Source organism: Lysinibacillus sp. Y5S-8 (assembly GCF_036894365.1).
Classification (GTDB): domain Bacteria; phylum Bacillota; class Bacilli; order Bacillales_A; family Planococcaceae; genus Lysinibacillus; species Lysinibacillus fusiformis_D.
This window is the reverse complement of sequence record NZ_CP145889.1, coordinates 4,387,690-4,445,360: the sequence shown is the minus strand read 5'-3', so window position 1 is coordinate 4,445,360 and position 57,671 is coordinate 4,387,690. Positions and strand designations below refer to the sequence as shown.

The window sequence follows — 57,671 nt, the reverse complement described above, 5'->3', positions numbered from 1 at the left end:
TGTGTACAAAAGGCATCTGTAAGAAGCTATTGAAATGGAAGGTATTACTTTTAGTGAACAAAATGTACGAAATAGATATAAAGAAATTAATAAACATTAATTTGAAAACGATTACATTTGCTCAGTATTATTTTATTATAAGGTGAAATATTCGGAAAATTAGTTATTTATAGAATTAATAAATAACTTAGAGGAGCAATTGGGGGGAGTATTATGCTAGCAATTTTAGGTTTTTTAATGATAATAGTATTTATGATTTTGATTATGACTGGTCGTCTTACAGCAATGATTGCATTAATTGTAGTGCCCATTACGTTTGCAGTTATTGGTGGATTCGGAAGTGAAATGGGTCCTATGATGTTGGATGGGATTAAAAGTGTGGCTCCAACCGGGATTATGATTTTATTTGCCATTCTTTTCTTTGGTATTTTGATTGATGCTGGAGTATTTGATCCAATCATTCAAACAATACTTAGGTTAGTAAAAGGTGATCCTGTAAAAATTGCCATCGGAACAGCGGTATTAGCCCTTCTGATTTCTTTAGATGGTGATGGTACAACAACCTACATGATTACTATTTCAGCATTTTTACCGCTTTATAAAAGAATTGGCATGCGACCAATTGTATTAGCCGGTATTGCCGTTTCAGCCTCAGGTGTGATGAACCTTCTACCTTGGGGAGGGCCAACTGCAAGGGTTATGACAGCATTGAATCTTGAAATGTCTGAAGTTTTTACACCCGTGATTCCCGCGATGATTGGCGGCGCTATCTTTGTTCTGCTCATGGCATTTATGTTTGGAAGACAGGAGAGGAAGCGAATTGGTGTTATAGAATATGATTATGAAACTGCAGTTCAGCCTGCTGCTACAGTCGAGGATGACTCTTTGAAGCGTCCAAAACTAATTATCTTTAACTATGCACTAACAATCATTCTTTTAATAGCGTTAATTATGGAGCTATTACCACCTGTTACATTATTCATGCTTGGTTTTGCGATTGCGATTACTGTAAACTATCCAAAATTGAAAGACCAAAAGGAACGTGTTGCGAATTATGCTGACAACGCATTATCTGTTGTTTCTATGGTTTTTGCAGCTGGAATTTTTACAGGAATTCTTTCTGGTACAGCAATGGTAGATGCGATGGCAAACTCAGTAATTCATTATATTCCAGATGCAATGGGTTCTCATTTTGCAGTAGTTACAGCCATCCTTAGCGCACCATTTACATTTTTTATGTCCAACGATGCCTTTTACTATGGAGTGCTGCCATTACTTGCCAAGGCAGGAGCAGTATATGGCATCGACCCCGCCTTAATTGGTAGAGCTTCTCTTTTAGGGATGCCAGTCCATCTTCTAAGTCCGCTTGTTCCATCTACTTATTTATTAGTAGGTATGGTTGGAGAGGATTTCGGCACATTACAACGTATCTTCTTAAAGTGGGCTTTCGGTTCTACCATTGTCATGATGATCGTCTGTGTAGTATTAGGGATTTTCCCTCTTTAAATTAACATAATAAGTTTAAAATCTATTGTCCATGGGGTTAAAGAGATGATCAAGTGAAAAATTGTTTATCTGTATTAAATCTACAAAAGTAATGGGCTTCTTTTGTAGATTGTTATTGGAGGAAATGAAAAGATTCTAAAACCACCCTTAATCAAAAATTAGATGTTTAAGGTCTATGGAGTTGTTTCAGAAAAACGTTTTGTTCGTAAAAAGGACTATCATAAATATACGATGAAAAAGATTAAGACATAGGATTATTAGTTCATGTTAGTTATAGATATTTGCCTATGGTGGATAGTTTGTTTATAGGGAAAAAAGCTATTCAGCAATCAAAATGCAAATAAGGAGAAAGGTGGTATGAAATATGAAAATCCGTAAGATCGATCATGTGGGGATAATCGTCAATGATCTTCCAGCAGCAAAAGCATTTTTCCTTGAATTTGGCCTTGAGATGCTAGGGGAAGGAAAAGTGGAGGGTGAGTGGGTAAAGAGGATGGAGTGGATAATAGGGCTTCAAGACGTTAAAGAGGAAACGGCAATGTGGCGACTATCAGATAGTGACGCAAATTTAGAAATAGTAATGTTGCGAACGCCAGATGGTGATACAAATATTGAACTAGTAAAATTTAACGCGCCAACAAATGAAATAGGGATACGGCATCCTTTAGCAAATACTTTGGGTATCCAGCATATTGCCTTTGCTGTTGAAGATATTGAAGCCCTTGTTACCAAATTGACAAAGAAAGGCGCAGAACTTATTGGTGAGATATCTAACTATGAAAATGCTTATAAATTATGCTACGTTCGCGGACCAGAAGGAATTATTTTGGAGCTAGCTGAGGAAATCAAATAGAATATCCAAGCTTTTTTATCAAATTTGAATTGGATAATCTTATTGCTGTTTGCGCATCAGTATCCAACTTTATTGAAAATCTTCTGCGGTTATTGTCATTAAACATGTATAGAGATAATTAAAATTAAATAAATATAAAACTTCTTTCTGCTACCTAATAAGTGAAATAAGAGAACGTGCGTTTTTTGGGGGAAGCTATTGACATTTATCCAAATAAATCATTGCGTTTTTTCCATTGTTTACCCTTTTCATACAAACTATAATAGTGCTGTAAATGATAATCGTTTTCAATTAAAGGTAAAAAGGAAAGGGGTAATAAATGTGAAAAAGCTTCTACGTAAGCAATTTATACTATGGGGAGGAAGTTTCCTTCTGTTGCTGTTGATGCTATCGGCATGCAGTAATTCTAATGGCAGTGCGTCTGATGCGCAGGGTAAGGAAAATGGGAAAACAGCTCAATCTGATGTGCAAGTAGAGGAAAGTGAGACAACGCTTCAATATACAACGATTACAGGCGAACAAGTTGAAATACCTGCAGATCCAAAACGAGTAGTTTATATTGGTCAGACGACTGGTGATTTCTTGGCGATGGATATTCCCCTTGTTGGTAATAATCTTCCTCAAGATCCTGCTAGTTACTATGGAGATAAACTTGAAGGCATCGTTGATATTGGAAATCCTGCTAACTTAGAGACGATTCTGACTTTAAAACCTGATCTGATTATTAATGGTTATTACAAGTCCGATCCAAATCTTAACGAGGAATTGTCAAAAATCGCAACGACTATTCCCTTTAACCCAGCTCTTCCTTATACAGAACGTGTAAAGGAGATGGGCAATATCTCGAGTAAACAGGAAGAAGTGGGTAAAATGATTGCTAAGTTTGAAACACAGTCTAAAGAAATGTTTGATAAGCTTCAATTAGCAAAAGGAGAGACCGCAACAGTATTCTACCAGTTAGGTAAAATACTTTATGTTATGGGCGACCGTAACTTTGGTGCTATTATATATGGAGATAACGGTTTTGCCGTCCCACCAGCTGTACAGAAGAATATTATTGATGTAGAAGGGGTATCTTTCCTTGAGGTTTCCGAAGAGGTGCTTCCAGAGTTTGCTGGTGATCATTTGTTTGTCATTGTACAAGAGGATGATGAAAGTGAAGAAGAGGCAGATCGACTGCTACAAAGCCCAATATGGGGAACTTTGCCTGCAGTCAAAAAGGGAAATGTTTATGTTGTTCCTAATGAATGGAATACAGATAATTTATTAGCTTTGGAGCAATTGTATAAAAAGTTACCAGAATGGATGCACAAACAGTAAAAATTGTATTTACCTAATCAATTTTTTAAACTGTTTGTATTTTAAAATAGTACATACTCGAACAATAGTTGATAGAGGGTCATTATATGTTACAATAACGATAATGAGAATCATTTTCAATAGTTGGAGAGTTGCTTATGAATCTAGCACCCCTATATATTAGGCTACAACATTATGATCGATTTCGAGTTGATCAAATAATGCTAGCTAGTAGCTACAATGAGGGAATAAAGGATAATGAAATAAATGTATGCGCATTATTAATAGCATTGAGTCATGGCATACGGCTGCATGTAGACAAAATGGCTATTGATCTACGACAAGGAAGCTGCATTCTAATTTTACCTACACAAAGCTACACTGTAGAATCAAGTAACAAAGAGGCACAGATGGCACACTTTACCTTTGAAACTTTTAAAGTGGAAGGGATGACGTTGAATCAGGTTGCCCATCCACCCCTGCTTTGTGGTTATCCCTATAATCTGTTATTTTCTCAAGTCAAGCAAGTATTAGGAAATGAAGCATGGATAAATAATCAGTTTTGTTCCTCTCTATCCACATCAGGAATGGCGATGATGCAAGGTAGACTTCAGCAGATACTAGCTATGATGGTCCAGTTAGATGAGCAAGCTAACGAGTTGTTGAATGAAGAAAAGATACAATTGGTTCAAAAAACTGTACAGTACATAGAACAGCACTATGATGAGGACTTGACAGTAGAACAACTGGCTAACATGGCTGGAATGGTGAGATGGCAATATAGTCAAAAGTTTAAAACGTTGACTGGCAAAAAGCCGACTGATTATGTGGCTCATTTACGTATAAATCAGGCAAAAGAACTTCTGCGTAATACGACCGATCCATTGAGCAAAATAGCTCGACAAATTGGGTTTAAAGATGAATACTATTTCAGTCGGTGCTTTCATAAATTAACTGGAAACACCCCACGTGAATATGCAAACATTCATCTTCATACGCCAGAAAGAACAGTTATTGATTCACTGGGTAGAAGGGTTCTTGTTCCTACAAGTGCAACACGTATTGTGACTGATGGAAAATTTACACTTGGGGAATTACTCGTTCTAGGCATACCCCCTATAGGAGCAGCCATCTCTATCATGAGAGATAACGTGGTTTATCACAATAAGTTGCGAAATATTCATAGTATCGGGGATTGGGCAGATCCAGATAAAATAGCACAGCTGCAACCAGAGTTCATATTGCTTAGCTATTATCCGCAAGACTTGCAGGAACTGGATGCGCTTGCTCCAACTGTTGTACTGGACAAGAAGTTTAGATTGTTTGAGCGGTTACGATATATCGCTAAACTAGTTGAGCGGAGTAAAGCGGCGGAGAAGTGGATTACTACATATGAGGACAAAGTAAGAATGGTACGTAGGCAATTAGTGGATGCTTATGTTGCTGGAGAGACGGCTACGGTTTATCTCAAGCTTGGTGTAAAATTTTACGTTATGTGTCAGACAGGATTGGCTGCTAGCTTGTATGAATCACTTGGCTTCCGTCCCACTCCCAAAGTAATGCACCTAATTGAGCAAGGGCAAGCATGGATAGAAATCCAGCAGCATCAAATAAATCACTATGCTGGAGAACGTAATTTTATCTTGGCTTCTCCTCAAGAATTACAAACGATTACTCAATGTCCACAGATCGCCACTTTAGCCAAGTTAACTCCTGGTAAGACTCATTTCGTAGATTTTACATGGAATCATTGTGATCCTATCACACGTGAACGGTTGTTAGATGTGCTACCATCTATTTTTAAAAAGAACATTATTTGATAAGCAGAAAAAATAAAATCGCTGTAAAACTCGATCCATTAGCTATGGTTCGAGTTTTTTCCATTAATATTCAAATAGCGTACAAATAAACTAGTACAGAAAAAATAATTCTACTAGATAAAAAAGTTTGTTTAAAAATATCCTGGTATAAAATTTATATGAAATTTCTGGTATAATTACATATATCTATATTAATTTTAAGGAGTGGTTTTGTGAAGAAGCTATTGATAATAACAAGTTATTTAGGATTTTTTATATTAGGAGGTTTGACGTTTACGTACTTCTCAACTACGGAAGCGGCAAGCGACTTGAAAAAGATCAGCGTGTATCAGGATCCAATCAATTACTATGTCAATAAAGTTGAAAAAGTGCCGCAAAAAGGTCAATCTGGATTTAATTATCAAGGTACAATATATGTTCCAATGCGCTTTGTTGCAGAATCTTTAGGTGAAAAGGTAACATGGGACGGAAAAACAAAATCCGTTTTTATTGGTGAGGTTCCCCAATTCACCTCTTTGAAAGATGTAAAACCTATTGGGCGTGATGAGGACCCATTGTTCCATAATCCAAGTTCTATCGTAATTCATACAGGTGAAAAGTTCGAGCGTTCTTATCAACTTGGTGGTTACCATGGGGGCGGTGCTGTTCAAGACCATACAGTGGAATACTTAGCCAATGGAAATTACAAAGGATTCGAAACCAATTTGGCACCAATTAAAAAGTTAGCAGCTAACTCTTTCGGAGTAGGTTTCTTGAAAATTTACGCAGATGGTAAATTGATTTATGATAGTGGAGCAATCAAAGACAAGGTAAAGGTTCATGTTAATTTAGATGGAGCTTCAAAAGTGAAATTTGAACTTGAAGGTAGTGGTTTAGGTATATTAGATCCTAAATTTATTCAATAAACTATACACAAGTAAGACGATGACATAAATAGCTGTCATCGTCTTATTTATTTGCGTGAACAGCATTAACTGCGTCGCATTACGTAGCTTATAGATAACTATTTCGACATAACTTTAATGGCAATACAATTTTGTTAATTTTTTCACATTTAAGTATAATATAGTTGTTATTTATATGGTATAATTTCAAGCGGTGTTGATACATAAAATAGGAGATAGGAGAGAAAAGAGTATGATGAAAAAGATGATGAAACGAACAAGTGCAGTGTTGCTTGGTGCTTCGTTAATGCTGACAACGGTTGTACCTGTGATTCATGCTGAAGAGCAATTACAGCCTCATGTTCCATCGATTAGTCCGTGGGCTATTGAAACATTAAATGAGGGAGAAAAATATGGTATTTTCCCTATGGAATGGTATTACGATGGTTTCCTTGAAGAAATCTCGGTGGATAAAGTAAATGAATTACTAGCTTTGACGGAAAAGAAAATTGCTACTCTAGGTTTAGCTGAAAATAAACAATACAAGCCAGTGAGTGTAAAAAATGATAATACACGTGGTGATATTGTGAAGCGCCTGTACAATATCGTAGCACGCTATGATTTACCTGTTGGCAAAGATGCCATTCAATTTATGAAAGAACAAAATATATTACAAGGTTCTCCAAACGGACTGCATTTAGAAAAAAAGGCAACAACACAGCAGGCTGTTATACTAGCTGTTCGTTTCATTAATAGTACATATGCCCTTGCAGAACAAGGATCGAAGGGAGTAGCCTGGGTAGTAGAGGATGAGGATACGACTGTGTACTTATTAGGCTCTATCCATTTAGGTACACCAGACTTATATCCTTTCGATAAAAAATTAGTAAAAGCGTTCAATGAATCGGATGCGTTATTAGTTGAGGCAAATATTTTGGATACAAAAGCACTTGAATATTATTCAGAAAAGGCACTGTATACAGATGGAAAAACATTGAAAGATGCTGTTGCACCAGAAACATATGCAAAGCTTGAGCAAGTCGCAAAGCTTTACGATCTTCCGATGGATCAGCTGACAGTGCAAAAGCCGTGGATGCTATCTAGTGCTTTATCTATGCTGGCAACGGACGATTCCTTTGGATTGACGCCACAAGAGATGGCAATGCATGGTATTGATGTATACTTCTTATTGAATGCACAGTTGCAACAAAAGCCAGTCATTGAATTAGAAGGAATAAAAGCACAAGTTGATATGTTCGATGCATTATCACCAGAAGCACAGGAGCAGTCATTAGTCGCAGTGTTGGATAGTATCATTAATCCATCCGATGAAAATCAATCAAAAATTCTTAAAGAGTGGTTTACAAGCTGGAATAAAGGGAACGTAGAAGAGTTCGCAAAAAGCTTCCAAGAAATGGAGGGTTCAGCATCAGAGTTCAATGAAATGCTATTTGGTTTACGTGATGAACAAATGGCAAAGAAAATCATGAATGTACTTGAAGAAAAAGAAGGTAAGTACTTTGTTGTGGTTGGTTCTGGTCACTTCCTAGTCGATAAAAATATTCGTTATCACTTAGAGAAAAGCGGATACGATGTAAAACCATTTTATCAATAAAGAAAAACTAAAAAGGCAACCCAAAGCTATGAACCTAGCTAAGGGTTGCTATTTTTAGTTGCACCAATATTCTTCAATAGATATGATTATCCAAAAGAATACTTTTATGTAAAGAAAGACTAAAAATCTATTCTTGAGAGCTAGAAGGGAGACCTATGCGTATTATTAGGAAATATCGTCTCATTCTGTTTGGCTTTGGTTTTTCATATTTAGGGAATTGGGTAAATCTTGTTGCGCTCAATTTATTAGTTTGGCATTTAACAGAGTCACCTACTGCTATGGCTAGTATATTTATTGTAGGGCCAATCGCTCGTATTTTAACAAGCTTTTTTGCAGGCTCTATTATTGATCGTTCCAATAAACAAAAATTAATGATCTATAGTGACATCATTCGCGGCATATTGATTTTATTGTTACCATTCACATCTTCTATTTGGCTTATTTATTGCGTATTATTTTTATCTAATATAGCGAGTAGCTTTTTTGGGGAATTTATAGGTGTGCTTGAAAATAATAAAAGAATGGATGTTTATGAGAATTTTGACAAGAAGGAGCTCGATATTTTCATTTATAATTATTTAACCAACAAGCCAAATGATGAGCTGCGTATATCGCTTACATTTGGAAAATAACAGTGTTAATAACCTCATCTATTTGACTCAGCAGTATTCAAATAGATGGGGTTTATTGTTTTCTCGTAAAGATTAAACGGCTTTACATGAAAAGATATTTATAATATAGTTTAGTTAACTTAAATAAATTATTGTGCAGGAGAAGATACATGACCTCTAACGAAAAAACAAAAAAATCCTTTGCTTATAGGCTTGGTATAGGCATTATTATTTTTTCTCTTTCACTATGGTTAATCCCAATCATTACACCATTCACACCGATACCTACGAAAGTTAAAGCAGGTATCATACCGGGAAGTATTATAGTTGCTGAAATCATGTTTTGGCTGGGTGCTTTACTTGTTGGGAAAGAAGTAGCTAACAAATTTAAAAGTTACCTAAATCCTAAAAAATGGCGTGAAAAAGGTGATACTCAAAAAAATGAAGACTAACAATGTAGCGGAGCAAATTAATCAAACCATAGAAGATATTTGGATCATCCTTGAGAAAATGGAAAGGGCCTATACTAAATTCTCCTTAAATAATCAGCAATATGTTCTTTTAACATTAGTGATTCGACATCCGTCCTGCTCACCTTCGGAACTAGCTGAAAAAATGACAATTACGAAAAGTGCAGTGAGTCAGCAGTTAGCAAAGCTGGAAAAGGATGGCTATATTACAAAAAAGCAGCATGTTGAAGATAAGCGAGCATTTTCTATTGAATTAGGTGAAAAGGGATTACGTTATCAACAAGAAGTGGAAGCATTTAACCAACAGATTACTGAAAGATACCACGCCCATTTATCATCTGACGAGCTAGCTGAAATGTTAGACACTCTTGAAAAATTAAAAATAATACTGCATAAATTTTAGAAAAAGTTTGACATTTTAACGGCTGTGTCTTAAAGTAACCCTTAATATTAAAGGGGGAATAAACATGACCATTCGTCTTGTCCAATCATACACAACAAAACATCATCATAGCCATTAGTCTTGCTATCTTTATTAACTTATTAATATTGAATAGGAAGACTATTTCTCATGTAATCGTATAAATAAAGCTGATTTGAAGCTTTATCGTTATACGGTTTTTTTAATGCTTAAAAAATGAGGAGGAGCTTATGATGAAAAAAATGGACTATCAAAATGTTCGAGGAACGCAAGATTATTTACCAGAGCAGGAGGTTATTCGACGTACCATTCGACGCACTTTAGAGGATACATTTATGGCATATAGCTGCCAGCCGTTAGAAACACCCATTCTTAACTATACAGAGTTGATGGCTTCTAAATATGCTGGTGGAGCTGAGATTCTACAGGAAATGTATACATTAACGGATAGGGGCGAGCGAGATTTAGCGTTACGTTATGATTTAACGATTCCATTTGCAAAGGTTGTAGCTATGAACCCATCGTTTGCTATGCCGTTCAAACGATATGAAATTGGCAAAGTGTTTCGAGATGGACCCATTAAAGCTGGTCGCTTTCGTGAATTTACTCAATGTGATGTAGATATTGTAGGGGTAGATTCACAGGCTGCTGAGGCGGAGCTAATGATGATGGCGATAGATGCCTTTGATCAGCTTAAACTTACAATTAACCTCCAATATAATAATCGCAAGCTTTTAGTTGGCTTGCTGCAATTATTTGAAGTTGAACAGGATCAAATGAATCGAGTTATTTTAATTTTAGATAAGATTGAAAAAATAGACCAAAAAACAATGCTGGCAGAATTGCAGGCATTGGGGTTATCAGATAATAGCATTAATAAAATAAAGCATTTTTTAGATGAACGTCCTCAAATAAGTATGGCGTATTTTGAAGAGTTCCCTACCGAGAACATCTTTTTACAACAAGGTTTACAGGAATTGTTGGAACTAACAGCTTATATAGAGGCACTTGGAATAAGTGAGCAATGTATTTTCAATCCGTTTTTAGCGAGAGGACTTGAAATTTACACAGGAACAATTTATGAAATCTTTTTAGCGGATGGAACAATCCGATCAAGTATTGGTAGCGGAGGACGCTATGACAATGCAATTGGTGGTCTTTTAGAGACAGATCAAACCTATGCCACTGTTGGTATTTCATTTGGGTTAGATGTCATCTATACAGCTTTGGATCTTTCGAGAAAAATAGAACAAAATGCTCCTATTGTGGATATTTATATTATTCCGCTTGGAACAGTAAAGGAGGCACTGAAGCTGGCAACAGCATTACGGCAAAAGGAATATAAGGTAGAAGTCGAGCTAAGTGGGAAGAAAGTGAAAAAGGCGATGGAAAGAGCCAATCGTGAAAATACACCAAAGGTCATTGTATTAGGAGAAGACGAGGTCACTCAAAATATGTATAAAATAAAAGATATGAAGAGCGGCGAGGAAGAAATGAAAGCATTTATATTTTAAGTGTCAGGGCATATAGTCATTCATTTGGCTATATGCTTTTTTGTGTTTGCAGGTAATTAATAACTAAAAGGAAATTTTTACTTGCAAATAACTATAAATGTGTATATATTGTATATAAAGTATATATACAATATTTCGAAAGAGGTATTTGCATGCAAATTATTATTTCTAACAGTTCAAAAGAGCCTATTTATGAACAGATATATGCACAAATCAAAAAACGAATCTTAACGGGTGAATTACAAGAGGGTCAACCATTACCCTCCATGCGTCAACTAGCAAAAGATTTGGAAATTAGTGTCATCACAACAAAGCGTGCTTATGAAGAACTTGAAAAAAACGGCTTTATTTACTCTATTGTTGGGAAAGGCTCGTTCATCTCTGAACAAAATACAGAAATGATGAAGGAAAGAAAAATGAAGGCCATTGAGGAAAAGTTGTTGGTGGCGATTCAAAATGCGAAGGAAATGAATATTAGCTTAATAGAGTTAAAGGAAATGCTTACTTTATTGTATACGGAGGATGAGTGATGGAAAATGTTATTGAATTACAGCATATACAAAAATCCTTTAATGGATTTGAAATAAAGGATCTTTCGATCAAAGTTAAAAAGGGTTTTGTTACAGGGTTTATTGGTGGAAATGGGGCAGGAAAATCGACGACGATTAAAATGATTATGAATTTAATGCAGCAGGATAGCGGGACTATTTCTATTTTTGGTAAGCACTATAAGGGAAACGAAAAGGAAATAAAAGAACGCATCGGTTTTGTCTATGATGACAATATTTTTTATGAAAATATTACGCTAAAGGATATGAAAAGGATCATTAAACCAGCTTATAAAAACTGGGATGAAAAAACATTTCAACATTATATTAATCAGTTTGAACTGCCATTGAACAAAAATATGAAGACATTCTCAAAGGGGATGAAGATGAAGGCATCATTAGCCATGGCTTTAGCCCATCATGCTGAATTAATCATTATGGATGAGCCAACATCAGGTCTTGATCCTATATTTCGTAGAGAGCTTCTAAATATTTTACATGAGTTAATGCAAGATGAGCACAAGACTATATTTTTCTCTACACATATTACAACAGATTTAGACCGTATTGCAGATTATATTACCTTTATTCATAATGGCGAGCATATTTTCACGAAGGAGTTTTATAAAATTGAAGAGGATTACGCTATCGTCAAGGGAACGCTTGAGCTATTAGATCGTGAAACAGAGCAGGAGTTCTTGGCCATTCGCAAAACAAACAGAGGTTTTGAAGCACTAACAGCTCATAAACATAGAGTGGCCACAATATTTGGTGATGCCGTTGTCGTCGAAAAACCTACGCTTGAAGACATTATGTATTATACAAAAAAGGGGAGATAAGGATATGGTGAACCTTATTCTGAAGGATATTTTAATTCAAAAAAACATGCTTATCATCTACATAGCTACTATTATACTTTACTTATTGGTCAGTGTTTCTCCAGTATTTATCGTATTTGTTTATAGTATTGTTTTTATTATGAATGCATTTTCCAGTGATGAAAAAGATAATGCTAATATTTTACTGAATTCATTACCCTATACAAGGAAGGAAATTGTCAGTTCAAAATATATTGGGGCATTCATTTTTACAGGGTTATTTATGTGCTATACGTATGTGCTCGACTTTCTTTTGAACGGGCAAGAAGTATTAGTACTGTGGAAAGAAATACTACTGATTATGGGATTAGTCATGATTGCGATGTCATTTATTCTGCCGATATCCTATCAATTTAAAACAAAGCACTTAGCTATTGTTAGTGTAACTTTATTTGGAATTTATATGGTGATGGTAAATTATTTTGTCCCGGACTTTAATGGTCAAGTAAGAGCCCTTGTACAAAAATTTATGGCGGTACAGGAGCTACAACTATATCTCATCTCCACAGTCATCATTATTATCTTATATACTGGGTCATGGTTACTGTCTATCCGCATTTATGAGCGAAAGGCTTTTTAATGAAAAAGCGGCTGAATCCTATTAAGGGACTCAAGCCGTTTTTTTGTAGTTATTTTTTCGATTTAAAAAGCAGCCTCCATATCACGATATTGATGAGGAGAAGCACAATGAAATATACAGTAGAGCCGAATGGTACCTGACTAGCAATTAAATAATGTAGACCTGCCAGCATACCTAAAGGGATGAATAACAACATTGTTTTCCAGCCTTGAGCATCTCCAACTTCATCATAAGGTTTAGTAAAAGGTATTTTATTGCTCATCATGACGAAACAGATGATCGTATATAACCAGCTTGTTACTAAAACTACCAGTAAATCTGGGATAATCCGAATGCCATAAATATAGCTAAAGATTACACTTAGTACTAAAAATAACGGAATATACAATTTGATTAAAAATGCCTTCAAGCTACCTTTTTGTAAGTCTGTATAATCTTTAAGCGGGAGTGTTTTATAAATCCACGCCGCTTTATATTTAGCAGAGTGACCAAGAAAAAGCACAGCAGAAGGAATAATGAGCATACTAAAGTAAATATTTAAGTAACTCATACTAAGAGCATAATCAACTTCTTCGGACCTATTAAACGTAAACATGAAAATAAAAGGAATAATAAATGAAAAACCTAAAGACGGATAGACCTTTAGCTTAAACTCTCGCTCCTGCTTCATCATAAGAGTGGCAAAGCGATAGAAAGCTCGTTCTTCATGTGTGCTACACACGAGTGTTAATAGAAAGGACTTAAGTCGGTTGTTCTTTTCTTTTTTTGATTTACTTGTACTAAGTAGCTTTTGAAGATTGCGTTCAAAGGTTGGAATGAGCTTGATATAGATTCCTATTGAGATTATAGGAATAATCAGTGCTAAAATACTGTAGATGACTGTTAATAAGGATGTATCACCATGTAGTATTAATTCATATGGAGCGGCAAACCACATCGGTACAAGGAAGAGGCTCCACCAATGAAATGTTACGGTCATATTTAAATCGACGAATTCAAAGGATCGAATAAGAACCTGATAGCCAATCATCAGCATGAGTGACAAAGCAATTTGTACATAGTTAATCATATCCTTCAGTTTTTCGCCATCAAAGAAGCGTAAAATAGCAATATATAAAATGGCGGTGAATGCCACAATCAGTAAATTCATGAGTAGAATCTCAAGCCCCGTTAAAATAAAAAATACAATTCCTTGAGTAAAAAGGCTGACCATCAGCGGGATAGCAGTTAAGGCAAGTGTTAAATAGGATAAGTAAATAAAAATATGCATAAATTTAGCTGCATTGATTGTTTTAGCTGAAATAGGCTTGGTTGAAAGTATGCTTTTATCCCGTACATCTAAAAGTACAGAAGAAAAATCAGAAATCAATGAAGTCATAATCAAAAATATAATCATCGCAAAGGCAATGCTCATTTGAAATAAAAAATTTTGACCAAATCCCATAAGCGGGATAAGTATAAGCCCAAATAACACATAAATCCATAGAGACTTAATATAGCCATACTTTTGATTGTCTTTCTTTTTGTTCTGATTAAATAGGGTTGGTACTTTACGTTCATCCATCGTTAATTTAATATGAAGGATTTTTCTCATCATGTCATAATCAATGCCCATTTTTACAAAGAGCAGTCGGAATTTATCAAGCAATTGTAGCGTTTTGAAATCTGTCATGATTGAACTCCTCGGACGATGGACACAAATTTCTCTCCGATTTCCTGATGCTCATGAAATCCAGTTAACTGGTTAAAAATTCTTTCTAATGTTCCTTCGGTATTATCTGCTTGTAGTTGGGCAAATGTTCCGTCTGCTGCAATTTTTCCATCATACAGAAGAATGATACGGCTACTGATTTTTTCAACCACATCCATAATATGAGATGAGTAAAATATGGTTTTTCCGTTGGCAGCCAGCTGCGTTAAGATTTCTTTAAAAATCATGACACTGTTTGCATCTAAGCCATTGATAGGTTCGTCTAAAAATAGTAGGTCTGGATTATGTATAAGGCTTGCAATGATGAGTAGTTTTTGGCGCATACCCTTTGAATAGGAGGAAATTCTAGAATGGTATGCTTCACCAACCCCGAATAATTCCATTAGTGATTTGGATTTGTCAGCCGCCTCTTCTAGCTCTAAACCATAAAGCTGTCCAATAAAGGTTAAATACTCATAGCCTGTTAAATTGTCATAAACATCAGCGATTTCGGGAACGTAGCCAATTTTTCGTTTATAATCAATATGATCTTGCCCTATGCTTTTTCCAAAGAGCTTAATTTCTCCGCCATAATCACCTTCTAGCCCTAGAATAAGTTTTACAGTCGTACTTTTACCAGCGCCATTCGGACCAATATAACCGATGATTTCCCCTCTAGCTGCATGAAGGTCAATCCCCTTCAAGATTTCCTTGCTTCCATAACTCTTCGTTAAATTCGTAATCGTTAAAATTTCTTCCATTTCATAACTCCTTTCTAATATTTGAAAAATTACCCATAAATACACTATAGCATAATAAACAGGAGGTTATTCCTCTTGTTAAAATGAAAACAGTTCGTTTCCAAACTTATCTAACATTATATGAATATATTTAAGAAACCTTATTTCTCTTTCATTTTTTTATTTTGTACTGTCACAAAACAGTAATGAATTTAGTTATACAGATAGAGAGGAGGGAAGCTTGTGACTATACCAAGTAAATCCAATAAGAATAAGAGCCAAGATATAAAAGCTATAGTAGAGCAAGTTCAAGCAGGGGATATCCAAGCCTATACTGAAATTATCCGTTGCTTTCAAAAGCAAATCTATCTTTATTGCTACTATCTATTAGGAAGCAGAGAAGAAGCGGAGGACGCCTCACAAGATGTTTTTATAAAAGGCTTAGAGAATATTCGTCAATTTTCTTATACGGTATCATTTTCAGCATGGCTCTATAAAATTGCCCATCATCATTGTATCGACTTACTAAAAAAGAAAAATAAGGGTTTTCAATTTTGGACAGGATTTAAGAAGGAGCAAATGGTTGAGCATGCAAATAAAGCCTATTGCTACGAAGATACAATTCATCAGTTATTAGAGAAATTGAATGCTGATGAAAAAAGAATTTTATTACTTCGCTCCATTGAAGAATATAGCTTTGATGAAATTGCCTCAATTATGGATGTGAAAGCAGCTACTGTACGAAAAAAATATGAACGACTAAGGAAGAAATTGGCGCATGAATATAAGCTAGGAGGGAAGTTTTATGAGCATTCGTTCAAAACTGAAGGATGAAGAAATGAGACAGTTAGAGAAGTCCATTCGAGAAACACCTGTGGAAATAGATTTAGTGAGAAGTATTATGCATAAATACGAACATAAACCGATAAGTTTGATTACTAATAAGAAGAAGCCCCATAAAGTGGTGATGGTGACAGCTCTGGCAGCTATGATGGTATGTCTGCTATTGATCACACCCTTGATTTCTCCTACAATGGCTGCGACGATAAAGCATGTTCCAATATTATCTTCTATTTTCAGTCTAGCTGGTGATCTTGGTCTGAAAACGGCTGATGAAAAGGGACTTTCAACGAAACCCAATACAAGTGTCACTCATGATGGATTTACATTAAATGTATCGGAGGTAGCATATGACGGTACACGTGTCTCGATTGGGTTAGAGAGACCTCGAACTGCTAGTGAAACGGAGACATTAAAAGAGCGCCTCGGTAATATTGAATTGTTTATTAATGGTGCGTCAATCAATGATTTTGCTCCTAGTGAGTCGAATCATATTGGGATTTTTCTGCATCCAGGTAAAGATAAGGATTCTACCATAATTGAGTTTTCTGATAAGAGCAATCAGGGAGGGCTACCCTTCCCAGAGCAATTTGATTTAACTATATACACTCACATAACAGGCATACAGGATCCTCTAAAAATTGATGTTCCTGTGAAAAATAAAATTGCAGACTCTGTGACTTTACAGCCAAATATAAGTCGACAATATAATAATATTCATTTTACAGTTGAACAGATTAAGGTGACTCCTATCACAACCAATATCACGACAAGAACTATATTGACAGACAACTCAACTTTCATTGAGCCATGGTTATCAATGGGGATGGATATTTTTGATGAGCAAGGGCATAAACTTGAACTAATTAATGGCAGTGGTTGGCATGAGAGCAATGGTAGTGAACAAATTATGGATCAGCGCTTTACTCCTTTTGAATTTGTACCAGAATCTATTACGATCAAGCCTTATATACATCTTTTTAAAGAATACCCAAAGGGAGCATTTCAAATGGATGAGAATAATAAACCTATAATTCAATATATTCCTGAGCTAGAGGTGACTATACCAGTTCGCCAATAGTAGGGAACGCAGGAAGCTATCCAGAAATAGCTTCCTGTAGTTTCTTCTATTGAAATTGGAAGTGGCACTGTCCTTCACGTAAAATAAACTGATTTCGCACCACTTCTAAATTTTTATTGTACCCTTTGGCAATATAAAATTTAAACTCCTATATTAAATTCTACATAGAATAGGAGTTTTCTTTTTATGCTCACTACATTATTGAAATATGATAGAAATAAGAGCAACCACTCTAATTGGAAATTACATCATAGGTGGACCTTTTAGGCTGGCAAGGGTTATGTAAAAATGAAGCAAGGGGGTTAGGAAGTGTTTAGTGATTTTAAGCTTATGGATGGACGTCCGGTTTATGTGCAATTGAAGGATTATGTTCAAGATATGATTGTCAAAGGGCATCTGTTAGAACATCAAAAGCTTCCATCTACCCGTGAACTTAGTAAGCTATTAGCGATCAGTAGAAATACGGTCCTGAACGCATATGCCGAATTAGAGCTAGATGGCATCATCTATGCAAAGAAGGGAAAAGGGCATTTTGTGGGGAAGGTCACGCCATTGAAAACAGCGTCTATTGAAATGGACTGGAAGCAAAGGCTGAATGCCACCACTTTATTAGCAGATGAAATTGATTTATTACGACAAGACATACAGTGGCAAAAAGGAATGATCTCCTTCACTAGTATTGCCCCGGAAGAAAAGCTTTTTGATGTTGAAAACTTCAAAAGGGCGTTTCTCACAAGAATGTCCATTGAAGGAGATATTGTCTTGAACTATGGCTATGCCAAGGGGTATAAGCCTTTAATTGACTATCTTCTTAGCTATATGGAGATGAAAGGTGTAGACATTTCTAATAAAGATATTTTAATTACAAATGGTTTTACAGAGGGGCTAGATATTATATTGTCCTCTTTAGCTAAAAAATCAGGGCGTGTACTATGTGAAAATCCTACACATCACGCAGCATTGAAGCTTTTCCGTTTACATGGGCTAGAGATACACGGCATTGATATGAGAGATGATGGAATTGATATCGATCAGGTGGAACAAATCTTAGCAGCAAAGGAATTTGATTTTGCCTATCTCATTCCGTCTTATCATAATCCTACTGGAATTGTTACTTCCTCAGAAAAACGGAATGCTATTTTTCAGCTTTTTGCAAAATATCAAATTCCCATCGTAGAGGATGGTTTTAATGAGGAATTAAGGTACTCAAGCTCTCATTTAGCGCCACTGATAGCTTTTAGTGGTGCAGGTAATAACGTTGTCTATATTGGCAGCTTTTCTAAAATACTTTTCCCTGGTTTACGTGTTGGCTGGATTTTAGCAGATAAGGCGTTAATCGACTGCTTAGAAAGCATGAAAAGAGCTCGAACGATTCATACGTCAACACTCGATCAGGCGGTATTATATCAATATTTGCAGGATGGCTATTTTGAAAAATATTTAAAGAAGGCAAGGTCTGTCTATAAAAAAAAATATGAGCTTGCTCGTCAAGCCTGTATGCAATTCATTCCGTTTAGTAGAATCACAGGAGATGGTGGGCTCCATCTTTTTATAGAGCTAGAAGAGGGAATTGATGCACGTATGCTACTGGAGAAGTGCTATGACCAGGGCGTAGTGTTTTATCCAGGAGATGTATTTTTCACAAAAGGGGGAGGCAGTAATACATTTCGTTTAGGTTTTTCTCGGTTAGCAGATGACGATATTGTTCGTGGTATTCAAATCATTGGTGATACATTGAAAAATGATATGAGGGGTTGAGAAAATGAAGGTTGGCGTAATTATGGGGGGTACTTCCTCTGAAAAGGAGGTTTCCATTATGACAGGTAAAGAAATGGTCGCTCAATTAGATAAGCATAAATATGAGGTTGTTGCCATTACATTAGATGACAACAAAGAGGTAATTGACAGGCTAGGTGGCATTGATGTCGCTTTGTTAGCACTGCATGGAAAGTTTGGGGAGGATGGTACGATTCAAGGGGTACTAGAAACATTGGGTATTCCTTATACAGGAAGTAGTCTTCTAGCAAGTAGCTTGTGCATGGATAAAAATATGGCTAAAAAAATATTGCGATATGAGGGTGTCGCAACACCAGATTGGATACATCTCATCAAAGGAGAGGAGCTGCCCTTACAGGATATAGAACTTATTGGTTATCCGCTTGTAGTGAAACCAAATGCTGGTGGCTCTAGTGTAGGTGTTCAAATTGTCCATAATCAGAGTGCCTTATTGACTGCTGTAGCAGAGGTATTTAGGTGGGATAACGAAATCATTATTGAGCAGTACTTGATTGGTGACGAAATTACATGCCCAATCCTAAATGAGAAGCTTTTGCCAGTCCTTTCAATCAAACATACGGCAGTATTTTTTGACTACCAGGCGAAATATGATGATGCTTCTACAATAGAGGAGCCTGTGGAACTCCCACTTGCGATTCATGATCGTGTAGCAAAAGCTGCGATGCTAAGCTACAAGACTTTAAGATGCAGTGTTTATGCTAGAGTAGATATGTTAATTAAGGATGGCGTCCCTTATGTGTTAGAGGTTAATACATTGCCTGGGATGACGCAAAATAGCCTTCTACCAAAAAGTGCGCTGGCTGCTGGCATCAGTTATCCAGCACTATTGGACAGTATTATTGAAAGCTCCTTACAGATCGATAGAAATAGGTAAATAGAAAAAACACCTTTTTGTTGTAACTTACAAAAGGTGTTTTGACTGTCTTAAGATTTTGCTAGTTCAATAAAGCCTTCTCCAAAAACGTCCCTTACATCATGAATGGCAATAAAGGCATCTTTATCGACTTCTTTGACAATTTTTTTGAGCTTCACAACTTCTTGTTTACTAATGACGATATACAGAATTTCTTTTTGTTCCTTTGTATAATAGCCATGACCTGAAAGAACAGTAACTCCACGGTTCATATAAGCAGTCACCTGTCCAGCAATGTCTTCTGGTTTCTTTGAGATAATGGTAACAGCTTTTTTAGGGTTAACGCCCTCAATCACAAATTCCATCACCTTTGTACCAACATAGAGCATAATAATCGTTAGCATTAATGCCTCTGCACCGATGATAAAATAAGATGAAAAAGCAACAATTAAATCAAAGAATAAAAGTCCATAGCTAATACTCCAGCCAAGGTATTTGTTGGTAATTCTAGCTAAAATCGTAGAACCTGCTGTTGTACCACCAACTCTTATAATTAAGCCTATGCCAACTCCGGCAAATACGCCACCAAAAATCGTATTTACGATAATCTCATCTGAGGAAATAGACCAAGATTCTGTTACATGTAAAAAGAGTGAATGAAGGGATACTGCAATAATCGTATAAATAGTCGTTTGTCTACTTAAAAATTTATAACCAACTGCTAATAAAGCTACGTTTAACACAAGGCTCACAATACTAGGCGACCATCCGAATAAATAATATGCAATGATTGTTACACCTGTTACACCACCTTCACCTAAATCATTTGGTATAACAAATAAGTTTACAGCTAGTGCAAAAAGTAGCGCTCCGACCGTAATCACTAAAAAATCCATACTGAACTTCTTCATATATACACCACCAAATAAATTGATTATTCCTAAATACATACTATATCAAGTTCTACTCAAATTATATACTTTTTGGAATGTTCGTTTTTGATAAATCTATAATTAAATAGTATGTCCTTTATCAGGGGAAATATCGAATTGAAGAGATTGTTCTTGAAGCTACTATTAATCAGTTATGTGGAAACACAAATGAAAAACCTAAGAGCTTTAACTACTAGGTCATCGTTTTGAGGACTGTATCACCTAAAATGCTAATTTCCGAAGTGCTTATTATATAATATGGTGAGCAGCCCATATTAAAATATCTATTTATAATATATACTAAACTCGAACTTAAAGTTTGAAGTTAGGGTTGTTTAAGAAGTAATTTTTAGAAGGGAGGCTATAATAATTTATACTACAATAATTAGAAAAGGATTATATAATGAGGGGTGTTAAGTAATTATGGATCAATCGTTAGCGATTCGGAATATTAAAATTATTTTGAGAATATTAAATGTATTATTAATATCTACAATAGTAATCATATCTTCATTAATCTTATTACTCTTGGGTATATTAGTTGTAGCTTTAACAGTCTCTGGTGATAAGATTAGTGAACTAGTTTTACATTCTAACATTGACATTTCTTTTAATTTTAATGGAATAACGATTCTTTTAAATAAAGATATTGTAAGTAATTTTGTTTATGATAAAAGTGAAACTATCTTATTAATAATACTCTCGACTATCTTTACCTTGGTTATTATGTCAATTCTAGTTTTATTAAAAAAGTTTGTTAAAGCAGTAATTGCTGGGGATATATTTACTGTTAGAAATAGTAAAAGAATAGAGTTGGTAGCATATAGTTTATTGGTTTTAAGTTTTTTAAGTAATACGGTTCATGCATACTTAATTTCAACTGTATTACATATGTTTTTAAATAATAATGAATTACAAAGTATTGAATGGATTCAATCAGTTTCTCTTAGATTTTTTGATATAAATTGGAGTATACTACTTTGTAGTTTTATAGTTTGGATAATAGGTAGGATATTTAGATATGGATCTTTTTTACAAGAAGAGTATGATGCAACAGCATAGGAAGTGAAGAGGTTGTCGATTATAGTAAGGTTGGATCGTGTGTTGGCTGATAGAAAAATGCAATTAAGCGAGCTTGCAGAAGCAGTAGATATTTCGATTGTCAATTTATCTAATTTAAAAACGGGGAAGGTTAAGGCAATACGTTTTTCTACTTTAAATGCAATTTGTAAAGTTTTGCAATGTCAGCCAGGGGATATTTTAGAGTATGCTGATGATACCGATGAATAAAAAAATATATTTTCTAAAACATACTAACATTAGTAGCACAAACCATGGCCTTGGTTTGTACTACTAATGTTAGTATGTTTTTTTGCGCTGTCTTAAGAAGAACCTTATTCATTTTTCGTACTCACAAGTGAAACATAAAAATTACGCTATTGAGATAGGTTGTATTTTGATAAGTTTCTAAATAAAGGACATTCATTTGGGTGACCATTATTCAAAACAAAAAACTTATTGGAAATCGGAATTTTTGAATAATTTATGAAAATAAATAAAAAATTAATGTTTTTCGTTATAATAATATTGATTGAAATTAATTAAAGGTATTTATTGGTTTTAACAAAAAAACAAATATTCCGAAAATGAAGGTGTTTATATGTTAAAGAATAACTTTTGTTTTGATAAGAATGTTAGAGTGTTTGAAATCGAAGGGATTAAAATGATTGGCAACACGGCAAATGGGTCAATTATAGGGCTTGATGATGATGGGGATGAATTAGTTCAAAAGTTAATGAATGAACAGTCACTAACAGAAGAAGATTTAAATGAAAAGACAGTACAGATTTTAGAATGTATGAAGGACTTAGGGTTTTTTGAAGGAGCTAGTAATGAAAGTAAACTAAAGGCTGCTTACTTACATTTAACAGATCGCTGTAATTTAAATTGTATTGGCTGTTATTCATATGTTGAGAATCGTAATACACAAGATGTTTTACCATTTGAAAGTATATGCAGAATACTAGATGAGTTAACGAAAAATGGAGTAGAAGAACTTGTGTTCTCCGGTGGAGAACCCTTTATTAGGAAAGATATTGCTGACATTTGCCGCTATGCAAAAGAAGTGGCAAACATAAAGTCTTTAAGTGTTATTACAAACGGAACTATGCTTTATGAGCGCCATTTAAATGCACTCCAATATATTGATATCTTAAATATATCAATAGATGGCTATAATGAAGAAACTCAATTTATTAGGGATACAGGAATTATGAAGCGAATTGTTTCAAATATTGAATATTTAAAACCTCTAGTATCACTCAATTTAATTGCAACTATTCATAAAAGGAACTTGGAATATGCGCAAGAGTATATTAATTTCGCAAATGATTTAGGAGTTCGACTTTCATTTAGTATTTTTACAGTTGATCCAAATAATGAAGAGTTCAAGGATTACATATTTGATAATAAATCACTTGTTGATTTTTCTAAAAAGGTTCTAACGTTTGATGAAGATGTTCCGATTATGGATATGCCAACTGGCGAAGTCTGTTTAACTTGCCGAGGTAATTGTGAAGTAGGAAAAGAGATGGTCAGTATTGCCGCTGATGGATCGATTTATCCTTGCCATATGCTACATGATAATGAACTTAGAATGGGAAATATTTTACAAGATGAATTAGGCAGCATATTAAGATCTGAAGAAAACGTATTTAATTTCTTGACTGTAGAAGAGGTTAATGGCTGCAAGGATTGTTCGTATCGCTACTTATGTGGAGGTGGATGTAGGGGGAGAAGCTGGTTATATAATAAAACATTAACCGATAGAGATTCGTATTGTCCTTTCATTAAAACTTTTTATCGAGGTACAGTGAAACGATTGAAAGAAACTATAACTCAGTAAACTATAGAATCTTGAAAGGAGGTGAATTACATATGTTATTCGCGACTAAAAAAGCTGAAGCAAGACCCAACTGCGTTAGTGTGGGTTACTTTGTTTGTGTAAGTTACGGTAAAGACTGGTAAATGAAAGGAACTATAGCTCAATGAACTTTAGAAATTTCCCTTGAAAGGAGGTGGATTTACATATGTTATTCGCGACTAAAAAAGCTGAAGTAAAACCAAACTGCGTTTCTGTTGGGTTCGTTGTTTGTGTAAGTTATGGCAAGGATTGGTGATTTTATAATAGGTAGCTTTTATATGCTATAAAAGCTACCTATTCAATATTGTGAGGTGATGATCATGTTATTGCAATTTGATAATGTCACGAAGATATATAAATCATCTATTACAAAAGCCTTAGATAATTTCTCGACAGAAATTAGAGGTGGAGAAGTCGTGGGCTTAATTGGTAAAAATGGTTCGGGTAAAACTACATTAATGAATTGTTTAACAAATAATATACATTTAACATCAGGTGAAATTCATTATAAAGGAAAAAACCTGATGGAGAACAAAAATGAAATTTCAGAATTTGGTGTTTTAATAGAAAGTTCCTTTGTAGACTATTTAAATGCCTATCAAAATTTAGAACTATTATTGATTGCTGAGGGTTTAAGTAATAAAAAAGAAATTAAAGTAGAAATTGAAAGAGTTCTAAATCTTGTTGGTTTATTAAATCGTAAACATGATTATGTAAAAAGTTTTTCATTTGGAATGAAGCAAAGACTGGGGCTAGCACAAGCATTGTTATGTGATAAAAGAGTTTTAATTTTAGATGAGCCCTTAGTGGGGTTAGACGTTATAGGGCGAAATTTAGTGAAAAATTTGATAGTTGATTTAGCAAAGAAAGAAGGCAAAGCAATTATATTCTCAGATCACAACTTAAGCGAAGTTAAAGATGTTTGTGATCGAATTATCTATATTGAAAATGGTGTAAAAGTTTTTGATGATGTCTTTGATGATAATAAAAGATATATTGTGGAAATTGACGAACGTTCCAAAGTCTTTGAAAGTGAAAATTATCAGCGTTCAGATGAAAATTGTATAGTTGTTAAAGAAAAAGAGCAATTAAATGAAGTAATTACTCAAATTGTTCAACAAGGGATACCTATAGTTGATATTAAAGTAAATGAATCTTCCTTAATGGAACTGTTCAAAGGGGGGTAAATTATGGTGAACTTTAATACAGTCTACAAAATAGAGTGGAAGAAATTGATAAAAAGAAGAGAACTTATAGCATTTGTAACTATGATAGGAATCCCTTTACTATACAGTTTAGGGGCATATTTCGAATCCTCAATTATCGTTTTTAATAGTGATGAAAAAGAATATGCGTTAAGCTTTGTAATAAATATGCTCATATTTGGTAAAATGCTATTTATTTACTTTTTAATCGCTGCTTTATTTGCAACAAAATCATTGGGAGGAGAAATAGAGAACCGTAGTATTCTGCTATATACACAACGTATACCAAATAGAGCAAAAATATATCGTGCAAAGCTTGTAAGTATGTACAGTGCAATTATTTCTGTAATTATATTTTATTCCATTATCTCTTTAATACTATATTACGCTTTCGTAGTACATAGAGAAGATATTGCAACAAAGCAATTTATAAGAGCTGATGAATTTTTAAATTTATTATATGTTGGGTTAGGTATAGCATTTCTGTATTTATTTGTTATTTCGTTTAGTATGATGTTAAGCACAATCTTAAAATCTAATACAGCCACAATCATATTTTGTTTAATATTCATAGTACTTACATTTATGGCTAATTTCCCGGTGTTTAAATATATATCATTTGATTATTATCTAGGTGAATTAATAGATATGAATTTTACAAGTAACTACAAACTTACTAAATTCTTTTTAACATATGTAGTTCTTATACTAGTAATGATTATTACTAGCAATAGAATTGGGATATATCTTTTTACAAGGAGGGACTTGTAAATGAACTCATATAATGGCCATATAACCACTTCTAAAGACAAATCTAATATAGTTATCGACATTCTATTTGTTCTCTTTTTACCCCTTCTCGTAGTACCACTTTTTGGATTGATCTTATATTTCTCATTTCCCAATGTCGATTCTAGAGTATTTAGTATTTTCGTAGTTTTCTTAAGTATGGTGTCTGGCTTCTGTGTACTTCCTTATATTTACATGAAAAAGAAATATGATCTAACTATTGGTGATTTCGGTATTAGAGCGCTAAATATAAAAACAGCAATAATAGGAATTGTGTATTTAATTTTACTAGAAGTCTACTTGTTTTATACTGGCCACACAGTCTCATTTCTTGTAGTTAACAGCATTCAAATGGCTATTGTGGCATTTACAGAGGAATTTTGGGCAAGAGGAGCAATGTGTTATTTATTGTATAAAATTTCTAACAGGCCTTGGTTTATTATTTTGTTGAGTAGTTTGTTTTTTGCATTTTTAACTCATATTAATGAGCCATTTATAGATAATTTACTTTATAGATTGCCAGGTGCCTTAGTAATGGGGATTATATATGTCCGAACTCGAAATCTACTGTATACTATATTATTCCATTTCTCTTATAACATGATATTTATTTAGGGGGGATATTAAATGAAAAATAAAATTCTTTACTTCTTGACGGTGATCGTTCAAATTTCATTTTTTGTAATATTTTTATTAATGGAAGAAATAGATGTAATCCAGTTATTAATACTTATTTTTTTCCCAATGATAATAAGTGTTATTTTTTTACTGTTTGTTAACTTGCCAGAGAAGAAACCATATATAAGTTTTATTTTATTCGCATTACCAAATCTTTTATTCAGTATTGCTACGACTGTAGTTATTCAGCCGCGTATAGATGGGATTTTAGAAAGAAGTATGAAGTATCAATCAGGTAATTTAGAGGTTACAGCTAGTAACTCGATTTTTGGTTCGCTATTATTAATTCTAATGGGCAGTTTTATTCTGCACTATGTTTTCGGTCAGTTAAAGTTCAGATTAAGTAGGACTTAAATATGAAAATGATTCGATGGAATCTCCAATTTATCTTTGTTTTAATATTACAGTTTTTTGCTGCTTCTGTATCTGTATTATTCCCAATTGCGTTAATGTATATTACAGACAGTTTAGTTGAATTAAAAATCGAAAAGTTGTTTCCGTTATTTGGTGTGTGTTTATTACTGGGCATTGGACAAATGGTATTGCAATATTTTGCAGGAGTTATGGGGAATATCTATATTGCAAATTGTATGATTAATTTGAGAAGTACACTACATCGAGCAATGATTAGCACTTCATATGATGAATTTAAAAAGTACAACACAGAAGAATATAACACCTTGTATTTTTCAAATCTTAATCAATTAGAGACAAACTACTACTCGTCTATTTTTGGCATAATAAATAAAGGGCTTTTATTAGGCTGTTCTATTGTAACTTTACTCATATTACAGCCTATTTTGACATTAGCCCTTGCCTTTATTATAGGATTGGTGAGTATATTACCAGTATTGTTTTCTAAACGTATTATCAGATTGAAAGAGGATCATATTTCTGCAAATGAACAATATGTCAACATCATTCAAGAGATGATAGCGGGCTTTCCAATAATAAGAGTGTATAGAAAAGCAGGTATTTTTAGTTCTAGAGGAGATAAAGTAGTAAAAAGCTTAGAAATTAAAAATATGAAGCTACAAAATATGATTATTTTAGCTAATGTATTGTTTGGAAGTATAACGATAGTTGTGATGTTAGTTATTTTCTTGTTTGGAGGGTACTTAGTAAGCCAAAAATTACTTACAATCGGAGCACTCATTGCATTCATTCAATTAATAATGTATGTTGTTGAACCCGCTATTAGCATAGCGCAAGAGTTTAATAAAGTTAATTCTACTAAACCTATTAGAAAGCAAATGCAATTCATTTCAGATCTACCAGTAGCTCAATACATGCATCTTGAAAATGAAGAGATTTCTACTATAAAGTTACGAAATGTTTCCTATTACTATAGTAATAATGAGAACCCGTTATTCAAAGAATTGAACCTTTGTTTTGAAAAAGGGAAATCATATGCTTTAGTTGGAGAAAATGGGTCAGGTAAATCTACATTATTAAAAATAATAGCTGGATTAATCGAAAAATATTCTGGAGAATTATTGGTTAATGATGTACAACAGAAAGGCCCTTATTTATCAGTAGGTTACGTTGACCAAAATAACTTTTTATTTAAAGATACATTATTGAATAATATTCAGTTGTTTCAAGATAACGATACGGATATAAAATCCTTACTAAAACATTTAAAATTTGACCAGCTTGAGGAAAGACTTCAAACAGACGTTGGTTATAATGGAGATTATTTATCGGGGGGACAACGTCAAAAGGTAGCTATTGCAAGAGCCATTTTAGATAATCCCCAAGTAATACTGTTAGATGAACCGAGCTCAGCTCTAGATAAGGAAAATGTTAAGGTACTTCACAAAGTGATAAGTACACTAAAGGATTGTATTTGCATTATGGTTACCCATGATGAAGAATTGATCTCGTCTGCATTTGATGTAATCATTAAGTTGAAAGATGGAGAAGTCGAAATCTATGATTCAATTTATATTGGTAGTGAATGATATTAATCATAATTCTATGTTGATTATTTAAATCTAGTATTTAGTTTTTATGATAGGAGGGACGGACATTATGAAAGAGTATAAATTTGAGCGGATTAAACTAAAAGGCCTACCAGGATTTTATACGAAACCTCAAGAAGACTATATAGAGATTATAAACGAGAATGTAAAAGAGGGATGGGAATTAATGCAGGTATTCGCTCCTCCATTTTCCTTTTATGGAGGAGCAAAATATATTGATCTTATTTTTCAACGTGAAAAAAATTAAGTATAGATAAAAACATCCGTTTGCTAATAAGGTAAACGGTTTTTTGATGTAAAAAGTATAGTTATCATAGTTCAAAGTGTTATGTCTAACGATGATTTTTGTTTTGCAAATGGAGTACTTTTTAGCAAGTTGCATTGGATGTTATAACTTTATTAACTAATAGAGCTTGATAAATGGGGGTTGTTCAAAGTCGTTTTCACCTATTTCCTCCAAAAAATTTTTTCCTTCATAGTTGATTCCATAAAGTAAATTTAACAAAAATATATGTTAGTTTTTATGTATACTATTCGAAAGAACGTAGTCTTTAAAACATCGGACGCCCGAGGAAGCTTTGCTCTGTGCGAAAGAGAAGCGACAGCAACAACTATGAGCCCAGCCGGAACGGAAATCAACTCTACGCTATAGTGGACAGCCCAATTTTAATGCAATGGAGGGTAGTAAAAATGGAATATAAACTATTAGAAGATGAAATTGAAGATTTAGTGGAGTTATTAACTCAAAACAAGTGGATTTATCATACTGATCAAAATGTGAAAGAGGAATCCGTTCGAAAAGGGTATGCAGAAGGATACTATCATAGCGATCGCGAGACGTATTGGATCATTGATAATAAAGAAAAGGTCGGGATAATAATAATTCATGACAGAAGCGATACAATCCCTTTATTCGATATCCGTTTAAGTACACGTTATAGAGGAAAAGGATACGGGGTGAAAACACTCCTTTGGTTACAAAATTATCTGTTTGGAGAAAAAGGAAAGATTCGTATCGAAGGTTATACGAGAGTCGATAATATCGGTATGAGAAAATGCTTTACGGCAAGCTGGCTTTGTGAAAGAGGGCTATTTAAGAAATGCCTGGGAAAATACAGATGGTACTATAACTGATAGTATCCTATATGTTGCAATAAAAGAAGATTGGACTTTAGGTAGAACAACCCCTATTAAGATGAATGATGTACCTTTTTAAAATAAAGTATAGGTTGAAAAGGATGATGGGAAAGAAGAGACTTTTCTTAGATGAAAAGTAAACAAACCAATTTAGGATGGATATTCTTATCGTGTTAATTATAGTTATATTACTATTTTAGATCAGCTTGTCTATTCGTGAGGAGCTGTTCATTTTCATGGAGATTGACGACTCCTACAGGATGGGCTTGCGGAGTGACGAGGAGGTTGATGCCAAGCCCGCGGAAAGCGTCCGCCCGTAGTGGAAATCAACGGCTTTACTTTATTTCATTCAACTTCTTAGATATTCAAGCATTAGAGGCGCTGGAGCAATTTATAATGACTTATGAGGGAACAATCATCTTCGTGACACATGATAAGAATTTTATCGCAAATGTAGCAGATTTACAGTTTACCATAGAGAGTAATAAAATATTTTAAATGGAAAGGTGCGATTCTATCAGCAGGAGAATCGCACCTTTTTTATTGAATTTATATTCATAAGAAGAGTATATAAAAACGTAAATACACTATAAAAAGGAATGATGATCGATATTCAAAACAGATGTGTCAGCGAAATTTTGAACATTATAGAAATGTAAAAGAAATCATCAATTATTATAAAATCTAACCTTCCTCTAACCTAGCAATCGATATACTTGGTCTGTAACCATTGTTACAAATCATTTTCTTGGAGGGATATTTATGAAATTAAGAGCATTAGGGGTAGGAACACTAGCATTAGGGTTATTAACAGGTGGTTTTTCATTTTCTGCATTAGCTTCTTCAAATGATGAGAATGAAAAAGGGGCACAATCAATCAAGGCTGATGTGAAGATACTTAAGCCTGGGGAGAAAAAGGAGGTTCCTAAAGGCTTGTTAATGAAAAAAACAAAAGTAGATGAAAAAGAATCAGTCAAAGTGAGCGTAAAAACCTTTGAATCTGGTGAAATGCCAGCTATTCCTGAGGGTGCTGTGATGATGACAACTACAATAATTGATGGCGGGGAAAAGGATAAGTAATGAAAAGAAGCTTGTTTTGATCTTTCAAAACAAGCTTCTTACTATGTAAAGGTAAAAGAGACAAGTGTTAGTTGACTTAATTTATTTTAAAAGCTCATTCAAGTAGGCTATTCTAGTACAAAGGGGTAGGACTTGTTTGTTAGCAAAATTTATGAAACTAACGGTTCGTTAAAAAAGTCTGATTTTTAAAGGTGGATAGAACGAATGAAACTTTTATTGGTTGAAGATGAGGCTGTCTTATCCAAGATCATTTCTAAAGGGTTAAAGAAATCTGGCTATGCCGTGGATACAGCTTTTGATGGTAAGGAAGCATTAGAATTATTCGAAATTAATGAATATGACCTTATTATATTGGACTTAAACCTACCCAAAATGGATGGCATAGAGGTGTTAGAGCAGATTCGAGTTCAGAACGAGGATGTGAAAATACTTATCCTTTCAGCACGTTCGGCTATTGATGATAAAATAATGGGTCTTGATTGTGGAGCCAATGATTATTTAATAAAGCCCTTTGATTTTCAAGAGTTGGATGCGCGTATACGCAACTTATTAAGGCGGTCTTTTAGTCAAAAAAGCGTCATTATGTCTTTTAGAAATATAACACTTGATAGCTCAAAGAAAATAGTTTTAGTGGATGGTGAGATGATACATGTTACCAAAAAGGAATATGCTATTCTAGAATATCTCATGCTACATCAAAATAAAGTCATTAGCTCAGAGGAGTTGATAGAGCATGTATGGGACAGTGAAACGGATTTATTTTCAAATTCACTCAAGTTCCATATCCATTCATTACGAAAAAAAATGGCAGATGTTTTGGGGGAAATAGAAGTGATTCAGACAATCCGAGGACAAGGTTATATCATTGCAGAAAATGATAGAGGTTCATATGAATAACTTAACATTAAGAATGAGGCTGACCCTTTTAACTGGCTGTATTTTTGTAGTGGTTACAATTTTGTTAACGTTCCTATCGATTTATAGTGCCGAGGAAAAAATTGTTCAACCTATTACGACAACGATACTCAATCAAGAAAATAGGCTTCACAAAGAAATCTTAGATGAGGCAACAGTAGAAACCAAGATGAATCATGATATCGTTGCTCAGATAAAGATTACGGATGTAAGAGAAGCGAAAAAGAAATTTATCAATCAGAGTGTCATATGGATGTTAATTATTATTGTAGTGGGGATAGCTACCATTTATGTAGTGGCTGGTCGGGCTTTAAAGCCAGTTCATGATCTTAGTCAAAAAATCGGAAATATAAGCGAACATAATTTATCTCAACGTATCGAACATATTTCTACAAAAGATGAAATAGGGGATCTTACAGCTTCATTTAATCACATGCTAGATCGACTAGAAAAATCGTTTCTGTACCAAAAGAGCTTTGCCGCAAATGCAGCACATGAATTGAAAACACCACTAACAACCATGAAAGCAGGTATCCAGGTTTTAAAACTGGAAAAATCACCAACAGTAGAAGATTATAAGGAAAATTTAGAGGTGACAGAGCAAGGCACACAAAGGCTCATCCAGGTTGTGAACGATCTGTTAACATTAGCTTATGAGCAAACGGAACATTTTTCTGATGATATTGAGCTCAAAGCAATGTTAGACACGATTACACAAGAATTACAGCCTTTATGTATAGAAAAAAATATCACTATTTCTGTAGATATTGACGTGAAAACGATAACGGGAAATCAAACATTACTCTATAGAGTTTTTTCTAATATGATTGAAAATGCGATTAAGTACAACCACAAGCATGGAATGGTTGAAGTTCGTGGACAGGTTAAGAATGGAGCTACTCATATTACAATTACAGATTCAGGAATTGGGATACCAAATGATCAGCTACACTATATTTTTGAGCCGTTTTACCGTGTCGATCACTCCCGAGCCCGTGAGTTGGGTGGCTCTGGGTTAGGTTTATCTATTGTCAGAACCATCGTTGAAAAGCATCATGGGAAAGTAAACGTCCAAAGTACATTAAATGTCGGTACAACATTTGAGATCATTTTACCAATATAAAAGTGTGATTTTACCATTAGGGGAATCACACTTTTTTAGTTAATTTTTATTATTAGAGAGGTAAAAGGGGAAATTTGGAGAATGTGTAGATAGATATTACAAAAAGGATGATGATCGATGCTTAATACGGATGTGACGACGAAATTAAAAATCAGGCAGCCAGTCCATAAAGTTTTTGAAGCCATTATTTCTCCTACTGAAATTGGGCATTATTGGTTCTCTGATAGCTCTGAAAGATGGGGAGCGGGTAAAAGGATTACGCTTAGATATGATGAGTATCATGCTGAGGGTGTGATCACTGTGCTGGAAATGGAGGCTAATGAAAAAATTATGTTTGTATGGGGTGAAGAGCATGGTGAAGTGACGATGGTTACCATCACTCTTGAAGAATTACAAGGCGAAACCATTATTACTGTAGTAGAGTCAGGGTTTAGTGCCCATGACCCAGAGATTATGGCAAAAATGATGGGGCAAAAAGAGGGTTGGGTTTATATGTTAACATGCCTCAAAGGATATTTAGAAAATGGCATTAGCAGTTTAAGAGCTTCGTTAATTCATTAGTGTATGTAGCTTACAATGCAATGACCATAAACTTTATTAAATGCTGCTGCCACTATAGGGGGGATAAGTCTTGGGAGTGGAGTTGCAGGAAACTAGTGGGAGCATCTTATTCAAAAACTTATAGATACTTCTAAACAGAATTGGTAGGTGATTTTTTGGATAAGAAAATGTTTTCAAGTTGTATAATTGTTATCGCTGTTATTTCGTTATTTAGTCCAACAATTATTTCTACTTTAATGCGACAACAAAGTACAATACTTAATACTCATTATTACATTCAATATATTGCTAATTTGTTGAGTTTCCATCTAAGTTTATTCTTTTTGGCTTCATTAGCATTAGTCTTATTTCTCAAGAAAGATCGGTGACTAAGTGAACATAGAAATAGCGTTGCGATTAAACCAGTCGTCTACAGCATTACAGCAATGGTTGGTGGAAGCAGCCGAGTGATGGAGGGATGAAAGTGAAAAAATTATACTGGATGATGGGTGGCATTTTAATTTGTGCAGGGTTAGTAATAGGTATTGTCTTTTGGAAGTTTCAAAAAGAGATCAAGAAGGATGACCCAGAATATATTGTTCAATTTATAAAGGAACATAGAACTGATAAAAAAGTTTCCGTAGCCATTCAACACAATCAACAATATTGGGTGGAATTAAACACCAAGGAACAGCTACCATTAGCAAGTACAGTTAAAATCATCGTCGCTATAGCTTATGCACAGCAAGCAGCAGAGGGTCGCATTAATCCTCAGCAACAGGTCGATCTAAAGGAGTTAGAGGTATTTTATGTTCCTAAAACGGATGGAGGTGCACATGAAGCATGGTTAGCGCAGTTAAACCTTCAGGGTGTGGATCATGTACCTTTAAGCGAAGTCGCAAGTGGTATGATTGCTTATAGTTCCAATGCGAATACGGAATATTTAATGCATGTATTAGGTTTTCAAGCAATAAATGATGTGCTTACACAGCTACATGTAGAGGATCATGAACCATTATATCCGATCGTCAGTGCACTCTATATCCCGATTCAAGTGATGAAAGAAAAAAATTTAACGAAAAAAGAAACATTAACGGCTTTGCAAGAAATGGATATGGCTGAATATCGTGAGCGTGCATCGTCTATTCACGCCAGTTGGATAGAGCAACCTTTGACTTACGAGGAGAAAGCAGAGGCACAAAAACTGCTCAATATGGATTTTCAAAAGATATGGTCTGACCGTTTAATAAGGGCCACTACAAACGATTACATCTCTATTTTAGAAAAATTGAATAATAAGGATTTCTTCAGTGCAGAGGTACATAAATACTTAGATTCCGTAATGGAACAGTTGATGCAGAATCCTAAAAATCAAGAATGGCTAACACATGCAGGTCAAAAGGGTGGATCGACTGCATTTGTCTTAACACTAGCAGCCTATGCGGAAGATAAAGAAGGGAATCAAACGGAAATTGCCTTTTTTGCTAACGACTTAAATACAATGGAACAAATTAAACTATCTAATAGTATGAATAGTTTTCAATTGAGATTTCTGACAGATGATTCATTCCGCATGCGTCTAAACAAGGAATTATCCGAGTTGTGAGTTACCTCTAAGCTTAGAGAGGCAACTCACACACATTCATCTAGCAATCTTTCAAGGTATTCTGAACCTTGTCCAGGAAACCATTTAATCGCCGTACTTGCGAGCGATTCAGCTAATCTTTCATACATGACAACTACCCCTTATGTTTTCATAAACAGTACCCAATTTATAATTCAAATTGCAAACGGATTGTTGAATACAGGGGAGTACCTTCTTTGCTTCAACTGCATAATATAGTTTTATCATGCATGAGAGGATTGAGATAAATGTACCATCCTTACTATGGCAATTACCAACTATATAATTACGATTATCAACCTGTTTATTGGGCTTATCCAAATCAGGTAGAACCATCAGCAAGAAATAATGTACGAAATGATTACGGACCAGGGCCATTTGTTGTCGACATTGAAGAAGCTACAAAGCACAACAAAAATTATCGAACAGTACTATGGACAGGGCCACACTTACAAGTAACTGTGATGAGCCTTAACGTTGGGGAAGATATTGGCTTAGAAGTACACCCTCACGTCGATCAATTTATTTGTATTGAGGAAGGGCATGGTGTTACACAGATGGGACCAAGTAAAGATTATTTAAACTTCCAAAGACACGTGTCTGAAGATATGGCCATTATGGTGCCAGCAGGGACATGGCATAATGTTACGAATATAGGCAATAAACCACTAAAGCTTTACACAATTTATGCACCACCAAACCATCCAATTGGAACTGTTCATATGACAAAGGCTGATGCCATGGCTGAAGAAGCAGGCTATGGGCAGCATGAATAAGAAATCATAAAGCGTGTTTTTCGGCAAAACATGCTTTTTTCATGGTAGAATGTGTTTTAATTACAGATAGTAATAGTCCTGAATGGAGGTGATAAATGATGAAATATTCAAAAGCAACAAATTATGCGTTACATACAATGGTATTTTTAACGCTAAATCCTAAAGGGAAGTCAATGAGCGTAGAGTCTCTAGCAGAAATGCAGAAATTATCACCAACCTATCTTTCGAAAATATTAACAAAGCTTGTGAAGGCAGGTTTAATTGAGTCGAATCCAGGTGTCAACGGTGGTTACCGTATTTCTAAGCGTCCACAAGAAATTTCTTTCTTAGATGTGATTTATGCGATTGAAGGACAAACCTCATTATTTAGTTGTGCTTCAGATCATGAAGATGTCTTTCATCATCAAGGCTGTCTCATTGAACAAGTGATGGTGGATGCTGAGAATAATATGAAAGAGGAGCTTAGTAAGCAATTTATTATAGATATAGCTAATAAAATCGATAGAAAATCGATTTAGATGGATAGCATGCAAAAAGCGGTGGATACAGCACTAAATGTGATGGATAGAACGTTGAAATTGGTGGATAGGAACTAGGGTCTCCCCTAGTTATGTGGATGGGGGAAAAGTCGGGATTCTCTTTATTCATGTAGAGGTAAGGATATGGTGTTAAAGCACTTCATTGATCTATTTGGTGAAAAAGGTAAGATTCGTATTGAGGGCTATACAAGAGCAGATAATATGGGGATGCGAAAATGTTTTAGCAAGGTTGGCTTTGTGAAAGAGGGGTATTTAAGAAATGCTTGGGAAAATGAGGATGGTACCATGACGGATAGTATGGTCTATGGTGCCATTAAAGATGATTGGGCAGTAGGGAACTCAACGCCAATAAAAATGGATGAAGTCCCATTTTAAAGTGTTTGAGAGAAGTTTTAGCATGAAAAAAGACATTTTAAACGCTTTAAGAAAATCATGGTTAAGCCAATCAAGTTCTAAATGGAGCTTGGATAACCCTGCAAAAGGGCAATGTGGCGTTACTTCATTAGTGGTGCAGGATATTCTAGGCGGAGAAATTAGAAAGACATTTCTCAAGGAGGGCTGGCACTTTTATAATGTCATTAATGGCATAAGAATGGATTTTACGGAGGAGCAATTTTCATACATAATCGACTATCAGGATATTGATTCAAATAGGAATGAGGCTTTTCATGATACCAATGATGCGCAATATAGCTATTTGAAATCACAAGTTTATAAGCTTTTAGGGAAGGCAGAGAGTTCATTTTCTCTGCCTTTTTAAATTAAAAAACAAAGTTGTTGACGTTGATAAAAATATCGTGTTATTATTATCTCGAATTCAAGATAAATAATTTCAAGATAAATGAATTCGAACCTTTAGCTTTCGTCAGGAGGTACAATTATGGGTTTTTTGAATAAATTATTTAGTTCAAAAAAAGAGGAGGAACAAACAATGGCAGAATTAAATATCGGTATTATTATTGGATCAACACGTGAGGGACGTGTAAGCCCTCAAGTAGCACAATGGGTAAAGGAAATTGCAGATTTACGCGGTGACGCAAACTATACAGTGATCGATATTGCTGATTATAAATTGCCATTATTGGGTGAACCAGGGCAAGATGCTTCGGGTGCACAGGCTTGGTCAGAAATTATTGCTAAACAAGATGGATTTGTATTCATCGTACAAGAATATAATCATTCTATTACAGGGGCATTAAAAAATGCACTAGACTATTTACGTGTTGAGTGGAATAACAAGGCAGCAGGGATTGTTTCATATGGTTCTGTAGGTGGGGCTCGTGCAGCAGAACATCTACGTGGCATTATGGGAGAGCTATTAATTGCAGATGTACGTGTTCACCCAGCATTATCTTTATTCACAGATTTTGAAAATGGAACAGACTTTAAGCCAAAGGAAGTACAATCAGATTCAGTGAATCAAATGTTAGATCAATTAATCCCGTGGTCTAAAGCTTTATATACAATTCGCTAAGCTTATCCAGTTTGAGGTAGGACGTAGTTGGGCACAGTAAAGGTGAGGAAAATAGTCGAAAGGGCTTGTTAACATGAAAAAACATACAGCAGGTATTCACCATATCACAGCCATCGTAGGGCATCCACAAGAGAATATTGATTTTTACGCAGGTGTTTTGGGCTTACGTTTAGTGAAGCAAACTGTAAACTTTGATGATCCTGGCACATATCATTTATATTTTGGCGATAAAGGTGGAAAACCAGGCACAATCATTACCTTCTTCCCTTGGGCAGATGCTTATCAAGGACGTATTGGTGATGGCCAAGTTGGCGTTACAACGTATGTTGTACCAGAAGGGGCACTTCCATTTTGGATTAATCGCTTAGCAAAATTCTCGATTCCCTTCCAAAAAGCTGAACGCTTTGGTGAGCAAGTCATTCAATTGGATGACCCACATGGTTTGCATATTGAACTCGTTGCACGTGCGGAAGGCGAGCTCAATGAATGGACATTTGGTGAGGTAACACCCGAGGTTGCTATTAAAGGTTTTGGTGGAGCTACACTATACTCAAGTCATCCTGAAGAAACGGCAAAAGTTTTAACAGAAGTGATGGGCCTAGAACAGGTAGCGACAGAGGGTGACTATACTCGTTATAAATCAAGTGCAGCTATTGGTAATACTGTAGATTTAAAAACAGTAGCAGGTGTACGTGGTCAAATGGGTGTAGGTACGGTTCATCATATTGCGTGGAGAGCACAAGATAATGTGGATCACTTAGAATGGCAAGAGTATGTGATGAATCATGGACAGCATGTAACGGAAGTCAAAGATCGTAATTATTTCAATGCGATTTATTTCCGTGAGCCTGGCGAAATTCTATTTGAAATCGCTACAGATCCTCCTGGATTTGCTCATGACGAAACACCTGAGACAATGGGTAGCCAATTAATGTTGCCACTTCAGTACGAACAGCATCGTGAACAATTAGAAAGAACATTAATCCCGATTAAAGTGCGTAAACTGGATTAAGAAGAGGAGTCGCTTAATTTCCAATAATCCAAGAAAATGACAGGCTGTTAGCAGACTTGCACAGTCAAACTACGCTAAAATTGCGATAGAGCACAAAGCTAAAATATAATAAAAATGAGAAAAGAGCGAATTTGCAAAAATCCTCTCTTTTCTCATTTTTTATTATAAAATTCCTTCTATTTTCATTAAATCTTCATTTGTTAACAGGACATCCGTTGCTTCCACATTGATAGCTACTTGGCTTTTATGCTTTCCTCCTGGGATAACGGCATCAACACCGTCTTGGGCTAATAACCAAGCAAGAGCCAGATTTGGTAATGTTGTTTGTTTTTCTGCTGCTACTTCCTTTAACGCCTCTACTTTAACTAATGTTTGTTCAAACAGTTCACCGTGGAATAAAGGGTTTGAAACTCGCCAGTCCCCTGCGCCTAGTTTAAAATCTTTTGTATACTTGCCACCAAGTAGACCATATGAGAGTGGTCCATAAGGAATAAATGAAATATCATTTTTTATACAGTATGGCAATAAATCTTGTTCGGCTGAGCGATTTAACATATTGTAAGGAGATTGTAAGACCGAAATATCATTATGCACATTTGCTTCGATTAATTGATCTAATGTTACGTTAGAAATTCCTATTGCTCCGATTTTACCTTCTTCTTTTAAGCGCGATAATTCCCCAATCGATTCAACAAGAGGTGTTTCGTTATCAGGGAAGTGCAAATAATATAGATCTACATAATCCAATTGGAGTCGATTTAAGCTATTTTCGAAAGCTTGTCGTAGATATTTTGGGTGATTATCTACTGTTACTGTACCATCTTCAAACCAACGTTTAGCTGCCTTTGTTGCCAAAACGAAATCTTCCCTACGATAGTTTTTCAAAACATCCCCAACGATTTCCTCTGAACGCCCTTTACCATAAATGTCTGCTGTATCAATAAAAGTTATTCCAAGATCAAGGGCTGTTGCCACTAGCTCCTTTCCATCTTGTTCATTTAAGCTTTCAAATAAATTATGACCACCAACAGCATTTGTTCCAAGGCCAATTTCTGAAATACGGATATTAGTTTTCTTTAATGTATGGAATTTCATCATCTTACCTCCTCGTTTTTATATAACAAGAATAGGACATAAACGTATTTTTACAAACATCTATACTAATAGTTTCGTATATAGAAACAAAAGCACTTTTATTGCAAAAGGAAACGGCTTATAAATTTTCTAAGATAGAAAACTATGCTAAAAGATAATCGATTTCTGTTGTTATTTTTTTACTTGCCTCGACTAATTTTTTTACAAAAGAACGAATAGCCGTTTTTTTTATTTGTTCCGTCGAACCATGTAGGGCAATGGCTCCTATTACTTCTTTATTGCCATAAATAGGTACTGCAATACAACATTTACCTAGATTAGTTTCTTCATTATCCACGGCATATCCTTGTGCTTTAATAACCTGTAAGTGAGGAACTAATAAACCGTAATCATAAAAGGTTTTTGCTGTAAGTGGATGAAGTCTCATACTATTTAACATGTCATGTTGCGTTTCTGGTGGCAGGTGAGCTAAGACTACTTTTCCAAGTGCACTTGAATGCATGGGTGTTCGAGTATCGATTGCTTGAAAAAAAGGTTGTTCAAATGGCTCCCTAATGACATTTTTTATCACCATTTCACAATCTTCCAAAATACCAATATAAGTTGTTATTTCTTCTTGTCGGGCTAATTGATAGGGTGCTACAAGGGAAGTCCATTCAATATCTTGATGCCAATATAGATGTTCATCCCTAAATATATGAGGATTTAATTGATAGTATTTATTATATTTATTAACATAATTCATTTTTTCCAAAGTATAAAGCATGCGAAAAACCGATGTCTTATTCAGTGATAACTCTTCCATAATTTCAGTCAATGTAAGAGCATGCTTTTGTCGTAATATATCCAATATCAAAAGGCCCTTTTTTAATGTCGATACTTCATAGGAATCCATTTCTATCCTCTCCTAACTTCTAAAATAATTTAACCTGTACCTGTGAAATATTCATAGTTCTTTATTGATATTATAAAGACAATTTTTTATAACTGCTCAATTTTTATTTTAATAATATACAACCTCAAATTTGTAAAATGGTGGACAATTATAAAAAATGTCAGTGTTTTTTTGTATTGATTGTTGATTCTCCTCTTACTGGAGGTAATACACTTTGATTTGAATCAGCAAGATCAAAAAAACAAGGAGGTTTTTATTATGAGGTCTATTGAATTGTTTTATGTCATCTTTAATATTGTTTTACTAGGTTGGTTAGTTTTTGGTAGAAACAAGTCACAGCGAGGAATACTGATAGCTGGTGGTATGTCTATGCTATTTCTACTTGTCCATGGAATCATTGAAGGGATGCGGTGGCAAATGATACCGACTTATTTGATGACATTATTTTTTCTCGTTGTTGTTGTGATAAGGCACTTTTTTAACCCAAAAGTTCAAAAAGAACAACAATCAAGTATGCGCCGATTACGCGTTGTTCTGAATTCAACATTAGCTGTACTTTATTCTGCCATAACAGTTAGTCTGCCTATCGTTCTTCCGGTATTTACCTTTGAAAAGCCAGCGGGTCCGTACCAAATTGGAACAGTCACCTACGATTGGGAAGATACTAAGAGGGAAGAGACTCTTACACCAGAGCTTGGCGACAAACGCGAATTAATGGTACAGATCTGGTATCCTGCTGATACGAATGCTAAAGGTAATACGGCTCCTTATATTTCCGATTCTGCTGTTTTTGCAGAGGGGTATAGTAAAATTCTAAATTTACCGAAGTTTTTATTTGCAAATTTTGGTTATGTCAAAACACATGCTATTGAGAACGCTGAGATTTCTAATCAGGAAACAACCTATCCGGTACTCCTTTTCTCTCATGGCTTTAGTGGGCATAAAAATCAGAACACTTTTCAAATTGAGCAATTAGTCAGTCAAGGCTATATCGTGGTAGGTATAGATCACACCTACAGTAGCACGGCCTCAGTTTTTTCTGATGGTCGTATAGCAAATTACGTCCCACAAAAAACGGAATCAATTGCATATTTAGATAAAGCAAATGAAGGTTGGGTTGAAGATGCTAAATTTGTGCTGGATCAAGTAGAGCAGCTGGCCCAAAATGATTCTGAAAACCGTTTTACAGGTCGAATGGATATGGAGAATATAGGTATGTTTGGCCATTCCTTTGGTGGGGCAACGAGCACCCAAATGCTAATGACAGATTCAAGAATAAAAGCAGCTCTTAATATGGACGGCGTTCTATATGGAAAACTCCGAGTTCCTACGGAGGGGCTGAAGAAGCCATTTATGATGATGAGTGCTGATGACTCAATCAGAGAAGCGAAGGAAACGGATAGTAAGGAGTTCATCGAGTTTGTAAACGAAACTTTGCCACGGTATGAGTATGTAACTGTGGGTGGGAACTATTGGATGAAGATTAAAGATATGAAGCATATGGGCTTCTCTGATTTATACCTGTTTTCACCACTTTATGAACGGATGGAAGGGGTCGACATCCAAAAGGCTTATCATCTGATTAACGACTATTCATTGGATTTCTTTAATCATTATTTAAAGCAACAGCCATTTAAACTATTAGAGCAAAATATTGGGGATTATCCAGAATTTACGTTACAGAAGGGTTGACAGCTAAGGCGAATAGTTGAGGGTGTTTAGCCCCTCAATTATTCGCCTTCTGAATTTTCCATATGTTCAAGTCGCCATTCTATTCCTTGAAATAGTAATTGATTAGCTTTTGAGAGTTGGTAGTATTGTGGACTTAGAATGGCACATAATATTTCGCATCGTTCGAGTCGTTTGGTTTTGGTTCTTTGAATATATTTTACAAAGTAATGGAAGTAATCTTCTTTATTGTCCAATTGCTCTGAGTTCGTATACAGCCTAGCAGTATCATCGACAATGGCCTGTACAACCGGACTGCTGGCAGGCGATTTTTGTTTCAACGCCTTATTCAATCGATCATGGATGTTTTCGAGCTTTCTGACCAGTGTTGTAGCATTATATTTTGGTTGATGAACAATATTCATGTACAAAAATTCAGTGTTTTTCAGGTCTTTTATAAACTGCGGATCATTTATGAGCTCCTGCAACTCATGCCAAGCAACGGTTTGTTTGGCGGAGCCTTTCACCTGATTAATAATATATTTATCAAAATAATAAAAAAACGAATCTTTCCACTCTTTTGGAATGTCATTTAAGAATTGTATTTCTTGCACTTTTTTATCGATAAATTGTTTTTTATTTTCAGCTTTAATTGTTCGTGCATTTATTAAATCATGAATACACTGCAATGAATCCCCATTATGTTCCTTTGCTTGACGCAAAATTGATATCATATCCATAAGCGTATTAATCTGTGTTTCCATCGATTCAATCTGCCAATCAAGTGCTCTAGTGAATGATATCTCCTCAGATATCATTTTGCTTATTTCATCAATTCCAAAATCCAAATAACGCAGGTTTGTAATCATTTCAAGACGCCATATATCTTTCACCGTGTATAATCGATGTCCACCATCAGTATAACTTGTAGGTTTCAGCAACCCAATTTCATCATAGTAACGAACTGTTTTTATAGTAGAACCTATTATTTTAGCTGTTTCACCTATAGTATATTTTTCTTCCAAATGATTACACCTCCTGATTGGATCACTTTATAGTAATTTTAACATCATAGTTCATTTGATGTTAAAAAAAGTCATTATTTTATTTTACGATAAACTTGCCATAAATTGAGGAATTGGACTTGCATAGCTGTGAAGTTTTTATCAACAAAGTCATCATAACTAAATTGTTATAATTATAAAATGCGAAAATACCGTCAAAGCATTTTCGCATTTTAAATTTTCATATTCAAACATTCCAAGAGCAGCAACTTTCATTTAGAAAATTATGCTCCTGCCAATTATGATTGCAACTGAACTCCTTAACGACTATGATAAGGGCTATTTCACATTCTCAGTAAGGTAGACTAAGGGTGAAGAGCGCGAGCCATTGCATCTAAATAGTTCTGACTTGCACGCTGACTTACCTCGGCTTCAGGTACAAAGACTTCAAAGCAATGAAAGCTACCAGGGTAGAGATTCATTTCAACATCTACTCCTGCTTGGGCAAGACGTGTTACATAATCAAAGGCTTCATCTCGAAATAAATCAAGTTGACCTATACATGTATAGGTTGGTGGTAATCCTGCTAAATTATCTGCTCTTGAAGGAACCGCATACGGAGAAAGTTCGTTGGTGTCCTTTTCTTCTCCTAAGTACATACGCCAAGCGGTCAAATTATTTGATCTACTCCATGTTGCATGAGCATCGGTAATCTCATAGCTAGATGGTGTTTCATTTCGGTTATCAAGCATTGGATATAATGGCATTTGGAATATAATTGAGGGCCCTCCCTTATCGCGAGCCATTAATGCTAGAGCTGCTGTTAGCCCTCCGCCACCACTTGCACCAGCAATTGCCACTCGTTTAACATCAATGCCGAGTGATGGAGCCTCAGCTGTCATCCATACTAACCCTGCATAACAATCTTCAATCGCGGCTGGATAAGGATGCTCAGGAGCAAGTCGATAATCAACAGAAACGACAACGCAGTTAGCCGTCTGAACAAAACGTTCACATAGAAGATCATCCATATCGGGGTGTCCCATAACGAAACCACCACCATGAATCCAAAGCATAGCTGGAAGTTTATCACGGTTTCGTTCAATTGGTTCATAAATTTTAACTAGCATTTCACCTCCATCTCCTCTAGGAATCATGCAATTCGTCGTGTGCACAAGTTTTGACTTTTCTAATGGTGGCTGGACTAAGAGGCTGCGACTCCACGCTAAATCTTCCTGCAGACGAAAGCCCGGAAACTGTGAGTAAGCCTGTCTTAATTCTGGTAGTACTCGATTATTAATCGTCATATAAATTCCCCCTTAAAATATAATGAAATCCTAAAGAAATGGATGTCCTTCTAATGCCATTTCCGCCTCCCATTTAGCAACTTCCTCACGGACACGAGGAGCTACCTTTGTTCCGAGCAATTCTATCGCTTGCATAACTTGATCATGTGGCATAGAACTTAACGGCACGTATAGCATGAAACGTGTAATCCCTACGTGTTTACGAAGATGAATGATTTTTTCAGCAACTATATCTGGATCACCGACATATAACGCCCCGTCAAAGCTTCGTGCAGCATCATAGCTAGAACGATCATAATAAGGCCACCCTCGTTCTTTGCCCAATTTATTCATACCAGCCTTTGTTGATGGGAAAAATGTATCTGCTGCCCATTTAGTATTCGGACCAACAAAACCGATGGAATGAGATCCCACTTGAAGTTTTGATAAATCATGACCTGCATGAGCGGCAGCCTTTTTATATAGCTGTACAATTGATGCAAAGTGCATTGGGTTGCCCCCGATAATCGCTAACATAAGAGGTAAACCTAAGAGCCCTGCACGAATGGCAGATTGCTGGTTTCCTCCACTAGCCACCCATATTGGTAGAGTACTTTGGACAGGTCTTGGATATACACCTAAATTATTAATTGCTGTGCGATGTCTGCCTTCCCAAATTACTTTCTCAGACTGACGGATTTTGAGTAGTAAATCCAAATGTTCTTCAAACAGTTCATCATAATCATTTAAATTGTAGCCAAACAAGGGAAAGGATTCTACAAAGGAACCACGACCGGCCATAATCTCTGCGCGCCCATTCGATAGTCCATCCAATGTAGAAAAATCCTGAAAGACACGTACGGGATCGGCAGAAGAAAGAACTGTCACGGCACTTGTTAATCGAATTTTTTTCGTTTGTGGAGCGGCAGCTGATAACACCATTGCTGGGGAGGAGGCAGCATAATCTTCTCGATGGTGCTCGCCAACGCCAAACACATCCAATCCTACTTGATCTGCAAGAATGATTTCCTCCACGACTTCACGTAAACGCTGTGCATGACTAATTACCTCGCCACTATGAACATCTGGTTTTGTTTCTACGAAAGAAGTAATTCCTATTTCCATTTGTTATCTCTCCTAAGTTAAATCAATATTTTGTGAATCGTCTAGTCATTACCCAAAAAAGAAGGGCAATTGTACTGATAGAAGCTCCAAGTAAGCAAACCCCTTCCCAGCCAAAGTGTGCATATGTCTGTGTAGAAGCGATTGAACCGCCAGCGCTGCCGATGGAGTAGAACACCATGTAACCAGCGGTAAGTCGACTTCGCGCTTCTGCACGCAATGGAAGAATCATCGTCTGATTAGTGACATGAATTGCCTGTACGGCCAAATCCAGCAAGATAATACCAACAACTAATGCCAATAACGACTGTTCTAGATAATTAATAAACAACCATGAAATGAGTAGTAGCACTAAAGCAATCCCTGTTGTTTTTTGTCCATAACCCCGGTCAGCAAATTTCCCTGCCTGTGCGGCAGCTAATGCACCAGCCACTCCAACAAGACCAAAAGTACCGATGACACTGTGTGACAGAGTTAACGGTGGCGCACTAAGTGGCAGAACAAGTGGCGTCCACAAAATACTGAAATCAGCAAAAATTAGCATGGCTAGAACCGAGCGGATACGTAAAGTTCTTTCTTGAATGAACAACATAAATACGGATCTAATTAGCTGAAGGTAGGATAGCGCTTTTACTTCACGCTCCACTTTAGGTAACACTTTGAGAAACATACAAACCATTAAAAGCATAAGAGTGGCAGAGACTAGATAAACGGATCGCCAGCCTGCAAGATCAGTTAAGAGACCAGCGAAGGTCCGAGCGAGCAGTATGCCAATGACGATACCGCTCGTAACAATACCAACAACACGACCTCGTTCTGTAGGGGAAGCCATAGTAGCTGCAAATGCCACAAGCGTCTGCGTCACAACTGCAAGTAGACCCACCAAAGCCATACCTGTAAAAAGTACTGCGCTATAGGAGGCAGTGCCTACTATAACCAAAGCTGTTATGGACAATAGCATCTGTCCAATAATCAATCGGCGCTGATTGAGTAAATCCCCTAGTGGTACTAAGAGTAGTAAACCTAATCCATAAAAGATTTGTGTGATGGTAATAACAACACCAATAATCGAGTGATCAATAGCAAACTCATTTGACAATTGATCAAGCAGCGGCTGTGCAAAATAAATATTGGCTACAGACATTCCACAGGCTGTTGCGAATAATAATGTTACAGCTCGAGACATGGAAGACTGTTGATTGATAGTAGACGCATCTTTTTCTTGCTTCAGGTCATTGTCCACACTATATCCTCCGTTCATAATTGAATTGTCATTATAACATACCGTTCGGTACAATATAATTATTGGTAAATATATCTTAGTTTTATTTGCTATGTCAATGTGTTTTTTGAAATTAATTTTTATTAATAAAATGAAAATTGACAATATAAATAGCTGATTATACAATGATTACATACTGTTTGGTATTTAAAATCGTAGTGATCAGCTTATTAATCCTTAAACAAAGGAGATGGATGTTTTATGGCAAGAACCCGTGAATTTGATGAAGAAAAAGTATTAGAGGCTGCCATGCAGTTATTTTGGGAGAAGGGATATGAAGCTACTTCTTTAAGTGATCTCACTGCTAGAATGGGCATTCAACGTCCTAGTATTTATTCAACCTTTGGTGACAAAAAGGAGCTATTCGAAGCAGCACTTCGTAGATATACGACGTCTCGGGCAGCCGAAATACGGGCTAAGCTTCAACGTCAAACCTCTGTGAAACAGGCGTTTTCTCTTTTTTTTGAAGAAGTAATTGCTGCTGAATATACAAAGGATCTTAGTAACGGCTGTTTTTGCATTAATACAATGGTTGAACTAGCCCCACATGACGAGAGATTCGAAATATTGACGAGAGAGCATCAACTTTATCTAGCCGTCATTTTTCAGGAGACAATAGAGCGAGGAATCCAAACAGGCGAGTTAGATGCTGGCACGGATGCAAAGTCTTTAGCACAGGCACTAATTGTGGCACTAATTGGATTAACAGTCATGCTGAAATCACAGCCACAACAATCATTTGTTAGTAATGCAATCGCAACGACGCTCACATTACTTAAATAATATTTTACGATCTATGTAAAAGTAGATGAAACTGTACCCCTTTAGAAGTGTTAAAGGGGTACTAGAAACATACATAATTACAGCACATCTTGATTATATATAACATAGGATGATTTATAATTCCTTACAAGCCCATGCATCTATTTCAACCTTTAAGGCAGGAGTAGCAAGTGCAACTACATATATCAATGTTGTGCATGGAAGATGTCCCCCGAAAAAGTTATGGATGATTTCCTTTCGTTGACTTGCATCCATTTCTCCTACCAAATAGAAAACGAGCTTCGTCAGATCTTGAACCTTCATATTGGCACTCTCTAGATTTTTTTTAATATTTTCTAGTGCTACATTCAATTGTGCTGCTGCATCTTCAGGGATAGTCCCATTTACCATCATGCCGATTTGACCTGATAAGGTTAACCATCTATGGGGGCCAGTGACTTCAATTTGATGTACATAAGGAGCAACAGGTGGATGAATGTGCTCAGGATTTCTCGCAATTTTCATAGAATCAGTCCTTGTCTATTTTTAATTTGTTTCTGGAATCAAAATAGCATAATATCCCATCTGATAAAAGTTCTATGCAAATACCATTATAAAAGAACTTTCAAATTGGATATGCTGGTTTTATAGGGTTATAATAGATTCATAGAATTTAGGCTTATACGCTGATAAAGCTTTCAAAAAGGATAAAAGTATTGACTTTTTAATTTGACAGGACATACAATTCACTTCACCCACGCCTAAGGTTTTATACAGACACTTCTAAAGAAACATGAATTTCGTCTTATTTTGAAGGTAGATGGCTATACTCATTAAATGAGAGGGAAATTTTTACATAAGAATGATGCGTATTGTTGTAAATCAATTTTATACTGCTTATGTTTAGTTGATAGTGTAGCCCTAGGTAGCAGAGGCAGCGAGGCCGTTTTGTAGAAGGAGTGAATAGATGAGTAATTTCTTTCGGAGTAATGGATTTAAACGTATTATTCTTCTAGTTGGGATTGCAGTTGCATTATATTTAATGCGTAGTATGATCAATTTAATTTTGCTGACGTTTATTATTACCTATTTAATGAATCAGCTTACTACGAAGACAACGAAAAGCATAAGAAAATATACACCGATGAATGAAAAGGCTGTTACAGTAACATTGTACCTTTTACTTGTCGCAGGTATTGTTGCGGTAATTTACAAGTATTTGCCGATTGTGACCCAGCAAATTACCCAGCTTTTTGATCTTATTGCCAGCTTTAATCTCGATCCAGATGACAATGAGATTGCCAGATATTTAGCGCCAACTTTTGAGAAAATCGAACTTGGAAAATATTTAGAGCAGGGTGTGGATTTAACTCTTAAAAATATTACGAATATTGGTAAAATCATTATGCAAATTTTGATTTCCTTAATATTGAGCTTGTTCATCTTGTTGGAAAAGAAACGCATTATTGAGTTTACAGCTAAGTTTAAGGATAGTAAAGTTGGGCCGCTTTACGATGAACTTCATTATTTTTCAAGAATTTTCATCCGCTCATTTGGTAAAGTAATTGAGGCTCAATTTATTATTGCCGCTGTCAACTGTGTGTTATCAGTGATTGCCCTTTCTATTATGGGCTTTCCACATCTGATTGCTCTTGGGATTATGCTCTTTATTTTAGGTTTAGTGCCAGTCGCAGGAGTTATTATTTCACTAATTCCACTAAGTATTATCGCATATAGTATTGGTGGCTTAATGTACATTGTCTATATTTTAGTCATTGTCATGGTATTACATGCCATTGAAGCTTATTTCTTAAATCCAAAGCTGATGTCCGCAAAGACGGATTTACCGATTTTCTATACGTTTATGGTCATTCTCTTCTCAGAGCATTTCCTTGGTGTATGGGGATTAATCATTGGTATTCCGCTGTTTATGTTCCTGCTCGATATTCTAGGTGTAACCTCCTCGGAAGAGCCTGTAAAGAAATCAGTACCAATACCCAATGAAAAGTAAATGGAATAGTTTTGACAAAGGAATCATCTACGTACAAGATGGTTCCTTATTTCATGTGAAAGAGGAGTCTATCATGATAAAAGGTCAAAGAGTCTATTTAAGAGCCATTCGTGAGGATGATATCGATCGTATTGCAAGGTGCTTTCAAATGAAGAAATCATGTATATGACAGGAACGCGTAACATATTTACAAAAGAACAAATTAAAGAGGCGATTCAACGTTTTAAAGAAGATACCTCGCGCTATGATTTTGCTATTTGTTCAATTGACAACGATCAAGTAATTGGCGATTATGGAGATCGACTTAACTAATAAAAAAGCAATGTTTCGTATAGCCTTACATAGTATCGAGGAGTGCGGTAGAGGATATGGCTCTGAAGCCGTACAACTTACTCAAAAATTTATATTTGAGGAGCTAAACCTGAACCGCTTAGAATTACAAGTGTATTTCCATAATAGTAGAGCCATTAAATCTTATGAGAAGGTCGGTTTCAAATACAGAAGTTATTTTAAAACAGGCTTTGTTTATGAACAATACATTTTCGGATGGGATTATTATGAGTATGTTGCGTGATGAATATTTGAATAAAAAGTAAGAAAGGGGCCGTGATGAGGCCCCTTTCTATTTAAGCATTTTTTAGAGAGGAAATGGTTCTTGGATTTTTTTTAATATACAAGTAAATGAGCAATGCTGTAATGCCCTCTGCTACCGGGAAGGTCCACCAAATGGCCTGAGAGCCAAGTAGTTTGGGTAGTACGATGAGGGTAGGGATAAATAAAATAATACTACGTAGTAACATAATGGTTGTGGCAATACGAATTTTTTCAATGGATTGAAAAAATTCTGCGAACACCATATTGATTCCTAAAAATACATAGCCAATGGCAAAGTGAACAAAGCCTTGTGCTGCCAAACTACGAATTTCAAAGGAGCTATCTCCAAATAATGCCATTAATTGAGAAGGGAAAAGCATTGCGATAAGTGCCGTCGTTAACCCTAAAATAAATGCAGTAGCTAGCCCTATTTTTAATAATGATGTTAATCGTTCTAGTAATCTCGCCCCATGGTGATAGCTCACTAATGGTTGTAGGGCCATACCGATGCCAAGGAAAATCGTTAACAACACAGTATGGATATAGTTGACCATTGCATAGGCTGTTACGCCATTTGCCCCTAAGTAGTGCAAGAAGGTAACATTATACAAAATAACGATAACTGCTACGGAAGCTTCAACGATAAAGCTAGGTAGCCCAATAGCAAATATTTTTCTGAGATCTGATAGATTAAAAAATGAAGAGACAAACTTTAACTCAGATTGTGGACGGAAAAAATGAAGACAAAGTACAGACGTACCTATAATAGTGGCGATTGCTGTTGCTAAGGCACAGCCAGTAACACCATAATCTAGTACGAAGATAAAGATATAATTTAAGAGTATATTCAATACTGATGTTGTAATTAAGCCCAGCATAGCAAGCTTTGGGTTACCATCATTTCGAATAAAAATACTTAGTAGATTTTCTATTGTGTAAAACACGCCAAACAGTAAAATAACATGTAGGTATTCCTGTACATAGGGATACGTATCATCGCTTGCCCCAAATATATAAGAAATATCTTTTAAATTGAACGCAAGGAATCCAATAATCGTTAGCACGACTAGTAACATCATTATAAACGCTAATGTAAAGAGCTGATGAGCTCGTTGCCTATTGCCCTCTCCAAGAGAAATTGAGAAAAGCGTAGCTCCTCCCATACCAATCCATAGAGAAATAGAAAGCAAAATAGAGAAAATGGGAACGGTTATATTAACCCCAGCTAACGCTGTAGGACCCACGCCATGACTAACGAAAATACCATCTACCAAAATATTGACGGACATCAAAAGCATACCGATCATTGCGGGGAATAAGTATGAAAGAAATAATGGTTTCAGTGGTCTTGTTTCAATAGGATTAATGGTTGTCATGTCCTTGCACCTCCAACACCATTACTTTTTCCCCTTTGTCGTCTAGTTCACCATTAAATATAAAACCAAATTGTTTATACAGTTGAATAGCTACTGCGTTATTGTCATAAACACTTAAATATATTTGTGAACAGTTGAACTTTACTGTTAAGTAACGAATAAGTTGCTGTAAAAAATGTTTGCCTAAACCTTGCCCTTGGTATTGTTCATCAATTAGATAGCGATCGAGCCAAACGCGTTGACTGTAATCTTCATGAGGGAATAATCCATACATAGCGAAGCCTATAACGGTGTTATCTTTATACAGACCTAAAGGAGTAAAGCGCCGATCCATTTCTGCCTCTGCTAAGCATTGGTCTGTCGTTTCAATAAAATGTTGCTGATTGTCTGCGATGCGTAAAGCTAAAATTTCTTTCTTGTTGAAAGCTGTAATGTCACGAATCTCCGTGAACATAATGTCAAAACCTTTCTATTTTTATTGTGAATAGGTACAATTTAAAGTATATAGTTACTATATAGTCAAGGGAGGAAGCTCAAAAAATGCTTAATAAAAATGTAAAATATTTTACAACTGGAGAATTTGCTAAAATTTGTAAGGTTAATAAGCAAACACTCATTTATTACGATCAAATTGGATTATTATCTCCCATCATGAAGGATAGTAAAGATTATCGGTATTATTCACTGGCTCAATATGATTTTTTTAGTGTTATTGAGTTATTAAAAGCAGTTGGAATGTCCTTGAAGGATATTCAGCAGTATATGGCAGAGAAATCACCAGAGAATTTTTTAGAATTGATGCATCAACAAAAAGAAATTGTTGCGAAGAAACGTCGAGAGCTCGAAATGATTGAAAATATTATTGATGTCAAAATCAAAACGACTGAGGAAGCTCTACATCTACATTTTGATGACATCACGATTGAGTACTTTCCTGAAGATACATTATACCTAAGTAAAAATATCGAAGATTCTACTGAAGAGCAGTTTGTGAAGGCTGTATCGGATTTTATCGAGGAATTAGATCGCTCTCAATTAGATACAGGTTACCCAATCGGAGGGATTACGAGGAGAGAGCAAGTATTAGCAGGCAATTACGATAATTACAGCTATTTATATATTGAGCAGCCTAATCCAAGAGAAGGTCATCCTTACTTTAAAGCAATAGAGGGGGAATTCGTTATTGGTTATCATGTTGGGCCCTCTGCGAAGCTTAGAGAGACCTATACACGTTTATTTAATGTCATGCATGAAAAAGGCTATGAGCTTGGTCAATACGTTTATGAGGAATACGTTTATGATGCTGTTATAAAAAATCGAGAAGAAGAGTATGTGACAAAAATTATGATGGAGGTAAAGAAAGTCAAATAATTCACTGTTACTTACTAAAAAAGACCGTATAGAGTTAAGTAATTTAGCATATTTGAAGGCTTATATATCAGTAAAATAATAGCATTTTTTATTGTGTTGGAAACGTACCTAATCAGTAAATGATTTTCTGACGATAAAAATAAGACGAAAGAAATCATTTTAGCCTATGTGGAGGTGCGCTGCAATGTGGATTGAGCGTTGGCAACATTTAATAAAGCGATTGAAGTGGCAAGGAGCTTATGTACATCCGATTGAAATACGAGCAGTCGCTACTGAGCATGATTTACAGCAGGTGGAGGCACGACTTGGTGTACAAATCCCTAATGAGTTCCGTCATCTCTTACAAAATTGCTCGCAGCAAGTAACTATTTATTGGTCTCTCCCTGACGAAGCTATCTTGCCTACAGAATTGCTAGATACGCCTTCTGGAGATTTTGGCTGGAGCTTAAATGATTTGGATTTCCCCTATTTTGGAGGGGATGATGAATTGCATGAACAGCAATACTTACAATTTTTTACGGCAGGTAACGGAGATGCCATTCTCCTCAAGCTTGAGGATGAATCGATTTGGTATTGGAGTCATGAAGAAGATGAATTTAATTTGCTTGCCTTAAGCTTTCCTGCGTATGTCGACACTGCGACCACTCTAGGCTGTATTGGTGTAGACTGCGGACAGCATCGACAATTTTGTAGTGGGGAGGGATTGGATGTTAATCTGACTAGGTCACAAATATGGTTAACGTGGCTGGAACAATATTTAAGCTCTAATTTACAGCAGGCTAAATCAAGCTTAGAATCTTTACTTCATTATGTTTCCATGCATGGCGTAAGAGAAACAAGTATTCAAGAGGCTTTTTGGCAATTTGATAGGGTAAGGATATATGAGGCACTTCAACAAAGAGTTGAACAAGCACAGACTCCAGCACAACAAAAAGCTTGGGGTGAAGTTCTAGTAACGGTGTGTGCTGACGAGGCTGAAAGATGGGTAAAGGAACTTTGGCAAGGGAATGCTGAACTTCCAGCCTGGCTATGTGATTATTTAACGGCACATTGTTTACCAGTAGACGAAGGGCTGGCCCTTATCCTACAGGATATTGAAAAAGATAACATTGATGCCTATACGGCATTACATCGATTACGCCATTTCCAGCACCCAAACATTATTACATGGATGAAGCCCTACGTTGCATTTCCAATCGATGGCTGGGACTCGCTTTTAGCAGTATCACAGCCAAGTGCAGAGACACTATTTGAATGGTTAGATGGCAGTGAAGTAGAGAGACTGACAGCTATCCGAGCTGTTTGCTATATGATGCAGCAGGGAATCACACCAACAACAATGATAAATGAGGAAGAATGGCGCTCTTTGCTAGCTTATTGGATGGAACATGAGGTATTACGAAAAAATAAACAATTATTTAGCCAAGTACTGAATGGTTTGGAAAATTGGATACTGAAATGCTATATGTTACAAAGGAGAGAGTAGTTTGAATTATTTTACGATATTTGCTTCCAAAAATGATCTAGATGATATGCATGCTAAAATAGCCGACGTATTTGCCAAAGGCTTTGCTATTGAAAAACAAGATAGCGGATATTTATTGAAATCTAAAGGGCTTTTTAAAAAATATAGATGCTCGATGAACATTTTAACTGAAGATATGAACCTTGATTATTTTGCAAAAAATATCCCTGGGATGATGGGCTATTACGATACTATTCCTTTTAAAGATGAACAGCTAAAAGAACGAGTAATGATTCAAATAGCTGTGCTCAATACAGTCATTGCAATCGAGATGGATAGAGCTATGACAGACGAGCATATGCAGCTATTTACAAGACTACTAACAAGGATAGGCGGTATTGGTTTTCTACCAGACGGTACTTTGCTGGATCAAAACGGTAGCGTGATTGTTTATCCTAACGGGGAATCGGGTCCATCTGACTTTAGACCCCATGCTTGTACAAGAAAAATAAATACGCATGAGGTAGCATCAGCACAGGGAAAAGTGCGAAAAAATAAAACGATCGCTTTTTTAACAGAACGAGAGATTCCTTACGCTGCTTCTCTTCCTCAGCTATCACCATTAGAAAATCTCCATTTTAAAAGTCAAGAGGATATCGCAAGAAGAGCAGTTGCCCTATTGATTGTTATTCAATTCGCCTGTGACGTAGCACAAAATGGTGATATTGAAGGGTCTAGGGAATTCTTTACCGATATGCTACATAAATATAAAGTACAACCATTCTTAACGGAGCAAGAAAGGCTCTTTCTGGGAGCGCAGCATCCTAGTACGCAAGAGGCTGTCAATATTTCATGGCAATATGAAGCTTATTGGACACTCATTTGGGCATTAGGTATGGTGGAAGAGTTAGATTTTCCGGAAGATGTTTGTGATTGTGAATATGCGATTCAAGCTGTTTCAAGCTGTGAAACGTTTGAACAGTTTTACCAACAAACAATTATGCGCAGTAAGGAAGAAATTTTAGACGAGGCTGATAAAATTTATAGATTGCATTGGGCTTGTGTAGATAGTCGAATTAATGGACAGACAGCTCCTTTAGCGTTAAATGAAAGTGTTGTGATGGAAAGGCGCAGAGGCTTATTTTGGATGATTGGGTATCAAGACGAAGAATGGGATACGATATCCATGGATACATAAAGTAATCGCAAACTAGGGAATCTAGTTTGCGATTGTTTTATAAGAGAGGTTATTTTACATAATTCGGTTTACTTACTTTATCGATCAAGAGAATACCATCGTATTGATCGCGTGGAACAAAGCTTTCCTGCATGACGCCCCAGCTATAGCCTATGCGAGGCTCAAACATCCATGAGTTGCCTCGTTCATTTTGACGATTGCGCATATCGATGAATGTATATGGTTTATTTTTTGTAGACAGAATATCCTCAATAGATCCCTTGATAGGTGGTAAAACAGCCATCGGTTCACCCATATTATTTGCTGTCTCGCCACTTCCCATGTATAGACCTAGTACGTAGCTATATTTCTTGTAGATGTCTGGTAAACGTTCGCCCATTAATTTGACTGGATAAGGGGAACCCATTACATCCGATTGTGCTTTACGAATATGGTCATTATGTGCCCACACGATAAACTTTTCTGTTGGATAAACCTTTTCAGCTAACCAAAGTAAGTTTTCACCCATTGCCTGATCTCGCCATTCCATTGTTTGTAAAAATGACTCTATATTATTTTGTTCAAGGTCAATATTGGCCTGAATAGTTAGTTCAACATATTCATTTGCTAAACGAATACGATCTGCTAAAGTACGCTCCATCAGTTTCACAATGTGGGGTTCATTTGGATATGCTGCATGCAACTCTTTTTCTTTTAACTGTACTTGTGCCTTTACTTGTTTATACACATTTATAATTGTTGCCTTTTCTTTTTGATAGCCCTTTAAATCTTTTCCTGAGCTCCATTCAGCGAGTTGTTTCTCTGCTTCACTGAATTGTTGAGCTAATTGAGGATTGTGCAGCCAATCTCCATTCGTAAATGCCCCTTGCTGTTGAATATCAAAGCCCGTGAGAACAAGGGGTTGCTTTGTTGTATAAGTTGTTTTGGCGTATTCAAACAGAGGAAGGGTTTCATTTGTCCACCATACACCGAAAATACCATCCTTCATTGTTTGTAGTGCCGCTTGTTTGTCAATTTTTCCTTGGGCGTTCATCACATTCCCCATACCACTTTCAAAAGCGAGAACATTATAGCCCATTTCTTGATGTAAAAATTGTATTAAACGTGTTTTAGCTAGATTAAATTGTGCAACACCATGAGAGCTCTCTCCTAAAAAGACAATGCGCTTATCATGTAATAATGGCTTTAGCATCTCTAAATCCTCAAATTCACTAGATGGAATTTTTTGTCCATTAAATGTTTCAGGTTGAATGGAGGATAGGCTATAGGCATGATCGTTCACCCATTTTTTCCAATCTAATAACGTTTCATTAGAAGACCTAACCTGTTTGACTGTTGAATTAAGTTCAATATTGAGCTGTTCTTCATTTGCAGTGACCGCCGCAGAGACACTAGTTACTCCGTTTAGTGCCATTAAACTTGTCAGTGCAATACTTAATAAAACCTTACGTTTCCTATCTTTTTTCATTAATAATCAGCCCTTCTCCTTATATTGATACTTATTATAAGGAGCGAAGTTTAAAGCTTAGGAAGAGTTTGTTTAAATTTTGTTTAAATTTGACTATATTGGCAAAAAACATCCCTGTTTGTAAAGTAGAGATGTTTATCATTATTTATAGTGATAGGTGCTTGCTCTAACATGGTTACGTTGAATTTGATTGAACCATGCACGATCTTTTTCTTCTTGCTTTAATGTACCAACAATGGAGGAGGAGCAGCTCACACAAATTTTAGCTTGTGTAATTTGTCCACAACGTTCACAAGGTGCTCCTAAATTAGGGAAAATGGATTTTTTTAACTTTCCTGCTTT

The 57,671-nt window shown here is 35.7% G+C and carries 59 protein-coding genes and 1 pseudogene (1 of these 60 running past the window's edge); 46 read left to right on the top strand and 14 right to left on the bottom strand.

Annotated elements, in window-relative coordinates:
• The first annotated feature begins 213 nt into the window (after positions 1-213).
• The 13 genes from V6670_RS21775 to V6670_RS21715 all read left to right on the top strand — a co-directional run bounded on the left by V6670_RS21775 (position 214) and on the right by V6670_RS21715 (position 12,999).
• A complete protein-coding gene (locus V6670_RS21775; RefSeq protein WP_141904167.1) occupies positions 214-1,506 on the top strand; it encodes a CitMHS family transporter in 1,293 nt (430 codons plus the stop codon).
• 364 nt (positions 1,507-1,870) lie between these two features.
• On the top strand, positions 1,871-2,359 hold the full coding sequence (locus V6670_RS21770) for a VOC family protein (RefSeq protein ID WP_141904168.1): 489 nt from the start codon (positions 1,871-1,873) through the stop codon (positions 2,357-2,359).
• Positions 2,360-2,680: 321 nt separating this feature from the next.
• Positions 2,681-3,679: an ABC transporter substrate-binding protein gene (locus V6670_RS21765; RefSeq protein WP_338652132.1), complete on the top strand. Its 999-nt coding sequence runs from the start codon at positions 2,681-2,683 to the stop codon at positions 3,677-3,679.
• Positions 3,680-3,816: 137 nt separating this feature from the next.
• Positions 3,817-5,478 carry an AraC family transcriptional regulator gene (locus V6670_RS21760; RefSeq protein WP_338652131.1) on the top strand — a complete coding sequence of 554 codons (1,662 nt, stop codon included), beginning with the start codon at positions 3,817-3,819 and terminating at the stop codon, positions 5,476-5,478.
• A gap of 212 nt (positions 5,479-5,690) precedes the next feature.
• Entirely contained in the window at positions 5,691-6,383 is a 693-nt protein-coding gene (locus tag V6670_RS21755) for a stalk domain-containing protein (protein ID WP_141904170.1), read from the top strand.
• A 232-nt stretch (positions 6,384-6,615) separates the two neighbouring features.
• The gene (locus V6670_RS21750; RefSeq protein ID WP_141904171.1) at positions 6,616-7,977 is read left to right on the top strand and encodes a TraB/GumN family protein; all 1,362 of its coding nucleotides are present in this window, start codon (positions 6,616-6,618) and stop codon (positions 7,975-7,977) included.
• A 155-nt stretch (positions 7,978-8,132) separates the two neighbouring features.
• Entirely contained in the window at positions 8,133-8,609 is a 477-nt protein-coding gene (locus V6670_RS21745; RefSeq protein WP_338652130.1) for a hypothetical protein, read from the top strand.
• A gap of 149 nt (positions 8,610-8,758) precedes the next feature.
• The gene (locus tag V6670_RS21740; protein WP_141904172.1) at positions 8,759-9,040 is read left to right on the top strand and encodes a transporter suffix domain-containing protein; all 282 of its coding nucleotides are present in this window, start codon (positions 8,759-8,761) and stop codon (positions 9,038-9,040) included.
• Positions 9,030-9,461 carry a MarR family transcriptional regulator gene (locus V6670_RS21735; protein ID WP_141904173.1) on the top strand — a complete coding sequence of 144 codons (432 nt, stop codon included), beginning with the start codon at positions 9,030-9,032 and terminating at the stop codon, positions 9,459-9,461. The genes V6670_RS21740 and V6670_RS21735 overlap by 11 nt, the downstream gene beginning before the upstream one ends.
• A 251-nt stretch (positions 9,462-9,712) precedes the next feature.
• Positions 9,713-10,993 carry a histidine--tRNA ligase gene (locus V6670_RS21730; RefSeq protein ID WP_141904174.1) on the top strand — a complete coding sequence of 427 codons (1,281 nt, stop codon included), beginning with the start codon at positions 9,713-9,715 and terminating at the stop codon, positions 10,991-10,993.
• A gap of 152 nt (positions 10,994-11,145) precedes the next feature.
• A complete protein-coding gene (locus tag V6670_RS21725; RefSeq protein WP_036128812.1) occupies positions 11,146-11,523 on the top strand; it encodes a GntR family transcriptional regulator in 378 nt (125 codons plus the stop codon).
• Positions 11,523-12,380 (top strand): ABC transporter ATP-binding protein, encoded by an 858-nt coding sequence (locus tag V6670_RS21720; protein ID WP_141904176.1) that lies wholly within the window; start codon positions 11,523-11,525, stop codon positions 12,378-12,380. The genes V6670_RS21725 and V6670_RS21720 overlap by 1 nt, the downstream gene beginning before the upstream one ends.
• A gap of 4 nt (positions 12,381-12,384) precedes the next feature.
• Entirely contained in the window at positions 12,385-12,999 is a 615-nt protein-coding gene (locus V6670_RS21715; protein ID WP_141904177.1) for an ABC-2 transporter permease, read from the top strand.
• Positions 13,000-13,048: 49 nt separating this feature from the next.
• On the opposite strand, the gene V6670_RS21710 is transcribed toward V6670_RS21715, so the two are convergent.
• Both V6670_RS21710 and V6670_RS21705 read right to left on the bottom strand, forming a co-directional pair.
• Positions 13,049-14,671, bottom strand: coding sequence for a hypothetical protein (locus V6670_RS21710; RefSeq protein WP_338652129.1), 1,623 nt, complete (start codon positions 14,669-14,671; stop codon positions 13,049-13,051).
• Entirely contained in the window at positions 14,668-15,450 is a 783-nt protein-coding gene (locus V6670_RS21705) for an ABC transporter ATP-binding protein (protein WP_338652128.1), read from the bottom strand. Before V6670_RS21705 ends, V6670_RS21710 begins: the two co-directional genes overlap by 4 nt.
• A gap of 222 nt (positions 15,451-15,672) precedes the next feature.
• Between V6670_RS21705 and V6670_RS21700 the strand changes: the two genes are divergently transcribed.
• From V6670_RS21700 to V6670_RS21685, 4 genes are all read left to right on the top strand, one after another.
• Positions 15,673-16,263: an RNA polymerase sigma factor gene (locus V6670_RS21700; protein WP_338652127.1), complete on the top strand. Its 591-nt coding sequence runs from the start codon at positions 15,673-15,675 to the stop codon at positions 16,261-16,263.
• Positions 16,235-17,350 carry a DUF4179 domain-containing protein gene (locus tag V6670_RS21695; RefSeq protein ID WP_338652126.1) on the top strand — a complete coding sequence of 372 codons (1,116 nt, stop codon included), beginning with the start codon at positions 16,235-16,237 and terminating at the stop codon, positions 17,348-17,350. Before V6670_RS21700 ends, V6670_RS21695 begins: the two co-directional genes overlap by 29 nt.
• A gap of 309 nt (positions 17,351-17,659) precedes the next feature.
• Positions 17,660-19,108 (top strand): PLP-dependent aminotransferase family protein, encoded by a 1,449-nt coding sequence (locus tag V6670_RS21690; protein WP_338652125.1) that lies wholly within the window; start codon positions 17,660-17,662, stop codon positions 19,106-19,108.
• Between the two features lie 4 nt (positions 19,109-19,112).
• Positions 19,113-20,021, top strand: coding sequence for a D-alanine--D-alanine ligase (locus V6670_RS21685; protein WP_338652124.1), 909 nt, complete (start codon positions 19,113-19,115; stop codon positions 20,019-20,021).
• Positions 20,022-20,071: 50 nt separating this feature from the next.
• On the opposite strand, the gene V6670_RS21680 is transcribed toward V6670_RS21685, so the two are convergent.
• Positions 20,072-20,911, bottom strand: a complete 840-nt coding sequence (locus tag V6670_RS21680; protein ID WP_338652123.1) for a YitT family protein — start codon at positions 20,909-20,911, stop codon at positions 20,072-20,074.
• 444 nt (positions 20,912-21,355) lie between these two features.
• Here V6670_RS21680 and V6670_RS21675 point away from each other — a divergent pair, with 444 nt between their 5' ends.
• The 22 genes from V6670_RS21675 to V6670_RS21570 all read left to right on the top strand — a co-directional run bounded on the left by V6670_RS21675 (position 21,356) and on the right by V6670_RS21570 (position 38,732).
• Positions 21,356-21,994: a DUF2975 domain-containing protein gene (locus tag V6670_RS21675; RefSeq protein ID WP_338652122.1), complete on the top strand. Its 639-nt coding sequence runs from the start codon at positions 21,356-21,358 to the stop codon at positions 21,992-21,994.
• A 12-nt stretch (positions 21,995-22,006) separates the two neighbouring features.
• Entirely contained in the window at positions 22,007-22,222 is a 216-nt protein-coding gene (locus V6670_RS21670) for a helix-turn-helix transcriptional regulator (protein ID WP_338652121.1), read from the top strand.
• A gap of 370 nt (positions 22,223-22,592) precedes the next feature.
• On the top strand, positions 22,593-23,837 hold the full coding sequence (locus V6670_RS21665; protein WP_338652120.1) for a radical SAM protein: 1,245 nt from the start codon (positions 22,593-22,595) through the stop codon (positions 23,835-23,837).
• A 338-nt stretch (positions 23,838-24,175) separates the two neighbouring features.
• Complete coding sequence (locus V6670_RS21660) at positions 24,176-25,042, top strand: ABC transporter ATP-binding protein (RefSeq protein ID WP_338652119.1); 867 nt, start codon at positions 24,176-24,178, stop codon at positions 25,040-25,042.
• Positions 25,043-25,045: 3 nt separating this feature from the next.
• Positions 25,046-25,831, top strand: coding sequence for a hypothetical protein (locus tag V6670_RS21655; protein WP_338652118.1), 786 nt, complete (start codon positions 25,046-25,048; stop codon positions 25,829-25,831).
• Positions 25,832-26,464 carry a CPBP family intramembrane glutamic endopeptidase gene (locus V6670_RS21650; RefSeq protein ID WP_338652117.1) on the top strand — a complete coding sequence of 211 codons (633 nt, stop codon included), beginning with the start codon at positions 25,832-25,834 and terminating at the stop codon, positions 26,462-26,464.
• 12 nt (positions 26,465-26,476) lie between these two features.
• Positions 26,477-26,881 carry a hypothetical protein gene (locus V6670_RS21645; protein WP_338652116.1) on the top strand — a complete coding sequence of 135 codons (405 nt, stop codon included), beginning with the start codon at positions 26,477-26,479 and terminating at the stop codon, positions 26,879-26,881.
• A 2-nt stretch (positions 26,882-26,883) separates the two neighbouring features.
• Entirely contained in the window at positions 26,884-28,491 is a 1,608-nt protein-coding gene (locus tag V6670_RS21640) for an ABC transporter ATP-binding protein (RefSeq protein ID WP_338652115.1), read from the top strand.
• Positions 28,492-28,561: 70 nt separating this feature from the next.
• The gene (locus V6670_RS21635) at positions 28,562-28,759 is read left to right on the top strand and encodes a DUF4177 domain-containing protein (protein ID WP_338652114.1); all 198 of its coding nucleotides are present in this window, start codon (positions 28,562-28,564) and stop codon (positions 28,757-28,759) included.
• 443 nt (positions 28,760-29,202) lie between these two features.
• Positions 29,203-29,646, top strand: a complete 444-nt coding sequence (locus tag V6670_RS21630; protein ID WP_338652113.1) for a GNAT family N-acetyltransferase — start codon at positions 29,203-29,205, stop codon at positions 29,644-29,646.
• 291 nt (positions 29,647-29,937) lie between these two features.
• Positions 29,938-30,147 carry a hypothetical protein gene (locus V6670_RS21625; protein ID WP_338652112.1) on the top strand — a complete coding sequence of 70 codons (210 nt, stop codon included), beginning with the start codon at positions 29,938-29,940 and terminating at the stop codon, positions 30,145-30,147.
• Between the two features lie 264 nt (positions 30,148-30,411).
• The gene (locus tag V6670_RS21620; RefSeq protein WP_338652111.1) at positions 30,412-30,729 is read left to right on the top strand and encodes a hypothetical protein; all 318 of its coding nucleotides are present in this window, start codon (positions 30,412-30,414) and stop codon (positions 30,727-30,729) included.
• A gap of 204 nt (positions 30,730-30,933) precedes the next feature.
• Complete coding sequence (locus V6670_RS21615; RefSeq protein WP_141904185.1) at positions 30,934-31,626, top strand: response regulator transcription factor; 693 nt, start codon at positions 30,934-30,936, stop codon at positions 31,624-31,626.
• On the top strand, positions 31,619-32,767 hold the full coding sequence (locus V6670_RS21610; protein WP_338652110.1) for an ATP-binding protein: 1,149 nt from the start codon (positions 31,619-31,621) through the stop codon (positions 32,765-32,767). The genes V6670_RS21615 and V6670_RS21610 overlap by 8 nt, the downstream gene beginning before the upstream one ends.
• A gap of 117 nt (positions 32,768-32,884) precedes the next feature.
• Complete coding sequence (locus tag V6670_RS21605; protein ID WP_338652109.1) at positions 32,885-33,328, top strand: SRPBCC family protein; 444 nt, start codon at positions 32,885-32,887, stop codon at positions 33,326-33,328.
• Between the two features lie 463 nt (positions 33,329-33,791).
• Positions 33,792-34,913, top strand: coding sequence for a serine hydrolase (locus V6670_RS21600; RefSeq protein WP_338652108.1), 1,122 nt, complete (start codon positions 33,792-33,794; stop codon positions 34,911-34,913).
• 266 nt (positions 34,914-35,179) lie between these two features.
• Positions 35,180-35,707: a cupin domain-containing protein gene (locus V6670_RS21595; RefSeq protein WP_338652107.1), complete on the top strand. Its 528-nt coding sequence runs from the start codon at positions 35,180-35,182 to the stop codon at positions 35,705-35,707.
• Positions 35,708-35,802: 95 nt separating this feature from the next.
• Complete coding sequence (locus tag V6670_RS21590) at positions 35,803-36,225, top strand: Rrf2 family transcriptional regulator (protein ID WP_338652106.1); 423 nt, start codon at positions 35,803-35,805, stop codon at positions 36,223-36,225.
• Between the two features lie 144 nt (positions 36,226-36,369).
• A complete protein-coding gene (locus tag V6670_RS21585; protein ID WP_338652105.1) occupies positions 36,370-36,621 on the top strand; it encodes a GNAT family protein in 252 nt (83 codons plus the stop codon).
• Positions 36,622-36,643: 22 nt separating this feature from the next.
• Positions 36,644-37,006: a hypothetical protein gene (locus V6670_RS21580; RefSeq protein ID WP_338652104.1), complete on the top strand. Its 363-nt coding sequence runs from the start codon at positions 36,644-36,646 to the stop codon at positions 37,004-37,006.
• A gap of 120 nt (positions 37,007-37,126) precedes the next feature.
• On the top strand, positions 37,127-37,720 hold the full coding sequence (locus V6670_RS21575) for an NADPH-dependent FMN reductase (RefSeq protein WP_036128773.1): 594 nt from the start codon (positions 37,127-37,129) through the stop codon (positions 37,718-37,720).
• A 73-nt stretch (positions 37,721-37,793) separates the two neighbouring features.
• Entirely contained in the window at positions 37,794-38,732 is a 939-nt protein-coding gene (locus V6670_RS21570; RefSeq protein WP_338652103.1) for a ring-cleaving dioxygenase, read from the top strand.
• A gap of 162 nt (positions 38,733-38,894) precedes the next feature.
• On the opposite strand, the gene V6670_RS21565 is transcribed toward V6670_RS21570, so the two are convergent.
• Together V6670_RS21565 and V6670_RS21560 are read right to left on the bottom strand one after the other, a co-directional pair.
• Positions 38,895-39,827 carry an aldo/keto reductase gene (locus V6670_RS21565; RefSeq protein WP_338654723.1) on the bottom strand — a complete coding sequence of 311 codons (933 nt, stop codon included), beginning with the start codon at positions 39,825-39,827 and terminating at the stop codon, positions 38,895-38,897.
• Between the two features lie 142 nt (positions 39,828-39,969).
• Positions 39,970-40,722, bottom strand: a complete 753-nt coding sequence (locus V6670_RS21560; protein ID WP_338652102.1) for an IclR family transcriptional regulator — start codon at positions 40,720-40,722, stop codon at positions 39,970-39,972.
• Positions 40,723-40,980: 258 nt separating this feature from the next.
• Here V6670_RS21560 and V6670_RS21555 point away from each other — a divergent pair, with 258 nt between their 5' ends.
• Complete coding sequence (locus V6670_RS21555) at positions 40,981-42,414, top strand: acetylhydrolase (RefSeq protein ID WP_338652101.1); 1,434 nt, start codon at positions 40,981-40,983, stop codon at positions 42,412-42,414.
• A gap of 38 nt (positions 42,415-42,452) precedes the next feature.
• Here the strand turns inward: V6670_RS21555 and V6670_RS21550 are convergent, their stop codons facing one another.
• The 4 genes from V6670_RS21550 to V6670_RS21535 form a co-directional block, all read right to left on the bottom strand.
• Positions 42,453-43,415 (bottom strand): MerR family transcriptional regulator, encoded by a 963-nt coding sequence (locus tag V6670_RS21550; RefSeq protein WP_338652100.1) that lies wholly within the window; start codon positions 43,413-43,415, stop codon positions 42,453-42,455.
• A gap of 344 nt (positions 43,416-43,759) precedes the next feature.
• Positions 43,760-44,701, bottom strand: coding sequence for an alpha/beta hydrolase (locus tag V6670_RS21545; protein WP_338652099.1), 942 nt, complete (start codon positions 44,699-44,701; stop codon positions 43,760-43,762).
• 30 nt (positions 44,702-44,731) lie between these two features.
• A complete protein-coding gene (locus tag V6670_RS21540) occupies positions 44,732-45,805 on the bottom strand; it encodes an LLM class flavin-dependent oxidoreductase (RefSeq protein WP_338652098.1) in 1,074 nt (357 codons plus the stop codon).
• A gap of 22 nt (positions 45,806-45,827) precedes the next feature.
• Positions 45,828-47,063 carry an MFS transporter gene (locus V6670_RS21535; protein ID WP_338652097.1) on the bottom strand — a complete coding sequence of 412 codons (1,236 nt, stop codon included), beginning with the start codon at positions 47,061-47,063 and terminating at the stop codon, positions 45,828-45,830.
• Positions 47,064-47,285: 222 nt separating this feature from the next.
• Between V6670_RS21535 and V6670_RS21530 the strand changes: the two genes are divergently transcribed.
• Positions 47,286-47,867: a TetR/AcrR family transcriptional regulator gene (locus V6670_RS21530; RefSeq protein WP_338652096.1), complete on the top strand. Its 582-nt coding sequence runs from the start codon at positions 47,286-47,288 to the stop codon at positions 47,865-47,867.
• 114 nt (positions 47,868-47,981) lie between these two features.
• Here the strand turns inward: V6670_RS21530 and V6670_RS21525 are convergent, their stop codons facing one another.
• Positions 47,982-48,371: a RidA family protein gene (locus V6670_RS21525; RefSeq protein WP_338652095.1), complete on the bottom strand. Its 390-nt coding sequence runs from the start codon at positions 48,369-48,371 to the stop codon at positions 47,982-47,984.
• 442 nt (positions 48,372-48,813) lie between these two features.
• Here V6670_RS21525 and V6670_RS21520 point away from each other — a divergent pair, with 442 nt between their 5' ends.
• Positions 48,814-49,857 (top strand): AI-2E family transporter, encoded by a 1,044-nt coding sequence (locus tag V6670_RS21520; RefSeq protein WP_058845249.1) that lies wholly within the window; start codon positions 48,814-48,816, stop codon positions 49,855-49,857.
• A 73-nt stretch (positions 49,858-49,930) separates the two neighbouring features.
• Positions 49,931-50,453, top strand: a pseudogene (locus tag V6670_RS21515) (GNAT family protein).
• A gap of 30 nt (positions 50,454-50,483) precedes the next feature.
• Here the strand turns inward: V6670_RS21515 and V6670_RS21510 are convergent.
• The gene (locus V6670_RS21510) at positions 50,484-51,827 is read right to left on the bottom strand and encodes an MATE family efflux transporter (protein WP_338652094.1); all 1,344 of its coding nucleotides are present in this window, start codon (positions 51,825-51,827) and stop codon (positions 50,484-50,486) included.
• Positions 51,814-52,281, bottom strand: a complete 468-nt coding sequence (locus tag V6670_RS21505; protein ID WP_338652093.1) for a GNAT family N-acetyltransferase — start codon at positions 52,279-52,281, stop codon at positions 51,814-51,816. The genes V6670_RS21510 and V6670_RS21505 overlap by 14 nt, the downstream gene beginning before the upstream one ends.
• A gap of 86 nt (positions 52,282-52,367) precedes the next feature.
• Here V6670_RS21505 and V6670_RS21500 point away from each other — a divergent pair, with 86 nt between their 5' ends.
• From V6670_RS21500 to V6670_RS21490, 3 genes are all read left to right on the top strand, one after another.
• Positions 52,368-53,198, top strand: a complete 831-nt coding sequence (locus V6670_RS21500) for a MerR family transcriptional regulator (protein ID WP_338652092.1) — start codon at positions 52,368-52,370, stop codon at positions 53,196-53,198.
• Positions 53,199-53,382: 184 nt separating this feature from the next.
• Complete coding sequence (locus V6670_RS21495; RefSeq protein WP_338652091.1) at positions 53,383-54,684, top strand: SMI1/KNR4 family protein; 1,302 nt, start codon at positions 53,383-53,385, stop codon at positions 54,682-54,684.
• A 1-nt stretch (position 54,685) separates the two neighbouring features.
• Positions 54,686-55,861 (top strand): DUF4272 domain-containing protein, encoded by a 1,176-nt coding sequence (locus V6670_RS21490; protein ID WP_338652090.1) that lies wholly within the window; start codon positions 54,686-54,688, stop codon positions 55,859-55,861.
• Positions 55,862-55,910: 49 nt separating this feature from the next.
• On the opposite strand, the gene V6670_RS21485 is transcribed toward V6670_RS21490, so the two are convergent.
• Both V6670_RS21485 and V6670_RS21480 read right to left on the bottom strand, forming a co-directional pair.
• Positions 55,911-57,329 carry an erythromycin esterase family protein gene (locus V6670_RS21485; protein WP_338652089.1) on the bottom strand — a complete coding sequence of 473 codons (1,419 nt, stop codon included), beginning with the start codon at positions 57,327-57,329 and terminating at the stop codon, positions 55,911-55,913.
• Positions 57,330-57,470: 141 nt separating this feature from the next.
• A protein-coding gene (locus V6670_RS21480; RefSeq protein WP_338652088.1) for a hypothetical protein crosses the window boundary here: on the bottom strand, positions 57,471-57,671 show its 3' portion. Its footprint extends 192 nt past the window's final position; 201 of the gene's 393 nt are visible here — the last part of the coding sequence; the start codon falls outside the window, past its right edge; its stop codon occupies positions 57,471-57,473.

What these genes read in the sequence shown, in the direction of transcription:
- V6670_RS21775 (WP_141904167.1), top strand. Translation starts at nt 214, where the DNA reads ATGCTAGCAATTTTAGGTTTTTTAATGATAATAGTATTTATGATTTTG.
- V6670_RS21770 (WP_141904168.1), top strand. Translation starts at nt 1,871, where the DNA reads ATGAAAATCCGTAAGATCGATCATGTGGGGATAATCGTCAATGATCTT.
- V6670_RS21760 (WP_338652131.1), top strand. Translation starts at nt 3,817, where the DNA reads ATGAATCTAGCACCCCTATATATTAGGCTACAACATTATGATCGATTT.
- V6670_RS21750 (WP_141904171.1), top strand. Translation starts at nt 6,616, where the DNA reads ATGATGAAAAAGATGATGAAACGAACAAGTGCAGTGTTGCTTGGTGCT.
- V6670_RS21745 (WP_338652130.1), top strand. Translation starts at nt 8,133, where the DNA reads ATGCGTATTATTAGGAAATATCGTCTCATTCTGTTTGGCTTTGGTTTT.
- V6670_RS21740 (WP_141904172.1), top strand. Translation starts at nt 8,759, where the DNA reads ATGACCTCTAACGAAAAAACAAAAAAATCCTTTGCTTATAGGCTTGGT.
- V6670_RS21735 (WP_141904173.1), top strand. Translation starts at nt 9,030, where the DNA reads ATGAAGACTAACAATGTAGCGGAGCAAATTAATCAAACCATAGAAGAT.
- V6670_RS21730 (WP_141904174.1), top strand. Translation starts at nt 9,713, where the DNA reads ATGAAAAAAATGGACTATCAAAATGTTCGAGGAACGCAAGATTATTTA.
- V6670_RS21725 (WP_036128812.1), top strand. Translation starts at nt 11,146, where the DNA reads ATGCAAATTATTATTTCTAACAGTTCAAAAGAGCCTATTTATGAACAG.
- V6670_RS21720 (WP_141904176.1), top strand. Translation starts at nt 11,523, where the DNA reads ATGGAAAATGTTATTGAATTACAGCATATACAAAAATCCTTTAATGGA.
- V6670_RS21715 (WP_141904177.1), top strand. Translation starts at nt 12,385, where the DNA reads ATGGTGAACCTTATTCTGAAGGATATTTTAATTCAAAAAAACATGCTT.
- V6670_RS21710 (WP_338652129.1), bottom strand. Translation starts at nt 14,671, where the DNA reads ATGACAGATTTCAAAACGCTACAATTGCTTGATAAATTCCGACTGCTC.
- V6670_RS21705 (WP_338652128.1), bottom strand. Translation starts at nt 15,450, where the DNA reads ATGGAAGAAATTTTAACGATTACGAATTTAACGAAGAGTTATGGAAGC.
- V6670_RS21695 (WP_338652126.1), top strand. Translation starts at nt 16,235, where the DNA reads ATGAGCATTCGTTCAAAACTGAAGGATGAAGAAATGAGACAGTTAGAG.
- V6670_RS21685 (WP_338652124.1), top strand. Translation starts at nt 19,113, where the DNA reads ATGAAGGTTGGCGTAATTATGGGGGGTACTTCCTCTGAAAAGGAGGTT.
- V6670_RS21680 (WP_338652123.1), bottom strand. Translation starts at nt 20,911, where the DNA reads ATGAAGAAGTTCAGTATGGATTTTTTAGTGATTACGGTCGGAGCGCTA.
- V6670_RS21675 (WP_338652122.1), top strand. Translation starts at nt 21,356, where the DNA reads ATGGATCAATCGTTAGCGATTCGGAATATTAAAATTATTTTGAGAATA.
- V6670_RS21665 (WP_338652120.1), top strand. Translation starts at nt 22,593, where the DNA reads ATGTTAAAGAATAACTTTTGTTTTGATAAGAATGTTAGAGTGTTTGAA.
- V6670_RS21660 (WP_338652119.1), top strand. Translation starts at nt 24,176, where the DNA reads ATGTTATTGCAATTTGATAATGTCACGAAGATATATAAATCATCTATT.
- V6670_RS21655 (WP_338652118.1), top strand. Translation starts at nt 25,046, where the DNA reads ATGGTGAACTTTAATACAGTCTACAAAATAGAGTGGAAGAAATTGATA.
- V6670_RS21650 (WP_338652117.1), top strand. Translation starts at nt 25,832, where the DNA reads ATGAACTCATATAATGGCCATATAACCACTTCTAAAGACAAATCTAAT.
- V6670_RS21645 (WP_338652116.1), top strand. Translation starts at nt 26,477, where the DNA reads ATGAAAAATAAAATTCTTTACTTCTTGACGGTGATCGTTCAAATTTCA.
- V6670_RS21640 (WP_338652115.1), top strand. Translation starts at nt 26,884, where the DNA reads ATGAAAATGATTCGATGGAATCTCCAATTTATCTTTGTTTTAATATTA.
- V6670_RS21635 (WP_338652114.1), top strand. Translation starts at nt 28,562, where the DNA reads ATGAAAGAGTATAAATTTGAGCGGATTAAACTAAAAGGCCTACCAGGA.
- V6670_RS21630 (WP_338652113.1), top strand. Translation starts at nt 29,203, where the DNA reads ATGGAATATAAACTATTAGAAGATGAAATTGAAGATTTAGTGGAGTTA.
- V6670_RS21625 (WP_338652112.1), top strand. Translation starts at nt 29,938, where the DNA reads ATGCCAAGCCCGCGGAAAGCGTCCGCCCGTAGTGGAAATCAACGGCTT.
- V6670_RS21620 (WP_338652111.1), top strand. Translation starts at nt 30,412, where the DNA reads ATGAAATTAAGAGCATTAGGGGTAGGAACACTAGCATTAGGGTTATTA.
- V6670_RS21615 (WP_141904185.1), top strand. Translation starts at nt 30,934, where the DNA reads ATGAAACTTTTATTGGTTGAAGATGAGGCTGTCTTATCCAAGATCATT.
- V6670_RS21610 (WP_338652110.1), top strand. Translation starts at nt 31,619, where the DNA reads ATGAATAACTTAACATTAAGAATGAGGCTGACCCTTTTAACTGGCTGT.
- V6670_RS21605 (WP_338652109.1), top strand. Translation starts at nt 32,885, where the DNA reads ATGCTTAATACGGATGTGACGACGAAATTAAAAATCAGGCAGCCAGTC.
- V6670_RS21595 (WP_338652107.1), top strand. Translation starts at nt 35,180, where the DNA reads ATGTACCATCCTTACTATGGCAATTACCAACTATATAATTACGATTAT.
- V6670_RS21590 (WP_338652106.1), top strand. Translation starts at nt 35,803, where the DNA reads ATGATGAAATATTCAAAAGCAACAAATTATGCGTTACATACAATGGTA.
- V6670_RS21585 (WP_338652105.1), top strand. Translation starts at nt 36,370, where the DNA reads ATGGTGTTAAAGCACTTCATTGATCTATTTGGTGAAAAAGGTAAGATT.
- V6670_RS21580 (WP_338652104.1), top strand. Translation starts at nt 36,644, where the DNA reads ATGAAAAAAGACATTTTAAACGCTTTAAGAAAATCATGGTTAAGCCAA.
- V6670_RS21575 (WP_036128773.1), top strand. Translation starts at nt 37,127, where the DNA reads ATGGGTTTTTTGAATAAATTATTTAGTTCAAAAAAAGAGGAGGAACAA.
- V6670_RS21570 (WP_338652103.1), top strand. Translation starts at nt 37,794, where the DNA reads ATGAAAAAACATACAGCAGGTATTCACCATATCACAGCCATCGTAGGG.
- V6670_RS21565 (WP_338654723.1), bottom strand. Translation starts at nt 39,827, where the DNA reads ATGAAATTCCATACATTAAAGAAAACTAATATCCGTATTTCAGAAATT.
- V6670_RS21560 (WP_338652102.1), bottom strand. Translation starts at nt 40,722, where the DNA reads ATGGATTCCTATGAAGTATCGACATTAAAAAAGGGCCTTTTGATATTG.
- V6670_RS21555 (WP_338652101.1), top strand. Translation starts at nt 40,981, where the DNA reads ATGAGGTCTATTGAATTGTTTTATGTCATCTTTAATATTGTTTTACTA.
- V6670_RS21545 (WP_338652099.1), bottom strand. Translation starts at nt 44,701, where the DNA reads ATGACGATTAATAATCGAGTACTACCAGAATTAAGACAGGCTTACTCA.
- V6670_RS21540 (WP_338652098.1), bottom strand. Translation starts at nt 45,805, where the DNA reads ATGGAAATAGGAATTACTTCTTTCGTAGAAACAAAACCAGATGTTCAT.
- V6670_RS21535 (WP_338652097.1), bottom strand. Translation starts at nt 47,063, where the DNA reads ATGAACGGAGGATATAGTGTGGACAATGACCTGAAGCAAGAAAAAGAT.
- V6670_RS21530 (WP_338652096.1), top strand. Translation starts at nt 47,286, where the DNA reads ATGGCAAGAACCCGTGAATTTGATGAAGAAAAAGTATTAGAGGCTGCC.
- V6670_RS21525 (WP_338652095.1), bottom strand. Translation starts at nt 48,371, where the DNA reads ATGAAAATTGCGAGAAATCCTGAGCACATTCATCCACCTGTTGCTCCT.
- V6670_RS21520 (WP_058845249.1), top strand. Translation starts at nt 48,814, where the DNA reads ATGAGTAATTTCTTTCGGAGTAATGGATTTAAACGTATTATTCTTCTA.
- V6670_RS21510 (WP_338652094.1), bottom strand. Translation starts at nt 51,827, where the DNA reads ATGACAACCATTAATCCTATTGAAACAAGACCACTGAAACCATTATTT.
- V6670_RS21505 (WP_338652093.1), bottom strand. Translation starts at nt 52,281, where the DNA reads ATGTTCACGGAGATTCGTGACATTACAGCTTTCAACAAGAAAGAAATT.
- V6670_RS21500 (WP_338652092.1), top strand. Translation starts at nt 52,368, where the DNA reads ATGCTTAATAAAAATGTAAAATATTTTACAACTGGAGAATTTGCTAAA.
- V6670_RS21495 (WP_338652091.1), top strand. Translation starts at nt 53,383, where the DNA reads ATGTGGATTGAGCGTTGGCAACATTTAATAAAGCGATTGAAGTGGCAA.
- V6670_RS21485 (WP_338652089.1), bottom strand. Translation starts at nt 57,329, where the DNA reads ATGAAAAAAGATAGGAAACGTAAGGTTTTATTAAGTATTGCACTGACA.